The organism is Catonella sp. (assembly GCF_052169795.1).
GTDB lineage: Bacteria > Bacillota > Clostridia > Lachnospirales > Lachnospiraceae > Catonella.
This window is the reverse complement of the sequence record NZ_JBQNBU010000013.1, coordinates 1-45,921: the sequence shown is the minus strand read 5'-3', so window position 1 is coordinate 45,921 and position 45,921 is coordinate 1. Positions and strand designations below refer to the sequence as shown.

40 protein-coding genes and 1 other RNA gene are annotated in these 45,921 nt (G+C 36.8%); 31 read left to right on the top strand and 10 right to left on the bottom strand.

What is annotated here, in order from left to right:
• Together ACTTKP_RS03510 and ACTTKP_RS03505 are read left to right on the top strand one after the other, a co-directional pair.
• Nucleotides 1-725: glycine--tRNA ligase (locus ACTTKP_RS03510; protein ID WP_442552516.1), on the top strand; the 725-nt coding region annotated here is incomplete at its 5' end.
• A gap of 16 nt (nt 726-741) precedes the next feature.
• Nucleotides 742-4,329 carry a YDG domain-containing protein gene (locus ACTTKP_RS03505; protein WP_442552515.1) on the top strand — a complete coding sequence of 1,196 codons (3,588 nt, stop codon included), beginning with the start codon at nt 742-744 and terminating at the stop codon, nt 4,327-4,329.
• 108 nt (nt 4,330-4,437) lie between these two features.
• Here ACTTKP_RS03505 and ACTTKP_RS03500 read toward each other — a convergent pair whose 3' ends face one another.
• The 3 genes from ACTTKP_RS03500 to pyrB form a co-directional block, all read right to left on the bottom strand.
• Nucleotides 4,438-4,596, bottom strand: coding sequence for a rubredoxin (locus ACTTKP_RS03500; protein ID WP_442552514.1), 159 nt, complete (start codon nt 4,594-4,596; stop codon nt 4,438-4,440).
• Between the two features lie 137 nt (nt 4,597-4,733).
• Nucleotides 4,734-5,165, bottom strand: a complete 432-nt coding sequence (locus tag ACTTKP_RS03495; protein ID WP_442552513.1) for an aspartate carbamoyltransferase regulatory subunit — start codon at nt 5,163-5,165, stop codon at nt 4,734-4,736.
• A gap of 11 nt (nt 5,166-5,176) precedes the next feature.
• Nucleotides 5,177-6,091 carry an aspartate carbamoyltransferase gene (pyrB, locus tag ACTTKP_RS03490; RefSeq protein ID WP_442552512.1) on the bottom strand — a complete coding sequence of 305 codons (915 nt, stop codon included), beginning with the start codon at nt 6,089-6,091 and terminating at the stop codon, nt 5,177-5,179.
• A gap of 139 nt (nt 6,092-6,230) precedes the next feature.
• Between pyrB and ACTTKP_RS03485 the strand changes: the two genes are divergently transcribed.
• The 3 genes from ACTTKP_RS03485 to ACTTKP_RS03475 all read left to right on the top strand — a co-directional run bounded on the left by ACTTKP_RS03485 (nt 6,231) and on the right by ACTTKP_RS03475 (nt 10,002).
• Nucleotides 6,231-7,124, top strand: coding sequence for a hypothetical protein (locus ACTTKP_RS03485; RefSeq protein WP_442552511.1), 894 nt, complete (start codon nt 6,231-6,233; stop codon nt 7,122-7,124).
• 20 nt (nt 7,125-7,144) lie between these two features.
• Entirely contained in the window at nt 7,145-8,077 is a 933-nt protein-coding gene (locus ACTTKP_RS03480; RefSeq protein ID WP_442552510.1) for a GTP-binding protein, read from the top strand.
• Between the two features lie 197 nt (nt 8,078-8,274).
• A complete protein-coding gene (locus tag ACTTKP_RS03475) occupies nt 8,275-10,002 on the top strand; it encodes a bifunctional diguanylate cyclase/phosphodiesterase (protein ID WP_442552509.1) in 1,728 nt (575 codons plus the stop codon).
• A gap of 78 nt (nt 10,003-10,080) precedes the next feature.
• On the opposite strand, the gene ACTTKP_RS03470 is transcribed toward ACTTKP_RS03475, so the two are convergent.
• The 3 genes from ACTTKP_RS03470 to ACTTKP_RS03460 all read right to left on the bottom strand — a co-directional run bounded on the left by ACTTKP_RS03470 (nt 10,081) and on the right by ACTTKP_RS03460 (nt 15,500).
• Nucleotides 10,081-11,496, bottom strand: coding sequence for an amidophosphoribosyltransferase (locus ACTTKP_RS03470; protein ID WP_442552508.1), 1,416 nt, complete (start codon nt 11,494-11,496; stop codon nt 10,081-10,083).
• A 130-nt stretch (nt 11,497-11,626) separates the two neighbouring features.
• Complete coding sequence (locus tag ACTTKP_RS03465; protein WP_442552507.1) at nt 11,627-13,549, bottom strand: EAL domain-containing protein; 1,923 nt, start codon at nt 13,547-13,549, stop codon at nt 11,627-11,629.
• The gene (locus tag ACTTKP_RS03460; protein ID WP_442552506.1) at nt 13,539-15,500 is read right to left on the bottom strand and encodes an EAL domain-containing protein; all 1,962 of its coding nucleotides are present in this window, start codon (nt 15,498-15,500) and stop codon (nt 13,539-13,541) included. Before ACTTKP_RS03460 ends, ACTTKP_RS03465 begins: the two co-directional genes overlap by 11 nt.
• Before the next feature lie 149 nt (nt 15,501-15,649).
• Here ACTTKP_RS03460 and ACTTKP_RS03455 point away from each other — a divergent pair, with 149 nt between their 5' ends.
• Genes ACTTKP_RS03455 through ACTTKP_RS03435 form a run of 5 tightly spaced genes read left to right on the top strand, consistent with a single transcriptional unit; the run spans nt 15,650 to nt 21,972 of the window.
• On the top strand, nt 15,650-16,672 hold the full coding sequence (locus ACTTKP_RS03455; protein WP_442552505.1) for a deoxyguanosinetriphosphate triphosphohydrolase: 1,023 nt from the start codon (nt 15,650-15,652) through the stop codon (nt 16,670-16,672).
• An 8-nt stretch (nt 16,673-16,680) separates the two neighbouring features.
• Complete coding sequence (gene dnaG / locus ACTTKP_RS03450; RefSeq protein WP_442552504.1) at nt 16,681-18,450, top strand: DNA primase; 1,770 nt, start codon at nt 16,681-16,683, stop codon at nt 18,448-18,450.
• A 28-nt stretch (nt 18,451-18,478) separates the two neighbouring features.
• Nucleotides 18,479-19,597 (top strand): RNA polymerase sigma factor RpoD, encoded by a 1,119-nt coding sequence (rpoD, locus tag ACTTKP_RS03445; RefSeq protein WP_442552503.1) that lies wholly within the window; start codon nt 18,479-18,481, stop codon nt 19,595-19,597.
• Nucleotides 19,597-20,304, top strand: a complete 708-nt coding sequence (locus ACTTKP_RS03440) for a tRNA (adenine(22)-N(1))-methyltransferase (RefSeq protein ID WP_442552502.1) — start codon at nt 19,597-19,599, stop codon at nt 20,302-20,304. Before rpoD ends, ACTTKP_RS03440 begins: the two co-directional genes overlap by 1 nt.
• 15 nt (nt 20,305-20,319) lie before the next feature.
• The gene (locus tag ACTTKP_RS03435) at nt 20,320-21,972 is read left to right on the top strand and encodes a nucleoside kinase (RefSeq protein WP_442552501.1); all 1,653 of its coding nucleotides are present in this window, start codon (nt 20,320-20,322) and stop codon (nt 21,970-21,972) included.
• 317 nt (nt 21,973-22,289) lie between these two features.
• Here the strand turns inward: ACTTKP_RS03435 and rnpB are convergent.
• The 3 genes from rnpB to ACTTKP_RS03420 form a co-directional block, all read right to left on the bottom strand.
• Nucleotides 22,290-22,626: RNase P RNA component class A (gene rnpB / locus ACTTKP_RS03430), an RNA gene on the bottom strand.
• Between the two features lie 45 nt (nt 22,627-22,671).
• Nucleotides 22,672-23,949 carry an O-acetylhomoserine aminocarboxypropyltransferase/cysteine synthase family protein gene (locus ACTTKP_RS03425; protein ID WP_442552500.1) on the bottom strand — a complete coding sequence of 426 codons (1,278 nt, stop codon included), beginning with the start codon at nt 23,947-23,949 and terminating at the stop codon, nt 22,672-22,674.
• 219 nt (nt 23,950-24,168) lie between these two features.
• Nucleotides 24,169-25,113, bottom strand: coding sequence for a diguanylate cyclase domain-containing protein (locus ACTTKP_RS03420; protein WP_442552499.1), 945 nt, complete (start codon nt 25,111-25,113; stop codon nt 24,169-24,171).
• 302 nt (nt 25,114-25,415) lie between these two features.
• Here ACTTKP_RS03420 and tgt point away from each other — a divergent pair, with 302 nt between their 5' ends.
• From tgt to ACTTKP_RS03390, 6 genes are all read left to right on the top strand, one after another.
• Nucleotides 25,416-26,546 (top strand): tRNA guanosine(34) transglycosylase Tgt, encoded by a 1,131-nt coding sequence (tgt, locus tag ACTTKP_RS03415; RefSeq protein WP_442552498.1) that lies wholly within the window; start codon nt 25,416-25,418, stop codon nt 26,544-26,546.
• A 158-nt stretch (nt 26,547-26,704) separates the two neighbouring features.
• Nucleotides 26,705-27,001, top strand: coding sequence for a preprotein translocase subunit YajC (gene yajC / locus ACTTKP_RS03410; RefSeq protein ID WP_442552518.1), 297 nt, complete (start codon nt 26,705-26,707; stop codon nt 26,999-27,001).
• 282 nt (nt 27,002-27,283) lie between these two features.
• The gene (locus ACTTKP_RS03405; protein WP_442552497.1) at nt 27,284-28,555 is read left to right on the top strand and encodes a 5-bromo-4-chloroindolyl phosphate hydrolysis family protein; all 1,272 of its coding nucleotides are present in this window, start codon (nt 27,284-27,286) and stop codon (nt 28,553-28,555) included.
• A 50-nt stretch (nt 28,556-28,605) separates the two neighbouring features.
• Nucleotides 28,606-29,802 (top strand): toxic anion resistance protein, encoded by a 1,197-nt coding sequence (locus ACTTKP_RS03400; RefSeq protein WP_442552496.1) that lies wholly within the window; start codon nt 28,606-28,608, stop codon nt 29,800-29,802.
• A 176-nt stretch (nt 29,803-29,978) separates the two neighbouring features.
• Nucleotides 29,979-31,433 carry an IMP dehydrogenase gene (gene guaB / locus ACTTKP_RS03395; protein WP_442552495.1) on the top strand — a complete coding sequence of 485 codons (1,455 nt, stop codon included), beginning with the start codon at nt 29,979-29,981 and terminating at the stop codon, nt 31,431-31,433.
• Nucleotides 31,434-31,492: 59 nt separating this feature from the next.
• Nucleotides 31,493-32,377, top strand: coding sequence for a bifunctional 5,10-methylenetetrahydrofolate dehydrogenase/5,10-methenyltetrahydrofolate cyclohydrolase (locus tag ACTTKP_RS03390; protein ID WP_442552494.1), 885 nt, complete (start codon nt 31,493-31,495; stop codon nt 32,375-32,377).
• Here ACTTKP_RS03390 and ACTTKP_RS03385 read toward each other — a convergent pair.
• Nucleotides 32,323-33,204 (bottom strand): PHP domain-containing protein, encoded by an 882-nt coding sequence (locus tag ACTTKP_RS03385; protein WP_442552493.1) that lies wholly within the window; start codon nt 33,202-33,204, stop codon nt 32,323-32,325. The genes ACTTKP_RS03390 and ACTTKP_RS03385 overlap by 55 nt on opposite strands.
• A gap of 258 nt (nt 33,205-33,462) precedes the next feature.
• Here ACTTKP_RS03385 and ACTTKP_RS03380 point away from each other — a divergent pair, with 258 nt between their 5' ends.
• The 15 genes from ACTTKP_RS03380 (at nt 33,463) to ACTTKP_RS03310 (ending at nt 45,478) form a co-directional block, all read left to right on the top strand.
• Nucleotides 33,463-33,750, top strand: coding sequence for a nucleotidyltransferase family protein (locus tag ACTTKP_RS03380; RefSeq protein WP_442552517.1), 288 nt, complete (start codon nt 33,463-33,465; stop codon nt 33,748-33,750).
• Between the two features lie 170 nt (nt 33,751-33,920).
• Entirely contained in the window at nt 33,921-34,730 is an 810-nt protein-coding gene (locus ACTTKP_RS03375) for a GNAT family N-acetyltransferase (RefSeq protein WP_442552492.1), read from the top strand.
• Nucleotides 34,731-34,767: 37 nt separating this feature from the next.
• A complete protein-coding gene (locus tag ACTTKP_RS03370) occupies nt 34,768-35,274 on the top strand; it encodes a YfbM family protein (protein ID WP_442552491.1) in 507 nt (168 codons plus the stop codon).
• 351 nt (nt 35,275-35,625) lie between these two features.
• Nucleotides 35,626-35,859, top strand: coding sequence for an acyl carrier protein (acpP, locus tag ACTTKP_RS03365; RefSeq protein ID WP_023355684.1), 234 nt, complete (start codon nt 35,626-35,628; stop codon nt 35,857-35,859).
• Nucleotides 35,860-35,877: 18 nt separating this feature from the next.
• Complete coding sequence (gene accB / locus ACTTKP_RS03360; RefSeq protein ID WP_442552490.1) at nt 35,878-36,333, top strand: acetyl-CoA carboxylase biotin carboxyl carrier protein; 456 nt, start codon at nt 35,878-35,880, stop codon at nt 36,331-36,333.
• Nucleotides 36,326-37,660 carry an acetyl-CoA carboxylase biotin carboxylase subunit gene (locus ACTTKP_RS03355; protein WP_442552489.1) on the top strand — a complete coding sequence of 445 codons (1,335 nt, stop codon included), beginning with the start codon at nt 36,326-36,328 and terminating at the stop codon, nt 37,658-37,660. Before accB ends, ACTTKP_RS03355 begins: the two co-directional genes overlap by 8 nt.
• A gap of 35 nt (nt 37,661-37,695) precedes the next feature.
• Complete coding sequence (gene accD / locus ACTTKP_RS03350; RefSeq protein ID WP_442552488.1) at nt 37,696-38,550, top strand: acetyl-CoA carboxylase, carboxyltransferase subunit beta; 855 nt, start codon at nt 37,696-37,698, stop codon at nt 38,548-38,550.
• A 205-nt stretch (nt 38,551-38,755) separates the two neighbouring features.
• Complete coding sequence (accA, locus tag ACTTKP_RS03345) at nt 38,756-39,553, top strand: carboxyltransferase subunit alpha (RefSeq protein ID WP_442552487.1); 798 nt, start codon at nt 38,756-38,758, stop codon at nt 39,551-39,553.
• A 12-nt stretch (nt 39,554-39,565) separates the two neighbouring features.
• Complete coding sequence (locus ACTTKP_RS03340; RefSeq protein ID WP_442552486.1) at nt 39,566-40,522, top strand: beta-ketoacyl-ACP synthase III; 957 nt, start codon at nt 39,566-39,568, stop codon at nt 40,520-40,522.
• A 43-nt stretch (nt 40,523-40,565) separates the two neighbouring features.
• A complete protein-coding gene (locus tag ACTTKP_RS03335) occupies nt 40,566-41,495 on the top strand; it encodes a DUF561 domain-containing protein (protein ID WP_442552485.1) in 930 nt (309 codons plus the stop codon).
• Between the two features lie 59 nt (nt 41,496-41,554).
• Complete coding sequence (gene fabD / locus ACTTKP_RS03330; protein WP_442552484.1) at nt 41,555-42,487, top strand: ACP S-malonyltransferase; 933 nt, start codon at nt 41,555-41,557, stop codon at nt 42,485-42,487.
• 114 nt (nt 42,488-42,601) lie between these two features.
• Nucleotides 42,602-43,336, top strand: coding sequence for a 3-oxoacyl-[acyl-carrier-protein] reductase (fabG, locus tag ACTTKP_RS03325; RefSeq protein ID WP_442552483.1), 735 nt, complete (start codon nt 42,602-42,604; stop codon nt 43,334-43,336).
• On the top strand, nt 43,333-44,574 hold the full coding sequence (fabF, locus tag ACTTKP_RS03320) for a beta-ketoacyl-ACP synthase II (protein WP_442552482.1): 1,242 nt from the start codon (nt 43,333-43,335) through the stop codon (nt 44,572-44,574). The genes fabG and fabF overlap by 4 nt, the downstream gene beginning before the upstream one ends.
• Nucleotides 44,575-45,003 (top strand): 3-hydroxyacyl-ACP dehydratase FabZ, encoded by a 429-nt coding sequence (fabZ, locus tag ACTTKP_RS03315; protein WP_023355674.1) that lies wholly within the window; start codon nt 44,575-44,577, stop codon nt 45,001-45,003.
• Nucleotides 45,004-45,043: 40 nt separating this feature from the next.
• Entirely contained in the window at nt 45,044-45,478 is a 435-nt protein-coding gene (locus ACTTKP_RS03310) for a MarR family transcriptional regulator (protein WP_442552481.1), read from the top strand.
• The last annotated feature ends 443 nt before the right edge of the window (nt 45,479-45,921 follow it).

Sequence of the window (45,921 nt, the reverse complement as noted above, 5' to 3'; positions counted from 1 at the left end):
AGCAGATGGAATTAGAATTCTTCTGCGAGCCGGGTACAGATATGGAGTGGTTCCATTATTGGAGACAGTTCTGTAAAGATTGGCTCATTTCTCTTGGTATGAAGGAAGAAGAAATGCGCCTGCGTGACCATGATCCTGAAGAGCTTTCCTTCTATTCAAAGGGAACTACCGATATTGAGTTCTTATTCCCATTTGGCTGGGGAGAGCTTTGGGGTATAGCTGACAGAACTGACTATGACCTTGGCAGACATCAGGAAATATCCGGTGAGCCTATGGAATATTTTGATGATGAGAAGAAGGAAAAATATATTCCTTATGTAGTAGAGCCTTCTCTTGGTGCAGATAGAGTAACTCTTGCCTTCCTATGTGGTGCTTATGATGAGGAAGAGCTTGAAGGAGGTGATATGCGTACAGTGCTTCGTTTCCATCCATTCCTTGCTCCTGTGAAGGCAGCAGTCCTTCCTCTTTCTAAGAAACTTGGAGAGGGTGCAGAAAAGGTATTTGCAGAGATTTCCAAAGACTGGAACTGCGAGTATGATGACAGAGGTGCTATAGGAAAGAGATACAGAAGACAGGATGAAATAGGTACTCCATACTGCATTACCTATGACTTTGACTCAGAAACAGACGGCATGGTTACTGTAAGAGACAGAGACAGCATGGAGCAGGAAAGAGTAGCTATATCAGAGCTTAGGAATTATTTTAGGGATAAGTTTGAGTTTTAAGAAGGAGTGTATTTATATGGCTGATAAAAAAAGAAGAAAAATTGAGAAAAAAATTATACCGCTTGCTATGGCAGCAGTGCTTACAGTACAGGGAACAACAGTTCCTGTACTGGGCAATGTAAAAGATAGTTTGAATTCTGCATATAAGATAACCGGTAGAATAGTAGCAGATGCAAGTAATATCAAAGAATTAGTATTAAAGGCTAATGAAAAGATTACTATTGGAGCTGACGGTTATTCAGTTAATGGTGGAAACAAAGAATCACATAACGGTTCATATAGTCTTACAACAAATGGGAGCGAAGTAAGTGATGCTAATATTGAAATTGTAGGAAATGTCAATATAACATTAAAAAATTGTAAATTAACTACAAGTAAAGACAAGAGTGGAGAGAATAATGGACTCTTTAGCTTTTCAGGTGGAACAGTTAACTTAAAATTAGAAGGTAAAAACTCCATTTCATATACAGGTGTTGAGGATGAATATGAGGTAGGTAATAAAGAACACACTTCAAATCTTACAATAACAGGAGGGGGAAGTCTTCATCTTAATAATGTAAGTTTGGGAGTGGGAAGTCTTACAATTGGTGCTAATAGGGTGCATATTGGTAAAGAGCTTAAGCTTGATACAAGTGCAACATTAAAAATAGAAGGACAAGGCAGAGTATCTGTAGGTAAGCTTGATTTAGCTGGCGGTAATAAACTTCTTTTAAATGGAGATGTGGTATTATATGCCAAAGAAGATAATGGATTATATACTTTAGAAAATAATTGCAAGGGAGTAATCTATAGAGGTACTGAAGTTACATCTTCTAACGGTAATGATACTTTCACCGGTGGTGCAGGCTGGTTATACGGAGATCCTGATTTATCAGCTTCTATTAAACCGAGCGGTTCACAGTTATTAACAGCACTTACACAAGCGGATGTACAGGCTTCTGATGTAGAATATACCGGAGATGATATAAATCCTAACCTTACAGTAACAGCTAATAGGAAGCTGACCGGTAACCGCACACTTAGTTTAGGAACTGATTACACAGTAGAGTGGCAAGCAGGAGCGAACAAGAGTTCAGTAGGAAATAAAACTATTACTATTAAGCCTATACAAAACAGGGGATATATAGGGGATATTACAGCTAATTTTGATGTTAATGCAAAAAGCATTGCAAATGCTGTAATTGACTTACAAGTAGGTGATGGTTTTTATAACGGTAAAGAACAGACTGTAAAAATTAACTCCGTTAAAGTAGGGGGGGGTAAGGCTCTTACTGAGGATGATTATGATATTGAAGCAGGTACTAATAATGCTGCAAAGGCCGGTAGTTATAAACTAAAATTACAAGGTAAAGGTAACTATACAGGAGAAGTTACCAAAGACTGGGAGATAAAAAAGGCTCCACTTCATATTGTAAATGCTACCATAGCTGAGAAGAAATGTGATGGAAAGATAGATGCAAAGGTTTTAGCAGTTACCTTTGATGGCCTGCAAAACGGAGAGACTTTAGTAAAAGATACAGACTATACTGTAACTGGAAGATTCTCTGATGCAAAGGTAGGTACAGGTAAGACTGTAGAGATAAAAGTAACCTTAAACGACAATGATAAACTAAAAAACTATGAGTTGAAAGAGAGTACCTATAAACTCATAAATCAGGAAATTAAGCGTGGACAGCATGCAAAGCCACAGTATATTGGAGAAATTGGATTAGATGATAGTGATCCAGACAATAAGTTTAAGTATTCTGTGGGTATATGGAATGGTGCACAGTACAAAATGGATGACGGGAACTGGCAGGATAGTAATGTGTTTACAGGGATAGATCCGGGAAGCACACATACCTTTTCTATTAGAGTAAAGGCTTCAGAGGGAATAGATGCGAGTGAAGAAGTTAAGGGTAATGCTGTTAAATTCGATCCTATTGCAAATAAAAACAGTCCTGTACTTAAGTACAAGGTTGAGAATGGTACTGAGTCAGGTAAGAAGAAAATTACTCTAACAAGTGAAGCAAATGTAGAATACAGCTTTGATGATGGTGAAAATTATTTTGAGGTAAATGTTAAAGACAATATTGATTCAGCTACTACTCCTGTTAAGGTAGCTGTGCGTTTTAAGCAGACTAAGACGCAAAAGCCTTCTTCAGAGACAAAACAGGAGATAGATGTAAGCAAGAATAGCTATGAGGGAGAGGCGCCTGAATTAGACGGAAGCTATGAGGTAGATAGCAGCCATGCTAATAAATTTGTATATAAGGTAAAAGCCAAACAGAATGCACCTGACGGTGAGGCCTATCAGTATTCAATGGATTTATCAGGCTGGAAAGAGCCGGCAGAAGCTAATGGTTTTGTTACTTTTGATAATATAGATCCTAAGTCAACTCATATCTTCTATGCCAGTATAAAAGCAACTGGAACTCATGGGGAAGGTATGCGGGGCAGTAAAAAGGTAACCTTTGACCTCCTTGCTAAGACAGAAAAGCCTGATCTTAATGTTAGTGTTAGCGGTGAGAAGGGTTATAAAACTGTTACTATTACAGAGGTTGCAGGTGCATTGTATAAGTTTGGTGATGGTTCTTGGCAGGGTCAAAATAAGATAGAAAATGTAGCTGATGAAAAGATGACTGTAGGTATCCGCTATGCAGAAACTACTACACATAAGGCTTCAGAGGCTGTATACAAAGAAGTAACTGTCAATGAGAAAGAGAATAACAATTCTTCAGGAAGTGGAGGAAGCTCGGGAAGTACTGGAAGCTCAGGAGGTACAAGCAGTGCAGGAAGCAGCGGTTATTCACAGAGTAATGATTATAGTAACTATGTGCCATATGCACCATATGCTCCTTTAGTATCAGGCTCATCTGAGACAAAAAGTCAGGAAAATACAACAAGTGCTAAGCAGGAAGATAAAAAGACTGAACCTGCTAAAGAGGTTAAACAGGAAGATAGTATTACTAAGTCTGAGGTTTCAGCTGATACAGAAGTAAAGCCTGTAGTAAAGAAAGAGGCTGAGGCGGTATCTAAGACTAAGGCTGAGGCAAATATCGGCTTAGAGGATATTTCTAAGGCTGTAGAGGCTGCTGATAATAATAACGAGACTACAGTGAAGCTTAAGGTTACAGCACCTAAGGGAACTAAGGCTGTAGATGTAAAGCTTGAAAATGGAATCTTAGACAGTCTGGTAAATTCTGTTATTAAGACTTTTGAGGTAACAGCAGCTAAGTTAAAGTTAAGATTTGAGAATAAGGCTCTCGCCTCCATTAATGATAATAGTGAGGGAGATGTGAATCTTTCAATTTCTAAAGTTACCAAACTTGACAGCAGAGTGAAGAAGATTGCAGGCAAGAGACCTGTGTACAAGATTTTGTTAAAGTCCGGAGATACTAAGATTAATGTTCTTGATGAGGGTAAGGTTAAGATAAGTATTCCTTATAGTAAGCCTGACGGTGAAAAAGCTAAAGGCTTGTATGTGGCTTATTTTAATGAGCAGGGTAAGACTGTGAAAATAAAAGCTTCTTATGATTCAAAGGCTAAGGTACTTAATTTTAATACAAAACATTTTACCAGCTATATGGTAGGATATAAAGCTCCTAAGAAGGCTAAAAAGTAGATAAAGTACTGATAAAAGTTTTATCAAATAAAAAATGCTGTCACACAGAAAATAGTGTGACAGCATTTTTAAGTTTGTAATATGTCAGTGAAAAAGCTAAAGATAAGATTACTCTTCTGAGAACATATCTTTGCCAACACTGCAATCTGGACATTCAAAGTCATCAGGAAGATCTTCAAACTTTGTACCGGGAGCTATACCCATATCTGGACATCCTTCTTCTTCATCATATACCCATCCACAAACATCACATACATATCTTGCCATAAGTGTTCTCCTTTATTTTATATAATTATTAAGAGTAAAATACTACTCTATTTCAAAATAAATTATACACTATTTAATTGTGGAAAACAATAACAAAATGAACTTTATTAAAAGTGTATATATTTTTAAACAAAATTTTATTTCTTCATCTTGTAAGCCTGCTCACAGTAGATACAGCGATAAGTGATATTCGCCTTGTCCGTAAGTTTAAAAATATGAGGAAGTCCTCTTTCTACAGAGGTTATGCAGCGAGGATTTTTACAGGTAAATATATCTTTTACAGTTTCAGGAAGAGTTGGGTGCAGCTTATCTTTTATTACTCCATCAACTATTACATTAACTGTAATGCTGTCTCCAAAGATAGAAAGCATAGGGAGATTTAACTCTTTAGGTATTCCTTCTATTTTAATAATATCTTTCTTACCCATCTTGGAACTTTTGGCATTTTTAATAATGGCTATCTGGTTATCATGTCTGCTTAGATGAAGGTATTTATAAATGGACATTGAAAGTCCTGCAGGAATGTGATCAATTACATAGCCTGAATTAAGACCGCTTATATTTAACATAATTATCCTCCCTATGCTAATTCAAGTAAACGCAGAATAAGAGCCATTCTTACATAGACACCGTATTTTGCCTGTTGAAAATAGGTTGCTCTCTTGTCGTTATCAACTTCAGTTGCTATCTCATTAACTCTTGGAAGAGGATGAAGTATCATAAGATCTTCCTTTGCATTTGTAAGCTTAGGCATATCAAGAATATAGGTATCTTTAAGCCTGATATAATCCTCTTCATTGAAAAAGCGTTCCCTCTGAACCCTTGTCATATAGAGCACATCCAGCTCAGGAAGTGCATTTTCAAGAGAAGTGGTTTCTACATAAGGAGCATTGTTTGCATTTAAGATTTCAGTTTTAACATATTCGGGAAGTTTAAGTTCATCAGGAGAAATAAGTACAAATTTTATTTCAGGATATCTTACAAGTTCCTGAATAAGAGAATGAACAGTTCTTCCAAACTTGAGGTCGCCACACAGACCGACTGTCATATGTCCCAATTCGCCACGAAGTTCCTTTATGGTAAGTATGTCTGTAAATGTCTGGGTAGGATGGTTATGTCCTCCGTCACCGGCGTTGATTACAGGGATGTCAGAGTACATAGATGCTACCTGTGGAGCACCCTCTTTAGGATGACGCATAGCACAGATGTCTGCATATGCCGAAATTACCCTTATGGTATCGGCTACGGTTTCACCCTTTGCCGCTGAACTTGAGGAACTTTCAGAAAAACCGAGGACACTACCGCCTAAATTAAGCATTGCTGCTTCAAATGAAAGGCGGGTTCGTGTACTCGGTTCATAAAATAATGTAGCTAATTTTTTACCATGGCAGATTTCTTTGTATTTTTCAGGCTGTCTGTAAATATCAGATGCAAGAGCCAAAATCTCATTGGTTTCATCAACTGAAAAATCAAGCGGACTTATCAGATGCCTCATAATTACCTCCTTACAAATGTACATTAATATCATCTGAACAATTTTATTACATAATCGAAAATATAGCAAGAGGGATTTGATATTTAGTTTTTATTCTTGAAAAATTGCAGGCTTCTTATTATACTATTAAGAGAAGGAAATGGCAGAAGTGCAAGGTTATGATTTATATGCTTTACTAAAGAGCAGGATTAAAAAATTGGAGGAAAATATAATGGCAGAGTTTAAAGATAAGGTAATGTATTTGGGGCACAGCGGATTTTTGCTTGAGCTTGAGAGTGCTACCTTGATTTTTGATTGGTATCAGGGAGAGATTCCACCATTAAGAGGAGATAAGCCTGTATATATATTTGCAAGTAATATAAATCAGGATCATTTCAGACCTGAAATATTCGGAGCTGTTGAACAGTTGCCTCATGCAGAGATTTTTATAGGATATGATCATTCCATTTCAGAGGTGGATACATTTTTAGACAGCCTTCCTGAGAGAATTCAAGACCATGTCAGCTGTTTTGACGGGGATGCCAGGCTTTATTCGGAAAATGAGGAAATGCTTGTAAGTTCTATTCCGTCAACTGAGAATGGAGTGGCTTTTATAGTTGAGATTGAAGGAAAGACTATATTCCATGGAGGAACCCTATATCTTAATCAGACAGCTTCTGAAGAGGATTATAATAAATGGTATGAAAAAATGAAGAATGATCATCCGGAATTAAACATAGCGGATTATAAGATGTATCTGAATCATTGTGAAGAGGAGTTTGGAAAATATACTGAAAAAATTAAAGGCAAAACTTTTGATTATGCAATGCTTCCTCTCGAGCCAAAACATGGGGACATAGGTGAAAGAACCATAAAGAGGTATATGCAGGTAGCAGATTATAAGCTGTGGTCACCGATGCAGCTGCATGGAATGTACGATGCAGTGGATGAATTTGTAACAAATTATCCTGAATTTGCTAAAAACATGATAGGGGTTACTAAGAAGAGTGGAGTAAAACAGGCTATAAAGTCCGGTGAGAAGTATGAGCTGTAGAGGCTTATAGGGAGATTAATGTGATTAAAATTGATTTAGTTACAGGGTTTTTAGGCTCGGGGAAGACAACATTTATTAAAAAATATGCTAAGTATTTTTTAGATAAGGGCTTAAAAATAGGAATACTTGAAAATGATTACGGTGCGATAAATATAGACTTAATGTTATTAGGAGATCTTTTAGGTGAAAATTGTGAGTTGGAAATGATAATTGGTGGAGGAGATCTTTTAACTCATAAGAGGAGGTTTAGAACTAAGCTGATTGCAATGGCAATGAGTGGATATGACAGAGTGATAGTAGAGCCTTCAGGTATATTTGAACCTGAAGAACTGTTTGATTTACTGAGTGAAGAGCCTTTAGACAGATGGTATGAAGTAGGAAGTGTTATTACCATAGTAGATGTGAGTTTTGAAACTGAACTGTCTGAAGCTTCAGAGTATCTGCTTGCTGTTCAGCTTGCCAATGCAGGGGCAGTGGTATTTAGCAGACAGGAAAACTATAGGTATGGGGGAATTAAGGAAACAATTTGTTATTTAAATAGCCTGCTTGCAAAAATTAAGTGTACGAGGAAGTTAAGTGAAGGGGATATAGTGCTGTCTGAAAATAAATTTGAAGTCTGTGATTTTATGAGGATTGAGAATGCAAATTATGTGATTTCAGATTATGAAAAGAATTTTTTTGAAAAAAAAGATTATTCTTCTATCTTTATTATGAACTCAAATCTTACAAAGGAAAAACTTACAGAAAAGGCAAAGAAATTTTTTGAAAAATCAGAACAATTTGGAAGAGTAATTCGGATTAAGGGTTTTATAGAAGAAAATGGAAGATATTTTTTTATAAATATGACAAAAAATAAAATGGAAATTAACAGCATAGAAAAAGGACAGAATATACTAATAGTAATAGGAGAAGAACTTAATGAAGATGAGATAAAAAATGAAATTATAGCATAAAAATACATGATTACAAAATATTTATAAAAATATACAATATTAATTCTATTGTAAAAAAAGTGAATTCCAGAATAAAGTAAAAAAAGAATGATGTATAAATTTGCAACCAATTGTATTAATCATGTTGATTATAATTTTAAACTTTGATATAATTTAAAAGGAAGTATATAGTAGGTTAAGAAAGGACAGGATTAAAATTGGCACTGGTAGAAGACAAGGACGATAATTTTAAGGAAGATCCTATAGATAGAGAGAAAATTGGAGAATATTTTTCGAGTATATTCGATGTATTTTCGCATACTGCAAAGGGTAAGTATGTATTCATTATGAATATCCCCAATAACTATGTTTACTGGTCAAGTGAGGCAGTGTCTTATTTTGGATTGAAGAGTAACAGAATGTACAATCCAATAGAAGTTTGGGGAGAAAAGATTAATCCTCATGATCGGGAAATGTTCTACAAAGATATAAAGAGTTTGCTTGAAAAAAGAATTGATGAGCATAATCTTACTTATAGGATTAAGAATAAGAATGGTGACTATGTTACCTGTACATGTAGGGGACGCATAATTTATGATGATAATGGTGAGATGCTTTATTTTGCAGGTAATGTAATTAATCACCAGAAAAGTGAGCTGATTGATCCAGTTACAGGACTTAGAAATCGAGATGGGCTTTTTGCCTGCATGAATGATTTGAAAAAGGAAAATAAAAAATATTATTTTCTTATGGCAGGTCTTAAGCAGTTTTATAAGGTAAATTATGCTTATGGCTATGATTTTGGCAATCAGATTTTAGGAATAATTGCCGATATGTGGCGTGAAATAAATGATAACGGTGTAGTTTTTAGGACTGAAGGAACTAAAGCAGTTCTGCTATTTGAGATGGACAAATACAGTAAAAGAGATGTAGAGAAAAAGTACAAGGAAGTCTCAGATAAGTTGAAACAAGGAATAGAGTATAATGGATGTAAAGTTTTCCTCAGTATTTATGCCTGCTTATACGAATCTACCAATTTGGATTTAGATGTAAATACAATTTATAACTGTGCTATGTATGCTGCCAATAAAAAGAAAAAAGAAGAAAATGATGAAATATTTTTAGTTACGGAAAATCTATTTTCAGGAAATAAGATTTTTATGGAAAAACTTAGTTATATCCGTAATTGCATACATAAAAATTTTATGGGCTTTTATCTTGTTTATCAGCCTATTGTATCTGCAGATACTGGTGAACTTACAGGAGCTGAGGCTCTTATAAGGTGGAAGGGTGAACCGTATGGATTTGTACCTCCTAACGAGTTTATTGAATGGCTTGAAGGAGATACAATATTTTATGATTTAGGAAATTGGATAATAAGACAGGCAATAAGAGATACCAAAGAACTTATAGAAATTTATCCCGATATTTTAGTAAATATTAACTTAGCATATCCTCAGTTGCAGAATTTGAGATTTAAATCTGATCTTAGTGATATATTAGAAGAGGAGGGATTTAATCCACAAAATTTAAATCTGGAACTTACAGAGAGATGTAAATTTAGTAATATCGATACTTTAAGAAGTAGTATTGCCTTTTTTAAGTCATTGGGGATAAACACTGCACTAGATGATTTTGGAACAGGATATTCAGCCCTTGATCTTATGGTGGAACTTCAAGTAGATGAAATTAAGATTGATAAGAGTTTTATTCAGGACATTGATAAAGATATATCAAGACAGAGCCTCTTAAAAGCTATTACAACCTGTGCTCATGAGTTGGGCAAGAGAGTTTGTGTAGAAGGAATAGAAACTGAAGTGATGGCAGGCTATCTGTATAATCATTTTGAGATTACCAAATATCAGGGTTATTATTTTTCAAAGCCTCTTGAAAAACAGGATTTAATAGACTGGGTTAAGAAGAATAAGGAAGATTTTGCAAAATAAAGGAGTATGGCTGGATGAATTTAATTCAAACAGCCGCACTCCTTATTTTATATGTATTATGAAATTTTACTAAAATTATTATTCATTTCCATCAAAACAGTAGGTACAAAGATTTTCCTTGCCTATGCCGATTGACTCTACCATATCATCAAGTCTGTTAAATCTTAAAGAGGTGAAGCCGAGCTGCTTGCGGATTTCATCTACCATTTTTTTGTATTTTTCTGAATCAGGATTAGTATATTCTTCTAAAATATCACTAGATATATCTTCACCCTCTTCATTTCTAATAATTCTTCTTGTAATTAAATCCATGTCTGAAGTAGAGCGGGAGAAATTGATATATTTACAGCCGAACATAATAGGTGGGCAGGCAGGTCTTACATGTACTTCTTTTGCACCACTTTTATAAAGAAATTCAGCAGTTTCTCTAAGCTGTGTACCTCTTACAATTGAATCGTCTATTAAAAGTATTTTTTTCCCCTCTATGAGCTCATGTACGGGTAGGATTTTCATTTTAGCAATGAGATCCCGTTTGGACTGAATTGTGGGCATAAAAGAGCGAGGCCAAGTCGGTGTATATTTTATAAACGGCCTTGAAAAAGGTATTTCAGATTCGTTTGCATATCCGACAGCATGTGCAGTACCTGAATCAGGTACACCTGCAACTATATCAATATCATTAATGGACATATTATCACGCTTAGCCATAAGGCTACCACATCTGTTTCTCATGTATTCAACTGAAACCCCCTCATAACCGGAAGAAGGGTAGCCAAAATATACCCAAAGGAATGAACATATTTTTTTGGGGTTATTGGGATTTGAAAGCACTTTGATGCCTTCGGGGGTAATTATATCTATTTCGCCGGGAGCAAGTTCTTTGTAGTGCTCATATCCTAAATTGAGATAGGCGAAGCTTTCAAAAGAGGCACAGTAGCCTTCTTCTTTTTTTCCTATGGCAATGGGTGTACGCCCAAGAGAGTCTCTTGCACAGTATATTCCGAGGGGAGTAAGGATGAGCATTGTCATAGAGCCTTCAATTTTTTCCCATACATATTGTATGCCCTCTATAAGATTAGTTTTTTGATTTATAATAGCGGCTACAAGTTCGGTTTGATTCACCTTGCCTCCGCTCATTTCAAGAAAATGGGTACCACCATTTGCTGCAATATCATCAGCGATTTCATCAGCATTGTTGATTCTTCCTACAGTAACTAGAGAGAAGGTTCCATGATGTGACCTTACAATTAGAGGCTGAGGTTCATAGTCAGAGATACAGCCTATCCCGAAGTTTCCTCTCATTTCCTGCATATCTCTGTCAAACTTGCTTCTGAAAGGAGAATTTTCGATATTGTGGATTGCCCTTTCAAAACCGTTTTCACCTAAAACAGTCATTCCGGCTCTGCGGGTACCAAGATGTGAGTGATAGTCTGTCCCAAAGAATAAATCAAAAACACAGTCATTTTTAAGTGCTGCTGCAAAAAAACCTCCCATTTATTTAGCCTCCTTATATATGTGATAATGATATTACAAGTTGGTATATTAGTCAACTATTAGAACAATTAAAGAAATTTAAAAATTATATAACCCCTACTAATATAATAAGCAGGAGTTATCATATAACCTATACTTCGGCAGGCTGATTAAGCTTTATCATTTTTACAAATTCAGTTCGGGTAAGCGGCTTGCTAAAATAATATCCCTGTATATATTTACAGCCTAGTTTGATAATTTCTCTTGCCATTTCCCTGGTTTCCACACCTTCAGCAACAACCTCAAAACCCACGGAAATAGGAGTCTTAACAAAATTTTTCAATAAAATCATAGACTTTTCGTCAGTAGAGATAAAAGGAGCTTGAACAATTGACTTGTCTATTTTAATTAGTTTTAATGGCAATGATAAAATTCTTGAGAGAGAGGAGTAGCCTGTTCCAAAATCATCAAGAGAGAATGTGATATTTTTATCATAAAGTGTCTTTATGTTTTTATCAACAATATCTGTAAATTCACTGGCTGAAGTCTCTGTAATTTCAAGATTTATCTGGCTTGGAAAGATACGATGTTGTTTTAGGACTGCCATTATATTGGAGGCAAGGTTACTCTGAAGGCATTCAACCATGGACACGTTTACCTCTATGTATTCAAAGTCATAGTCACTGAGGTGTTCTTCAGAAATCACACGACATACTTCATTTAAAACAAAGCTTCCTATATCAATAATCAGTGAGCTTTTTTCAGCAATTGGTATGAATATATCAGGTGGGACGAAATTGCCCTCATCGTCTCTCATTCTGATTAAGGCTTCAGCAGATGTAAATTTCTTTTTCTCTGTATTATAAATAGGCTGAAAATATACTTCAAGGCGGTTATCATTAAGTGCAGTTTTAACCAGTTCTTCTATACGCACAATTTCTGCATCACTTTTAAGATTGAGATTTTCAGCTTCTACTGTAAGTATATTATCGCTATTTTCATAAAGTTTTAATGCGGCAAAAAGATTCTCTACCATCCTTATACTGGAAACATGTTTAGGAGAACTGAAAGCACAGCTGGTTGAATATACAGGGATACTGAGCCTTGTGGAATTGGAAAGTATCTTCATTATATTACAGGTTTCTTCATAGACCAGTCTTGCCTCAGTTTCGTTATTTTCGTCCATAATTATGATGTACTGCCCATTATTAATTTTAAACATAAGCAGCTTTTTAGAAAACTGTTTAAGACTCTTTATAAAAATTCCTTCGGCATGCAGGATTCTGTTTTTTTCTACAGTTTTCACAAGTAAATCGAAATTGTGTATGTTTATTGCTATACACTGGGTATGCGAGTCGGGTGAGAACCTTGATTCACACATTGTAATAAAAGCATCACGATTCATCATAAGTGAGTCATCTGAATAATATTCACTTGGATTCTGCATATAGGAGAATACAAGTGTGATAAAAATTGTAGAAGTAAACTGAAGTGAGGCAGCCATCGGAAAAAGGTAATCAAAAACTGTTCCTGTAATAAAAATAAAAGGTATGGCAGGAAGCAGTATTTTATGATTTCGTGATAGAGCCTGCCTTCCCCGCAGTAGCAGAAAAGATGCTATGGCTGCATAATACAAATCTAAACAATAAAAAATAGCAAAATAAGGACCATATTCAAAAAATCCGCCGGCAGTTATAGAGAATACAAATTCTGTATTGTAATTAGACAGTAACAACGTAACTATAAAAATTATAGGAGCAATAAACAACTTAAGTATATTGCGCCCATGTATACGCCGGTTTACGGCAACAGATGTATATACAATCATATAAGCAAATGCAGCATACATCAGTATGTATTTAAGGGAATGCAGCGAGTAAAGTAAAAATCTGTTAGTACTTATGCGGCCACCAATTACGATAAGGTCAACAAGGGTATTTAGGAGCAAGATAAGTATGGCTTGCAGCACCAAGTTGTTGCGATAAAGCGAGGCTGTTTTCTTAATTCGATTAGCTAAAATAAGGGAGATTAATGTTAATATAGAGCATACATCAAGCCAGATACTATATTCCATTGGTGTTTACCTCCTTTTTTAAAAATTTAGCCAGGTCATTTGCAAAAAGTGGCTTAGAAAAATAATATCCCTGCAAATAATCACAGCCTAATTGGATTGCATAATTTTTAGCACTTTCAGTTTCTATATGTTTAGCTTTAACAATCATTCCAAATTCCTTGAGCAGCTCAAGAGTGCAGTTCATAAGATTGTCTGCCAGTTCGGACTCAAGTGCATTTTCGGTTAAAACTTTATCTATACTTACTGAAGTAATTGGCATTTCAAGAAAGGCAGAGGCATTTGTATAGCCGTTGCCGTAATTTTCGAGAGTGAACCTAAAGCCGGAATTATGTATGGCCTTCATGTTTTCTGCGATTACTCCGTCATAATCAGCAATAGTATTTTTTGCCAACTCAAAGCAAATGATCTTTGGTGGAATATCATATTGTGCTGCAAGATTAACGAGTTTTTCTACTTCGTTTTTCTTTAGTAGGATTGAAATTGGTATAACTATTTCTACAGACCTTATTCCCAGTATAATAAGGTCAGAATCCCTTATAGTTTTAAAAAGCATTTCAAGTACATAATTATAGAGAGATATAATTAATCCGTATTTTTCTGCAACACTTATAAAGGTATGTGAATTCACATAACCAATTTCAGCTGTATTCATAGTAAGTTCAGTCCTTACAGAATCAAATAAACCTGATGAGACATTAAGTTCAGGCAGGAATTTTAATTCTATACAAGGCTTTTCATATAAATTAAGAATTTTTGATGAAATAAGACGCTCTTTGTCTGTAACATTAATATCTATATCATCAATAGTTAAGTACTTCTGATTTTTGGATACTGTGGCAGTTGACTCTAATTGAAGAATCTCATGCAGCATATTCGAGCTTGCAATATCCTTAGGACAGTTATATATGAAAACCCGTTTTAGGAGGAGAATCATATTAGTATCAGTTATTTCAAAAGGGGAATTAAATCGTTCCTCTATCTTGTCTGCAAGTATTTCAGCCATATGAGTATTTGACCATGAATTGTCCAGGGAAATGTATATGGCAAATTTACCTCTTCCGTATGAATAGACATTTGCATGTTTTAAAAGATGTGACAGGAAAACGGATACATCCAAAATCAGGGCATTGGTGCAGTCTATACCGAGTTCTTTGTCCCAGGCATCAATCATTTCTATATTGAGGGTAATAATTGCAATTGGTTTTTTCATAGATATTGCAACACTGAAATTAGTAAACAGTGCATCCTTGTTTTGGAGTCCTGTCACAAAATCAATATAGTCTGAAGGGCTTTCTATAGTTATATAGGTAATTAATACCGTTATTGTCATAAAAAAGCTTTCAATTGCAAGTTGAGGCATGAAAAACTGTATGATGGTTCCTAAGACAGGTATATATGGAAGAACGGTAAAGGCAATCCTCTTGTCGTTTCTTACATTTTGTCCGTACCTCCTTATAGTTACTATAATGAAGAAGAGGTAGTAGAAGGCTATCACATATAGGAGATAAAGTAGAAGCCTTCTGTGATATCCTGAAACAGGACTTATGTAAAATACGGTTTGAGCAAAAGGATTTAAAGTAATGGTAAACACTGCCACAGCTGCAGGACTGTAGAGCAGAAATTTAGTTAATATCTCATCAATTTTTATGTTGAGTACCGAATACTCGTAAAGTAGAAAAAAAGTACAGCACAAAATATTAGTATAGAAAAAGACCATTGACAGGATATTTAATATGAGAGTAAAATCACCTATAGATTTATTGTTGTAAAATACATAATTCTCTATAAGGACTTGAGATAAAGCAGTAAAGGACGAAAGAAGCGAGCAAATATACAAGCTTTTAAATATTTTACTGTAAGGAAGAGTTACAGTATTTCTAAATATCAGCATATAGCCAAGAACCAGCTCTAAAATAAATGCAGCCACTTCAAACCAATAATTATTCACCATTATAATCTCCAGGATATCTATATTTAATAAAGTAACAATCAATACATTAACTATTATAATACAAGTATAATACAAAATGGTTACAAAAAAAAGGAAAATTAAAATTTTTTTTGAATAATAATAATATGGGCTTTGTCATGGAGGTAAAAATGGGAAAAGTTAAGTGTATAAGGGAGATTAGAGAAGAACTTGAACATAAGATGCTTTGTGAGTTTGCATCTTTTGCAGACAGTTCGGAAGGAAGAGATAAAAAAGAAGAGCCTGATGAGATAAGAACAATTTATCAGAGAGACAGGGACAGGATATTACACTGCAAGTCTTTTAGAAGGCTTAAGCATAAAACACAGGTTTTTTTAGACCCTGAAGGAGACCATTACAGAACCAGACTTACACATACACTTGAGGTTGCACAGATAGCAAGGACAATTGCGAGGGCATTGATGTTAAATGAGGATTTAACTGAGGCTATAGCTTTGGGGCATGACTTAGGACATACTCCTTTCGGTCATGCGGGAGAGAGGGCTTTGAATCGGATTTCTCCTTATGGTTTTCTACATAATGAGCAGAGTGTCAGAGTAGTGGAATTGCTTGAAAAGCATGGTGAGGGGCTGAATCTTACTAAAGAAGTAAGAGATGGGATTAGAAATCATAGGAGTGCCTGTGAGCCTTATACTTTAGAAGGAAAGATAGTAAGGCTTTCAGATAAGATAGCCTATGTAAATCATGATATAGATGATGCGTTAAGAGGGGGAATTCTTACAGAAGAGGATCTGCCTGCAGAATTTACGGATATAGTAGGGCATAGTGTGGCAGGAAGGATTGATGCTATGGTCAAGGATGTAATTTTTACAAGTTTCGGCAAAAACGAAGTGAAAATGTCCGAAAAAGTTGAAGGAGCAATGAGAGGACTCCGCAGCTTCTTAATGCGAGAGGTGTATAGTAATCCGGCTGCTAAGAGTGAGGAGGTACAGGCTCAGAGGCTTGTGGAGTATTTATATAGACATTATCTTGAAAACTATGAAACTTTACCGGAAGAATATAAAAAGCTTGCTGATGAAATGGGAGAACCTGTGGAGAGAGTAGTATGCGACTATATAGCAGGTATGTCCGATGATTTTGCTATTAAAACTATAAAAGAGATTTTTGTACCTGTTCGTTGGGGTAAATATTAAGGAGGCTCATGTTTTATTCGGAGGAGATTGTAGATGAGGTTAGGGAAAGAAATGATATAGTTGATGTTATTTCACGCCATGTAAATCTTACAAGAAGAGGGGTTAATTATATAGGGTTATGCCCTTTCCATGGAGAGAAGACACCATCGTTTTCTGTAAATCAGAGTAAGCAGATTTTTCATTGCTTTGGATGTGGAGTAGGTGGTAACTGCATCAGCTTTATGATGAAGTACGATAATCTGACATTTACCGAAGCGGTAAAAGAGTTGGCTGACAGGGCAGGAATGGTTCTTCCGGAAGAAACGGGAAATGAAAGCGGAAGGAAACAGGCGGATTTAAGAACAAGAATGCTTGAAATATATAAAGATGCAGCCACATTCTACTATTATCATTTAAGGGGAGATTATGGTAAATTCTCTATGGAGTATCTGAAAAACAGAGGGCTTAGTGATGAAACCATACATAAATTCGGATTGGGATATTCCGTAAAGTCATACAATGCCTTATATACCTATTTAAAATCTAAAGGTTACAGTGATGAGCTTATGATTAAGGCTGAACTTGTGAGTTTTAAAGAAGGCAGAGGAGTGTTTGACATGTTTTGGAACAGAGTGATGTTTCCGATTATGGACCAAAATAATCGTGTCATTGCCTTTGGCGGAAGGGTGATGGGAGAAGGCGAACCAAAATATCTTAATTCAAGAGAAACGGATATATTTAATAAGAGGCGTAATCTGTATGGACTTAATTTTGCAAAGCACAGCCGAGAAAAATATATGTTGCTCTGTGAGGGATATATGGATGTAATAGCACTTCATCAGGCAGGTTTTACCAATGCTATTGCCTCTTTAGGTACGGCACTTACAGAGGAGCAGGCGAGGCTTATAGCAAGATATGTAAAGGAAACAGTTATAACTTATGATAGTGATGGAGCCGGAGTAAAGGCTGCCTTAAGGGCGATTCCCATGCTGAAGGCTGCCGGAATTAAGACTAAGATACTGAACCTTTCTCCTTATAAAGACCCCGATGAGCTTATAAAGGCTGCAGGAAGGGCGGAATTTGAAAAAAGGATTGAAAATGCAGAAAATAGTTTTGACTTTGAACTTTTAACTATGGAGCAATCTTTTAATCTTTCAGAACCGGAGGGAAAAACAGAATTTTTGAATAAAGTAGCTGAAAGGCTTACAGATTTTCAGGAAGACTTAGAGCGTGAAAACTATATAGCGGCGGTTGCGGAAAAATATTTTGTATCTAAAGAGTCGCTTAACAGGCTTGTAATTAAGATTGGTGGAGCTAAAGAAATAAGGGAAGTTTATAAGGAAGCAGGTGAAAGAACGAAGAAGGCTGAGAGAGCCAAAACGGCAGAAGAAGGAATATTAAAAACGAGCAGATTGCTGTTAGCCTTAATTTATAATCAGCCAAGCCTCTACATACGCATAAAAGATATTATATTTCCGGAAGATTTTGTACTGCCTCTATATAAAGATGTGGCAGGCAGGATGTTTAGAATTATAGATTCTGGAGGTGTGATTAATGTAGCAGAGATGATAAGCAGATACGAGTCAGCAGATGACCAGGCTTTAGTTACAGAAATATTTGAAGATAAATTTGACTTAAGTCTGGTTAAAAATGAGCAGGAAAAAGTATTTAGGGAAGTAGTTATAAAAGTAAAGATGGCTGGTCTTGATGAAGCGTTGAGGAGACTTGACGATAATGATATGAAAAGTTTTATGGAGATAAAAAGAAGACAGAACGAACTCAACAAACTGAAATTTTAATTTGAGCAACTTACAGGAGGATGAGCATATGGACGAAAAGGTACTGAAAGGTAAGTTGAAGGAACTTGTGAAAGCGGCAAAGATGAAGAAAGGAGCATTGGAGGCAGAGGAAGTTAAAAGCTTTTTTTCTGATTGTGAAATAAGTGACAATGAATTAAAAAAGTGTTATAAATACCTTGAAAATAATGGTATAGATGTGCTTTTCATAAGCAGTTCAGATGAGGATGAGGACGAAGATAAAATCTTATTAGAGATGGGCTATGATGAAGAACCGGATGAAAAAATTGAAGACGGGAATGTTTTGGCTGCGGATGGAATTGGAACAGATGATCCTGTGAGAATGTATCTGAAAGAAATCGGAAAAGTGGCACTGCTCTCTATTGAAGAGGAAGTAGAGCTTGCAAAAAAGATAGAAGAGGGTGACGAAGATGCAAAACAGCAACTTATAGAAGCTAATTTGAGGCTGGTAGTAAGTATAGCAAAAAAATATATTGGAAGAGGACTGCAGTTTTTAGATCTTATACAGGAAGGAAACATTGGACTGATAAAGGCAGTAGAGAAGTTTGACCACAAAAAGGGTTATAAATTCAGTACATATGCAACTTGGTGGATTAAGCAGTCAATAAGCAGGGCTATAGCGGATCAGGCAAGAGCCATAAGGATTCCGGTACATATGGTAGAAACTATAAATAAAATAATACGGGTACAAAGACAGCTTACTCAAGAGTTTGGGAGGGAGCCACAGCCTGAGGAAATAGCAGAAAAACTTAATATGGAAACTGAAAAGGTAAGAAGCATATTAAAGATTGCACAAGAGCCTGTATCTTTTGAGACTCCTATAGGAGAGGAAGAGGACAGTCATATTGGAGACTTTATTCCGGATGACGGCAATATGGCACCGGTTGAGGCTGCGGCTTATGCTATTTTAAAAAGACAGCTTGCAGATGTGCTTGGAAGTCTTACAGAGAGGGAGGCAAGGGTAATAAGGCTGAGATTCGGTCTCGATAATGGGCGTACCCATACCTTAGAAGAAGTGGGAAGAGAGTTTGATGTAACCAGAGAAAGGATAAGGCAAATTGAGTCTAAGGCTTTAAGAAAACTCAGACAGCCGAGTAGAAGTAGAAAATTGAAGGATTATTTAGAATAATGAGGAAAAGAAAAAAAATACCAAAAAGAATGCTTGCGATTGCATCTTTGGTGGATTCATCCAAGGTTTTAGCAGATGTAGGATGTGATCATGCTTATATTTCAATCAATCTTATTGAAAATGGAAAGGCTGAGAGGGTAATTGCATCTGATTTGAGAGAGGGTCCGTTAAAGATTGCAAGAGGGAATATAAAGTCTGCGGGACTTGAAGAAAAGATTGAAACAAGGCTATGTTCGGGCTTATGCGGATATGAGCCGAATGAGGTTGATACCGTTTTGATTTCAGGTATGGGGGGGATGTTAGTAAGAGAAATTCTTTCCGAAAGCAGAGATGTTGTAAATGGAGCAGATACTCTTATTTTGGAGCCTCAGTCGGATTTGAGAATAGTAAGGGCATATTTGAGGGAAATCGGCTTTGCTGTCATTGATGAGGATATGTTAAGTGAGTCCGGAAAATATTATCAGATAATAAAGGCGAAAAAAGGAAATTCGAAGAGGTCTTTTACGGCAGAAGATGAATTTGGGCCCATACTTATCAGGAAAAAACATCCTGTATTAAAGGAGTTTTTAATTAAAAGAAAGAGGCATTTTGAGGAATTATTGCAAAATAGAGAGTTTTTGCAATCACAAAATAATCTTGATAATGGCAGGGTTAAGGTGATAGAAGAGGAGTTGGGGCTGGTGCGTGAGGCACTTAGCAGATTTTAACTTATGGAGGAAACTATGGTAATAGAAATAGATGGAAAGATTATAGAATGTGAAAAGGAAACTACCTTATCTGATATTGCTGTAAAATTATATGGTGAAAATCATGGGAAATTATTAGCAAAGGTTAATGGAAAGCTTAAGGAATTATGGAAAAGGGTTCATGAGGATGCCAAAATAAGCTTTTATGATATAAATTCGGCCGATGGCAGAAAGACTTATGAAAGGGGAGTTTTATTTCTCTTTATAAAATCTGTACATGATGTATATGATAAGGATGAGGTTATGGGGATAAGCTGTGAGTATTCACTGGGGAATGGAATTTTTTGTGAAATAAAAGGAAGGGTAACTGTTGATGAGGAGTTTGCAGCTAACATAAAAAGTAGGATGGATGGGCTTGTAAAGGAAAATATATGGTTTGAAAAGAGCCTTGTATCAACTAAGGAAGCTGTTAATAAATTTTTGGATAGTGATTTACAGGATAAAGAACATTTGTTTAAGTACAGGAGGGGTTCAACTACTAATATATACAAGCTTGGAGAGTATCATGATTATTTTTATGGCTATATGCCTCCATCTACCGGAGTACTTAAATCTTTTGATCTTAAAGCTTATGATAATGGAATAGTAGTAACACTTCCAGACTATGGCGAGGGTTTTGAGGTGGCAAGGCCTAAATGGCAGCCTAGGGAACTGCTTTACAAAACTATGAAGGAAGCTAATTCTTGGGGGAAATGCCTTGGTATTGATACGGTTGGGGATTTGAATGATGCAATTTCTGAGGGTAGGATTAATGATGTGATGCTTGTAAATGAGGCCCTTCAGGAAGGAAAAATAGGGAAAATTGCAGAGAATATTGCCAGGTTTGGTAAGAAAATAGTGATGATTGCAGGACCTTCATCTTCCGGAAAGACTACATTTTCACATAGGCTCTCGATAGAACTTATGGTACAGGGACTGCGCCCTCATCCTATTGCAGTGGATGATTATTTTAAGAATAGGGATGAAACTCCTAGGGATGAAAATGGGGATTATGACTTTGAATGCCTTGAAGCAATAGATACAGCTCAGTTTAATAAAGATATGACAGATCTTCTTCTTGGAAAGGAAGTAAGTATGCCTTCTTATAATTTTAAGACAGGTAAGAGAGAGTACAAGGGTAAAAATCTTAAATTAGGTGAAAATGACATTCTTGTAATAGAGGGTATACATGGTTTGAATGATAAGTTTTCGGAGGCTTTGCCGAAGGAAAGTAAGTTTAAGATTTATATAAGTGCGCTTACACAGTTAAATATTGATAATCATAATAGAATACATACTACAGATTTAAGGCTGCTTAGAAGAATAATCAGGGATGCCAGGACAAGAGGAAATAGTGCTGAGGATACACTTGCGAGGTGGGCATCTGTCAGGAGAGGGGAGGAGAAAAATATTTTTCCGTTTCAGGAAGGTGCGGATGAAATGTTTGATTCTTCATTGATATATGAATTGGCAGTAATCAAGCAGTATGCAGAGCCTTTGCTTTTTGGAATATCTAAGGATTCGCCTTATTATTTGGAGGCGAATAGGTTGCTTAAGTTTTTGGATTATTTTCTGTCAATGCCGGCAGATGATGTGCCTAAGAATTCATTGGTAAGGGAATTTATAGGAGGAAATTGTTTTCCGGTTTAATATAGTATGGTTTGACGCAAGGGAAAGTATGTATTTAGCATGGTATGGTTTGACGCAAGGGAAAGTATATATTTCAGACTCGCTCCGGTTTTTCTACGAAAAACCTAATGCGCTCGCTTAGAAATTATACTTTCCCTTGCTGTTTAGATATATTGGAAAAACAAAATTAAATTTATTTTTATAAGAATTTTGTGAGGTGAAATCGAAGAGATATATAATAATCTTGTATTAAACTGGAAAAGGGAGGAGAAGGGGTGAGAAGAAGTGATAAAAACAGCTGCCTCTTTTGGGATAGGCAGCTTGTTAAATGTTATTGAAAAATGAGAAACACTATAAGCCGGGTTCTGTATCTGATGATCATCTATCTCGAATTGCTGTCACCAACAATCTCTATCGACCTACCTAAAAGCACGACGGGCAGCCGTATAGCTTTATATTTGGTCTTTCTTCGGATGGGGTTTACATGGCCTCCTTTGTTACCAAAAGAGCGGTGGTCTCTTACACACGCCTTTTCACCCTTATCCGGCTAAGCCGGACGGTTATTTTCTGTTGCACTTTCCTGGGAGTCGCCTCCACCAGGCGTTATCTGGCATCCTGCCCTATGAAGCCCGGACTTTCCTCACCTATCTTAGGTGCGATCATCTGTGTTTCTCAATTAAACAGTTTATCATAAAAGATAGGAGTTGGCAAGGTTGAGGATTAATTCAAAGCCTGTTTTATATCCTCTATTAAATCTTCTGCATCTTCAATTCCGCAGGAAATTCTTATAAGCCCGGCAGGTATTCCTGCAGCGGCAAGCTGTTCATCTGTAAGCTGGCGGTGAGTGGTGATTGATGGGCAGAGACAGCAGCTTTTTGCATCTGCTACATGAGTTTCAATAGCAATAAGCTTAAGTCTGGTCATAAATTTTTCGGCAGCTTCTCTTCCGCCCTTAATTTCAAATGAAACTACACCGGAACAGCCGTTTGAAAGATATTTATCGGCTAAATTGTGGTACTTATCTGATTTAAGTCCGGGATAGCTTACACTTAGAGTTCTTTCGTGGCTTTCAAGGAACTCTGCAACAGCCTGTCCGTTTTTTGAATGTTCTTTCATCCTTATATGAAGAGATTCTAAACCGAGATTAACAAGGAAGGCATTCTGTGGGGACTGGATAGCACCGAAGTCTCTCATAAGCTGTGCGGTAGCTTTAGTAATAAATGCTCCTGCTTTGCCAAACTGTTCTGCATAAACCAAGCCATGGTAAGATTCGTCAGGAGTACAGAGTCCCGGGAATTTCTCAGCATGAGCCATCCAATCGAAGTTTCCACCATCAACTATAACTCCGCCAACTCCACTACCATGTCCATCTATATACTTGGTGGTAGAGTGTGTCACTATGTCTGCACCCCATTTGATAGGCTGGCAGTTTATAGGGGTAGGGAAGGTGTTGTCTACTATGAGAGGTACGCCGTGCTCATGTGCAATTTTTGCAAATCTTTCTATATCAAGTACGGAAAGTGCAGGATTTGCAAGGGTTTCGCCAAATACAGCCTTGGTATTTGGCTTGAAAGCGGCATTAAGTTCTTCGTCTGTGGCATCAGGAGATATGAAGGTAACTTCTATTCCCATTTTTGGAAGAGTAACGCCGATGAGATTAAAGGTTCCGCCGTATATAGAAGATGAACATATAAGATGGTCACCACATTCACAGATATTAAAAATAGCAAAAAAGTTGGCTGCCTGTCCTGAGGAGGTAAGCATAGCGGCGGTTCCACCTTCAAGTGCGGCTATCTTAGCTGCTGCATGGTCATTGGTAGGATTTTGAAGTCTGGTATAAAAATATCCACTGGCTTCAAGATTGAAGAGTTTTCCCATTGCCTCACAGGAATCATATTTAAAAGTTGTGGACTGGATTATAGGCAGCTGTCTTGGCTCGCCGTTTTTAGGTGTATAACCTGCCTGTACACATTTAGTTCCTAATTTTAATTCACTCATAAATCATCCTCCTAAATTAAATATTATTGGGGGTATTACCTGTATTTTCAATTTGCCAGTTTAGTATAAGCGAAAATGGTTATAAAATCTATAGCTTTTATTTAAGTTTGTAATACATAATATTTATAAGGTGTTATAAAAAATATTGTAAAATACATAAAAAAGCTAACTCTTGTTAAATAATCAGAGTTAGCTTTTAAAATAATTATGAAGTTATATTTATGTAGCAACAAAGCCGCCTCGTCTTGATCTTTTAACAGAATATAGAGATCTGTCAGCGTTTTCTAAGGCTGCTTGCATAGACATACCGGGTGTTACTTCAGATGCGCCAATTGATACAGTTGTCCAGTATTCTTTGGAACTACCTGCTTTACGAATATCACTTATAAGTTTTTGAGCAAATTCAGTTGCAGCAGTTTTATCTTTCATTTTGCCGCAAAAAATTAAAAATTCATCACCGCCCATCCGGCAAAGTAAATCATTTTCACGGACTGCATACCTAAATATCCGTCCCATTTCCAACAGAACTTCATTGCCGGCAACATGTCCGTAAGTATCGTTAACTTCTTTAAAATGGTCTAAATCTAATATAAAAAACCAGCCATGCTCATACTTCTTTTCCTCCCATTGGTTACAGAAAGTTCGAAAATTGTCAAGACCGGTTAAGCCATCCTTATTTGCGAGAACAGCCATTTCTTCATTAGCATTCTGCAATTCTTGAACTTTTTTCAAAAGAGTTTTAGGATAATATTCACCTTCACCCTGCTCTTCATTAGGAAGAGATTGATGTATGTGGACAATTCTCCATTTATCATTAATTCTATGGAAGAGAAAGGTGAAACGGCTATCCATATTAATCATAACAGAGTTGTCGGTACTTTCTCCTAAGACAGAAAATTTTCCATATACAAAACAGGATTCAGAATCAAGCATTATAGGTTTACACCATAGATTTTTAAAATGGAAATCTACATCATTCCTATCTGCCATTTCATCGTAAAAAGAATTTAAAAATTCGGATAATTCAGTATAAAATTCATGGTCACCTGTTCCTATAATCATACACTCAGGTGCGACCCATTCCACAATCATTTTTTTAGCTTTTTCCCATTCGTTAGAGAAAAAACTGCGCCAAAGGTCCTCTGTCAGTTTAGAAAAGTCCACTTTCTGCCTCCTTATTTGTGTTTTAAATAATCTCTGACTTATGTATTTGTACTGCTCAGACTTATTGCGATATATGACATGGGTGTTAAAATATAAAAGAAAAGTAACTTTTATATTTTAACACTGGTACTATTTTATTTAGGTGTTTATAGAAAATAAGTTTATCATAGGACGGGAGATGTTGCAAGATAGGAGTTTTTAATTAATTGAGAAGAGTTTTTTCACTTTACCATTGAAATAAACTCATTATCATATTATAATTAAATTTGTATGTTTTATAGAACAATTTGAAAGGAAATTTTATGTATCGTCTTTTATGTAAAGATGGTTCAGCCAAGAGGGGAGAGTTTACAACAGTACATGGTGTAATCCAAACTCCTGTTTTTATGAATGTAGGTACTGCAGCAGCCATTAAAGGTGCAGTTTCTACGGAAGATTTAGAAAATTTAAAAACACAGGTTGAACTTTCAAATACCTATCATCTGCATTTAAGACCGGGTGATGAGGTTATTAAAAAGCTTGGCGGCATTCATAAGTTTATGGTGTGGGACAAGCCGGTTGTTACCGATTCGGGTGGATTTCAAGTATTTTCTTTAGCTAAGCTTCGAAAGATTAAGGAAGAGGGAGTGAAATTCTCTTCCCATATTGACGGAAGAAAGATATTTATGGGACCTGAGGAGAGTATGCAGATTCAGTCCAATATTGCATCTACAATCGCTATGGCATTTGATGAATGTCCGGGACTTCCTTGTGAGCGAAAGTATATGGAGCAGTCGGTAGCCAGAACTGAGAGGTGGCTGCTTAGATGTAAAAATGAGCTGAACAGGTTAAACAGCCTGCCTGATACTATTAATAAGAACCAGTTGCTTTTTGGTATAAATCAAGGTGGAGTCTATAGGGATATTCGTATAGAAAATGCCAAGAGAATTTCAGATATGGATCTTGCCGGCTATGCGATAGGCGGACTTGCAGTAGGTGAAACTCATGAAGAAATGTATCAGACTTTAGAAACGGTAGTACCTTATCTTCCGGAAAATAAACCGACTTACCTTATGGGAGTGGGTACTCCTGAGAATATACTTGAAAGTGTTGAGCGTGGAGTAGACTTTTTTGACTGTGTATATCCATCTAGAAATGGTAGACATGGTCATGCTTATACAAATCATGGAAAAATGAACCTAAATAATGCTAAGTATGAGTTGGATGACAGACCACTTGATTCTACCTGTGATTGTCCGGTTTGTAAAAGATACTCAAGAGCCTATATTAGACATCTGCTTAAAGCAGGTGAAATGCTTGGAATGAGATTTTTGGTTATGCATAACCTTTATTTCTATAACAATATGATGGAAGAAATAAGGAATGCAATAGAGAAAGGTGAATTTCAGGCTTATAAGAAGGCTAAGCTGGATGGTTTTAAGGCAGGAGAATAAAAGTACATAGTCGTGGTGAGAATGGTTATGCTGTCTTTTATTGTAGCTGATGAATTTAGTGTAAAAAAATAAAATATAAATTAAAGTTTTAGGAGGAAGAAAGAATGTTTGGAGTTTTAACAGCAGGAGCAGCAACCGGAGGAGAATCACTTGCATCAATGTTACCTATGATAGTAATCTGGGTAGTTGTAGTGGGTGGAATGATGTACTTTATGAGTATTAAGCCTCAGAAAAAGGAAAGACAGAGGATGCAGGAGCTTATGTCAAGCCTTGAGTTGGGTGATTCAGTGCTTACTACCGCAGGTTTTTATGGTGTTGTAATTGATATTATGGATGAAATAGTGGTAGTTGAGTTTGGAAGTAATAAGAACTGCCGTATTCCTATGAAAAAAGCTGCTATTGTTGAAGTTGAGAAGCCTGGACAGGCAAAAGCTGATACAACAGAGAAAAAGTAAGATAAAATAATTCTTAGAAAAATAAATGGGTTACACCTTTCAAAAGTGTAGCCCATTTTTATATGTAATCCTAAGATTTACTACTTATTTTTCTTTTTAATTATAGATATAATATTAGAAATAGCAGGTACAAGTATTGCTGCAAATACTAATTCGATAAGAAAGTTGATTCCTATAAACACTGTAAAGAAAAACCTCTTGAAGTAAAGATGAAAAATCTTTATAATGATAACAGGAGTTTTACCCTAAAGAGAAACGATAAGATTATGTCAGGAGAGAGATATGAGTGGTAATAAATGGGATGAATTTGGTGGGGGAATTGATGATGTTATTCAGAAAGCTATTGACTCAGGAAATTATAATTCGCTTGGCAATGATGTAAATGATATTATAAGAAAGGCTGCCTATACTTTTGAAAATGCTATCAATAAGGGGTTAAATGAAGCAAGAAATAAGACGGTTAAAACAAATCTTGGTGGAAATACAGTTGAGATAAATAAAAATTATCAGGATAGAATAAAAAGACCTGTCAATAAAAGCGAAATTGTGTCTTCTGATAAAAAATTATATATTTCAGATAATCAGCTCTTTGGAAAAGGTATGGCATCTGCTATTATTGGTGGATTTTTCACCTTTTCCTTAGGAATAGGTATTTTAGCTCTGGCGGCTGAAGGTAATTTTTTTAGCGGTGTAGTTGTTTCTCCACTTTTTATACCTTCGTTGCTGTTATTCTTAAATGGTGTTAAGACTTTGAAAGAAAGACTCATATTTAAGAATTATCAAAAAGTACTTGCTGTTTCAGATAGTAAATCATTTGCAAAGATAGAAGAACTTATGCATGAGACCGGAGAATCTAAAAAAACCACACTTAAACGTTTGAAGAAAATGATTAGGAAGAGGTGGTTTAAGGAGGGGCATATAGATAAAACGGAAACAACTTTCATTTCTACCAATGAAACTTATGCTCTCTACCAAAAGACTCAGCTTGAGTTTGAAAAAAGGCAGAGAATAGAAGAAGAACTTGGAAGATTTAAAGAAGAGAATACTAAAAAAGTTGAAATTGAAGCAGAAGTTCAGGAAATCATTAATCAGGGTAAAAAATATCTTGCACAGATTAGTCATTTAAATGACAGGATACCCGGGGTTGAAGTGTCAGACAAAATATTTAAGATAGAAGACCTCACAGGTAGGATACTAAGGAGGGTTGAAGAACATCCAAGTAGTGCAGACGATATAAAACAGCTTATGAAGTATTATCTCCCTATGACTATAAAGCTTCTTACAGCATATGCAGAAATGGACGAGCAGCAGGTGAAGGCGGATAATATAGATAAATCTAAGAGGGAAATTGAAAATGTACTCGACAGCTTGAATGATGCATTTAACAAACTCCTTGATGACTTATATAAAGATACGGCTTGGGATATATCAAGTGATGTATCTGTTTTAAATGCAATGCTTAAAAGAGAAGGACTTAGAGGTAATGATTTTAACAATGAAAACTCGGGAGGTGGTTCAGGGAATAATGAGGATGGCATCAAATTGACTTTGTAGTTTAAGAACTGACAAGGTTGTGAATATATTAACAATACAAGGAGAAGATTATGAACGAAAATGAAAATGTAATGCCTGAACTTATTCTTTCCGCAAAGGAAGTAGCAGCACCTACACTTACTTTGGAAGCAGAACCGGAGCCTGTTCTTAGTTTAGAGCCTGCCACAGTAAAGAATGAGATGGTAGTAGAAAAGACTGAAAATCCTATTGGGGTGGATGACAGTATGCTCTCAGAAGCAGAAAAGAAACAGGTAGATGCTTTTGTAAAACAGATAGATATTAAAGATTCCAATTTAGTTCTTCAATATGGTTCAGGAGCACAGAAGAAGATGGCTGCCTTTTCAGAAAAAGCCATTGAAAATGTTAAGACTAAGGATATGGGAGAGGTTGGAAAACTTCTGTCAGATGTTGTTATAGAGCTTAAAGGTTTTGATGAGGAAGAGGATAAGGGATTCTTCGGTTTCTTTAAGAAACAGGGCAATAAGCTGCAGATGCTTAAGACAAAGTATGATAAGGCTGAAGTAAATATAGGAAAGATTATGGATGCTCTTGAAACCCATCAGGTGACTCTGATGAAGGACACGGCTATGCTTGATAAAATGTATGAATTAAATCTTGCACATTTTAAAGAGTTGACCATGTATATAATTGCAGGTAAAAAGAGGCTTTATGAGGTAAGAAATGTGGAGCTGAAGGAACTTGTTGCAAAGGCTGAAGCAAGTGGTAAACCTGAAGATGCACAGGCTGCAAGAGATCTTGATGCACAGTGTACCAGATTTGAAAAGAAGCTTTATGACCTTGAACTTACAAGAACTGTGGCTATGCAGACAGCTCCTCAGATAAGGATAGTTCAGGAAAATGATATAGTAATGAGTGAGAAGATTCAGTCCACTCTTGTAAACACTATTCCTCTTTGGAAAACCCAGATGGCACTTGCACTCGGTATAGAGCATGCAGGACAGGCTGCAAAGGCTGAAAGAGCAGTAAATGATATGACAAACCAGCTTCTTGCCAAGAATGCAGAAATGCTTCATCAGGCTTCGGTAGAGGTAGCTAAAGAATCTGAAAGAGGCATAGTTGATATCGAAACTCTTACAAAGACTAATGAAACTCTTATAAAGACCTTTGATGAAGTTATGCAGATTCAGCAGGAAGGCAGGGAAAAGAGGGCTGCTGCAGAGGTTGAGATGGCAAGGATAGAGGCTGAACTTAAGAATAAGGTGTTATCATTGTCTGGCAGTAACTGATTTTACGATTACAATATTTAATAAGATGTTTTTTGAATAATTTGAATTAAACTTAAAATAAATGCTCTAATCTTCTTGACAGTAGTTTTTACAGATATTATACTAATCGGAAATACTTTTGTGAAAGTATGAATATTTATAGAAAAAACTAATAAATAAAGGAAAGCGAGGAAAAAATGGGACAGATTATTGGCGATGGAATTACTTTTGATGATGTGCTCTTAGTGCCGGCTTATTCAGAGGTTATTCCAAATCAGGTTAACCTTGAAACTATGCTTACTAAGAAAATAAAGTTAAAAATTCCTATGATGAGTGCAGGAATGGACACAGTTACAGAAAGCAGAATGGCTATTGCTATGGCTAGACATGGAGGTATTGGAGTCATTCATAAAAATATGTCCATAGAGCGTCAGGCAGAAGAAGTTGATAAGGTTAAGAGGTCAGAAAATGGTGTCATTACAGATCCGTTTTTCCTTTCACCTGAGCATACTTTAGAAGATGCCAATAATGTTATGGCAAAATACAGGATTTCAGGTGTTCCTATTACAGAGGGCAAGAAGCTTGTAGGTATAATTACAAACAGAGATCTTAAATTTGAGACAGATTTTTCAAAGAAAATAAAAGAGTCCATGACAAGTGAAGGGCTTGTTACAGCTAGAGAAGGAATTACCTTGGAGGAAGCTAAGAAGATACTTGCTTCAGCAAGAAAGGAAAAGCTTCCAATTGTAGATGCTGAAGGCAATCTTAAGGGACTTATTACAATAAAGGATATTGAAAAACAGATTAAATATCCTGATTCGGCAAAAGATTCACATGACAGACTCCTATGTGCAGCGGGAGTTGGTGTTACAGCTAATATCTTAGAGAGGGTTGAAGCCCTTGTTAAAGCTAAGGTAGATGCTATTGTAATTGACTCAGCACATGGACATTCTGCAAATGTAATTAAATGTGTAAGAATGGTTAAGGATGCTTTCCCTGAACTTGATATAATAGCCGGAAATATAGCAACAGGAGAGGCGGCAAAGGATCTTATAGAGGCTGGTGCAGATTGTCTTAAGGTAGGTATAGGTCCGGGATCAATCTGTACTACCAGAGTAGTTGCCGGCATCGGTGTTCCACAGGTTACGGCTATTATGAATGTATATGAGGTAGCTAAGAAGTATGGCATACCTGTAATAGCTGATGGTGGTATCCAGTATTCAGGTGATATGGTTAAGGCACTTGCAGCAGGTGGAGATGTGTGTATGATGGGTTCAATCTTTGCAGGCTGTGATGAAAGTCCGGGAGAATTTGAGCTTTATCAGGGTAGAAAATACAAGGTATATCGTGGAATGGGCTCTATTGCAGCTATGGAAAACGGCAGCAAGGACAGATATTTCCAGTCTGATGCTAAGAAGCTCGTTCCGGAAGGTGTAGAAGGAAGAGTTGCTTATAAGGGAATGGTAGAAGATACTATCTTCCAGCTTGTAGGTGGTATCCGTTCCGGTATGGGATACTGCGGAGCAGACAGTATTAAAACATTACAGGATACGGGTAAATTTGTTAAGATTTCAGCTGCCTCTCTCAAAGAGAGTCATCCACACGATATCCATATAACTAAGGAAGCTCCTAATTATTCATCAGATTTTTAAAATATAACTATAATTTAACCTGCAGTGAATCTCACTGTAGGTTTTTTTGAGGGAAAATAATGAAAATTATAAGTGGAAAAGAAGTAGCAGGGCATATTACTGAAAGGCTTAAATATAAATTAGAAGAACTTAGACTAAGCGGTAAAAGACTACCCAAACTTGTAATAATAAGAGTCGGAGAAAAGCCTGATGACCTTTCGTACCAAAAAGGTGCGATAAGGAGAATGGAGATGGTTGGGATTTTACATGAAGAGATACATTTTGATGAGGATGTACAGAAAGAAGTCTTTTACACTGAATTTAACAGAATAAATAATGATGATAATGTAGATGGTATACTTTTGCTAAGACCGCTTCCAAAGCATCTTGATGAAGACAAATTAATTCATACAATAAATCCTGCTAAGGATGTGGATGCTATCAGTCCTACAAATTTAGGAAGAATAATGATAGGAGATAAAAATTCTTTTGCTCCCTGTACTGCAGCAGGAGTTATAGAAATGTTGAAATTTTCCGGAATTGAAATTAGCGGAAAAAGAGTTACTATAATTGGAAGAAGCAATGTAGTAGGTAGACCTCTCGCTCTACTTTTTATAAGTCATGATGCTACTGTAACAGTTTGTCACAGTTTGACGGAAGATGTGAAAAATACGGCTAAAAATGCAGAAATTCTTGTTGCATCCTGTGGCAGGGCAAAGCTGATTGACAGGACTTATGTGGCTGATGGGGCAGTTGTAGTGGATGTGGGAATTAATTTAGATGAAGACGGAAAACTTTGCGGTGATGTAGATATAAATGATATAGAAGCCGTAGCAGCAGCCTGTACTCCGGTTCCGGGAGGGGTAGGAGCTGTTACGACTTCCATGCTTGCAAAACAGGTAATTATGGCTTATGAGGCAGCAAGTTTACGCTGTTCAGCTCTTAATTCTTCAAGGACTTCATAAGGAATATTGAGATTTCCTCTTCCTACACCTATGCTTATAGCCGGCTTTGGTTTTCCATGGAAATCAGAGCCGCCTGTAATTATAAGTCCTTTTCGTTTAGCAAGTCCTCTTACATAATTTTCATCCTGCTTAGAGTGGCTTGAATAGATGGTTTCTATGCCTCTAAGTCCATAACTTATAAGGTTATCAACGAGGCTTTCAAGTTCAGGAACAGGAAGCCTATATATTATAGGATGGGCAAGGACAGGTATTCCGCCTGCCTTAATTATACCTTCAATTGCATCTTTTGGACTTGTGAAATTTCTTGCTACATAGTAAGGAGTATCATCGCCCAAGTATTTTTCAAAAGCGGCAGGGTAATCATTCACTATTTTTTTATCCACAAGATATTTTCCGAAATGTGCCCTTGTTATGATTGAATCAGGAGATAAGGCAACTATTTCATCGTAGGATATGTCAAGGCCTGCTTTTTTTAAGTTATTAATCATTTTGATATTTCTGGCTATTCTTTCTTTTTCAGCAGATTTTAACAGAGAGTTAAATTCTGTATTTTCAGGATCGACAAGAAGCCCCAAAATATGGATGTCTTTGTCTTTGTAGGCTGCTGAGATCTCTACTCCGGGCAGTACCTCTAATTGTTCTTCAAGAGGAAGACCTGCATTATGTTTGCTTGCAGCTTCATACAAGGACTTGTAGCCATCAGTAGTATCATGGTCGGTTAGGGCGAAGGCGGAAAGATTTGCTTCTACGGCAAGTCTGACAAGAGTTTCCGTGGTTTCTGAACCGTCCGAGAAAACTGAATGTACATGTAAATCAATTTTTTTCATATTTTCCTTTCTATATTGTGATAGATGGTTTAAGTTATTTATAATTATAAGACTTTATGCTAATTATTACAAGCCTGCCATAAATGCAGTATTTTATAAAAATACTGCGGTTTCATATCAATTTAATAATTGACTGCCGATAGAATAGTGTATAAAATTAAAGTAATAAGTATATATAATTTGAGGATAAGATAACTAAAAACTGTATGAAAATACTGTATTTTCTGATGATGAACTAATGGAACTACTTATTTGAGTATGCAGAAAGGTGATAATTTGAAAGTAGAAGATGTGATAGAAGCAGTAGCAAAATTATGCAGAGAGTTTAATGCAAAAGAAGTGATTTTGTTTGGTTCAAGGACAAAGGAGACAGCACTTGAAAGAAGTGATATAGATATAGCTGTATCGGGAGTTAACGATATTGACTTGCTTATACAAAAAGTAGAGGAATTGCCAACGCTTTATAGTATAGACATAGTCAATATGGATGACTGCAAAAATGAGCTTTTACTGGAGGATATAAGGCAATATGGACGAGAAATTTAAGAGAAGGTTTGAATCTTTTTGTAATTCACTAAAAGCTTTGACTGAGGCAAGAGAAAGAGACGAAAGTATATTGATTTGTTTTATGAGTTTGAAAAAATAGTAAAAGAATTAGCGTTATAACTGAAAAATAACCCCTAAATTTAAGACAATATGAAATTTACGAGGCATCAATGGAAATTTTAGAAATCAAATCTTTTGAAGAATATTCGAACTTTATTTTAGAACTGGCAGATAATCCGTCATATTATGATCCACATTTTGCGTATGACAAGGATAATCTCTATGGTGCATTAAAAAGGAAGGCTGAATATTCATTTGCAGTTCTTGAAAACGGAGCGATAAAAGGAATTTTTGTATGGCTTATTGTTCCGGATGAAAAGTATATTGAGATGCTTATCGGATTTACAAAAACTAAAGAAGCTTTTAGAGAAATGCTTTTGTATATGGAAAATAAGTATAGAGGTTATAAGGCAGATTTTGTTATTAATCCGAAAAACTTTGCATTATGCCAACCCTTAAAAGAAAAAGGGGCTGTTTTTGATAAGGAACAGCAAAAGATGGTTCATATCGGTGTGGTGCTGAACGTGGATACAAGCAGTATAGAATTATATACTGAAAAATGGAAAGAACAGTACTGTGAGCTTCATAGCACAGCAACATATTGGACGGCAGAAAGAGTTCTTTCGGCAAAAGACCGTTTTAGAGTGTTGCTTGTAATAAAAGATGGTCAGGTACAGGGCTATCTGGATGTTACATATAGTTTTGAAACAAATGAGCCATATGACATCTTTGTGAAGCCTGAGTACAGATATCAGGGCTATGAACTTGCACTCCTTGTAAAAGCAATCGAATTAAACAGACCACATCAGATGATTGTACTGGTTGATGTGGATGCTTTAGAGGATATAGCAATCTATACTGCTGCCGGTTTTAAAAAGGCAGAAGGACAGAACAGTATTTATGCAACTTATAAGTTTTAATCAGAGAAGTAAAATTTAACTTGTGGAGGAAAACAAAATGGGAATGATAGCAAATTATCAATATTTAAATAATCAAGACTTAAATGAAATGAAACATTTTAACGGAGAAGAAGACGAAATATTTGAAGCGGTTGAGGACTGGAATGAAGAAGCAGAGATTTTGCTTGATATAGACAAGATGTGGGACGTGCTTCATTTTGTGCTAACTGGTGTAGACAGTTCAGAGCCTATAGAAGGGAACCCTTTAAGCGAGGCGGTTGTAGGTGTAACTTCGCTTGAAGAAGTATCTGAATTTATTGCCTACATAGAAAAAGACAGGGTTGCAGATATAATTTCTGCTTTAGAAAATTTTGATATAGACGCAGCTTTAGAAAATTTCAGTATGGAAGCCTGCAAAAAAGCTGATCTTTATCCTGATATCTGGGATAAAAATGTTGATGTGGAAGGAATAAAAAAAGAAATTTATGTTTCTTTTAAGGAAATGATAGATTTTTATAAGCAGATTTTGGAAGCAAATGGAAATGTACTGGTTACGATTTATTAGAAATAATATATCAATTTGAATGTCACAAATGTATTCAAAAGTTTACCTGTGTCGTAAATACATATAGAGGTGGAGGTTCGTTTAAAAAAGGAAGATGGATAATTTTAATATATTTGAACAGGCTTGTAAGTATATTTTAGAAAAAATGTGTGAATTTAAGGATGTATTGAATAAATCTTTTTGTAACAATCAAAACGAATGTAAGCAAGCAGCAGATTGAAACAGTCTGCTGTTTTTTTGTTCATATTTTGTTCAAAAAATATTTTCTTGACATTAATCCAAAACAATGATATAAAAAGCTTGATAATTTTATCTAAATAAATTTAACTAAATTAAACGAGGTAAAGAAAAATGAATTTTGAAAAAGTAAAAGAAGTAATTGTAAATGCAGCAAATATTGATGAAGATAAGATTAAATTAAGTGCAAGCCTTGAAAGTGATCTCGGACTTGATTCACTTGATGCGGTTGAGCTTGGTATGGCACTTGAGGAAGAGTTCGGAATAACCATAGACGAGGATAAGCTTGCTTCATTTAAGACTGTAGAGGATATAGTAAACTTTATAGATAATGCAAAAGAAGATTAAACTTAAAGGAAACAATCTATGGATATTAAAGATATTTATGAGGTCTGGGACAGGTTTGAAAAATCTTCGTTAAGCGAGCTTAAGCTAAGTCTTGGCGGAGATAATCTTGAACTTAAGAAGGCTATGGAAGTTATCAGCACAGAGGATAAGACCGGTAAAATAAAGCAGCAGGTAATAACTAAAAACGACTTCATGGAAGAAAATGAGACAAATGAAGCAAGTTCTGACTATAAAGAGATAAAAGCTCCTTTTGTGGGCACATTTTACCGTTCAGCTTCACCTGAAGCAAAACCGTATGTAGCAGTGGGTGATGTGGTGAAAAAGGGTGACATACTTGGAATTATAGAAGCTATGAAGATTATGAATGAGCTGGCTGCACCATTTTCGGGGAAAATAGTCGAAATCAGGGCAGAAGATGGCAAAATGATAGAATATAATCAGGTGCTGTTTTTGTTGGAGGAAACAGATGTTTAAAAGAGTGCTGATTGCAAACAGAGGTGAAATAGCAGTCCGTATAATAAGATGTCTCAGAGAGCTGAATATAGAAAGTGTTGTGGTTTATTCTGAAGCTGACAAAGAGTCTCTGCCGGTTATGTTAGCCGGCAAGGCTGTATGCATTGGTCCCGCAGGAGCTAAAGAGAGTTATTTAAACGGAGATATCCTGATAGAAACTGCACTTAAGACCGAATGTGATGCTATTCATCCCGGTTATGGATTTTTATCTGAAAATGCTGACTTTGCCAGAAAATGTGAAAAAAACGGCATTATCTTCATAGGACCTTCAGCAGAAATCATAGAAAAGATGGGAGATAAGCAGGCGGCAAGAAGCCTTATGATGGCTGAAAAGGTACCTGTGGTGCCGGGCTCTAAGGAGCTTATTTACAGCGAGGAAGAAGCTGTAAGAATAGCGGAAGACATAGGCTATCCCGTACTTATAAAGGCAAGTGCCGGAGGCGGCGGCAAGGGTATGAGAAGGGCATTTTCTAAGGAAGAACTTGTAAGTGCCTATGCCGGTGCAAAGGCCGAGGCAAAGGCTGCCTTTGGCAATGACAGTATCTACCTTGAAAAACTTGTACTAAATCCTCACCATATTGAAATTCAGATTATGGCTGATAAAAAAGGCAATGTAGTTCATCTTGGTGAAAGAGAATGTTCCATACAGAAGAATAACCAGAAAATGCTTGAAGAATCGCCATCCTGGTTTTTGAAACCGAAACTTCGTGAGAAGATGGGAGATATGGCGGTAAGAGCTGCTAAGGCGGCAGGTTACAACAGCGTGGGCACGGTTGAATTTATAGCCGATGACAAAGGAAATTTTTATTTCATAGAAATGAATACCAGAGTGCAGGTGGAACATCCTGTAACAGAGATGGTTACAGGTGTTGACATTATAAAAGAGCAGATAAATATAGCAGCAGGAAGAAAGTTATCCATAAAGCAGTCGGATATAAGCTTAAAAGGAAGTGCAATAGAGTGCAGGATAAATGCTCTGTCTACCGGCAAGATAACCTGTCTTCATTTTCCGGCAGGATACGGAGTAAGGGTTGAGAGTCATTTGTTTGAGGGTTATGAAGTAAGTCCTTATTATGATTCAATGCTTGCTAAAATTATAGTACATGGAAATACAAGACTTGAAGCCATCAGGAGAATGAGGAGAGCTTTAGAGGAACTTATCATTGATGGAATTAAGACAAACAGTGAGCTGATGTATATGATAACCTATCAGCCTGATTTTATTGCAGGACAGTATAATACCGGCTTTTATGAAAAGAATAAAGATAATATTGAAAAAATAGTATAGCCTTAATATGGTTGTAACAGGCAAGGAAAGTGAATATGAAAATAGCACAGATATTTTCAAGAAGAAAAGACAATTTAAATGCTCTTAATAGAGCAAGAAAAGAAAAAAGTAATAATAAAACAGGAGAAGGAATAATATGTCCATCCTGTGAAAATGAGATAGCAAGGGAAAGGCTTAAAACAGAGCTGGGAGTTTGTCCAGTGTGTGGGCATTATTTTCCACTTAGCCCTATGCAGAGAATGGGTATGTTATCTGATGAAATGCAGGTAAAGAGACATTTTAAACTGCTAAAATCTATTAATCCCATAGATTTTCCCGATTATGATGAAAAGCTGAAAGAAAATAGGGAGAAAACAAGACAGAATGATGCTATAGTTACAGAGATTATCAAAATAGGCGGAGTTACTGCAGCTGTAGGTGTGCTTGATAGCAGATTTCTGCTTGGAAGTATGGGTACTGTGGTAGGTGAAGAGATAGCAAGGTTAGCTGAATATGCTGAGAAGAAAAAGCTTCCGTTGGTTATTTTCAGTGCAAGCGGCGGTGCAAGAATGCAGGAAGGTATATTCTCTCTTATGCAGATGGCAAAGACTGCCGCAGCTATTGAGAGATTCAAGAAGAATGGCGGGCTTTTTATTTCTGTACTTACCAATCCTACAACAGGGGGTGTGAGTGCAAGTTTTGCTTCACTCGGAGATATAACCATAGCAGAACCGAAAGCTCTTATCTGTTTTGCAGGTCCCAGAGTAATAGAGCAGACCATAGGGGAAAAGCTGCCTGAGGGCTTTCAGAGGGCAGAGTTTTTACTTGAACATGGCAGGCTTGATGCTGTTGTGGAGCGAAAAAACATGAAGGAATGGCTTTCAAAAGTTTTAAGGCTTCATGATACTTAATACAGGATTGCTACAGCTTCGCTTCTCGCAATCCTTGCAAAAATATTCGTAATCCGCTCATTTTTTTGCAAAAAATGGCTACTTACTCATATTTTTTGCGTGTCAAAAGATAATAAATTCTCTTGCAAGCAAGCTTGCATCGAATTTTTATACTTTTGACACTTGTATCATAATACAAAATAATCTCTTACGGAGAAAATAATAAATGAAAGAAAATATTAAAAGTCCTTATGAGAGGGTAATGTTAGCCAGGGATAAGGACAGGTTAAAAATAAATGACTATATAGAATTTCTGTTTGATGATTTTATTGAACTTAAAGGAGATGGGATATCGGGTGAGGATAGTGCTATACTTGGAGGAATAGCACTATTTCATGATATTCCTGTAACTGTTATAGGACATAAGAAGGGCAGTACAACCGAAGAAAACATAGCCTGCAATTTTGGTATGGCCTCTCCTGAAGGTTATAGAAAGGCTGCAAGGCTTATGAAGCAGGCTGAGAAATTTGGCAGACCTATAATTACCATTATAGATACTCCGGGAGCTTATCCGGGACTTATGGCAGAGGCTAATGGACAGGCGAATGCAATAGCAGAAAATCTTGCACTTATGAGTGGACTGAAGGTTCCCATAATATCAGTCATTACAGGTGAGGGCAGCAGCGGAGGAGCATTGGGAATTGCTGTAGCAGACAAGGTGTTTATGCTTGAAAATGCAGTATATTCCATACTTTCTCCTGAAGGCTTTGCTTCCATACTTTGGAAGGACAGTAAGAGGGCGGATGAAGCGGCAAAGCTTATGAAACTGACAGCAGGTGAACTTCTTGACTATGGCATTATAGATGGAATAGTTAAAGAAGGAACTAAGCTTATTATAAATATGGATGAAATGATTTATAAAGAGCTGACAGAACTTAGAAAACAAAAGGCAGACAGCCTTGTAAAGAATAGATATAAAAAGTTTAGAGAAATAGATAAGAAGAAAAGAGCTGTAAAGGCTTAGACGGAGGTGAACTTGGGAATACTTAGATTTGTGGCAACAGGTAAGGCTTTGCCTAAAAAATTAGTTACAAATGAGGATATATCTAAGATAGTAGATACTTCTGATGAATGGATAGCAACAAGAACAGGAATTAAAAAAAGATATTATTGTGAAGAAGAAAGTTGTAACAGTCTGGCTGTAGAAGCGGCTAAAGAGGCAGTAAAAAGAGGGATTGAAAGAGACAGTGAATTCAGTCCTCAAAAAATAGGAATTATTATAGTTGCAACCACAAGCGGTGATTATGCATTTCCAAGCACAGCCTGTATGGTCGGAAAAGCATTGGGACTTAAAGGAAATGTAATGGCTTATGATTTAAGTGCTGCCTGCAGCGGTTTTATGTATGCCTTGCAGAATGCGAAAGCCCTGTTAAATGAAATGCAGGGTAAATATGCCTTGGTAATTGGAAGTGAAGAAATGTCCAAAATACTTGATTTTAGTGATAGAAGCACTTGCGTACTCTTTGGAGACGGAGCAGCAGCAGCCTTAGTAAAGCTTGAAGATAAGGAAGGCATATCCTGTATCCTCTCATATTCTGATGGAAATGATGAAGATTTAATTTGTGGCGGTGTGGGCTCAAAGGACAGTTTCTTAAAAATGAAGGGGCAGTCGGTATTTAAGTTTGCCGTAAAAGTTATAAAACAAAGTATAGACGAAGTGCTTTGTCAGGCAGGGCTTGATATGAGTGATATAGATTATGTGGTCTGCCATCAGGCAAATGCAAGAATTATTGAATTTGTAAAGAGAAATTATGAAGGAGAGAAAGATAAATTTTATCAAAATGTAGGAGAATATGCGAACACTTCGGCAGCAAGCATAGGACTTGCCCTTGATGACTTATTTAAAAGTGAAAAGTTAAAGGCAGGAATGAAGATAGTCTGTGTGGGCTTCGGTGCAGGACTTACTTGGAGTGCAGGAATATTTGAAATTTGATAAATATTTAACAAAATAAATTCAGAGCTAGGAAAGGAAGGCTATGAAGAAACTAAACGAGATTTTAGGAATTAAGTACCCGTTTATACAAGGGGGTATGGCTAATGTTGCTACAGGAGAATTTGCTGCGGCAGTGACAGAAGCAGGCGGACTTGGTCTTATAGGTTCAGGAGGTATGAATCCTGAGATGTTGCGTGAAAATATAAGAAGATGCAGAGAGCTTACTAAGGGTAAATTCGGTGTCAACCTTATGCTTATGCACCCTCAGATAGATGAGCTTGCAGCGGTGGTACTTGAAGAAGAAGTAAAGATAGTTACTACAGGTGCAGGTATGCCTAAGAAATACATGAAAGACTGGAAGGATAACGGAGTTTTTGTGATGCCAGTTGTGGCAAGTCCAATGCTCGCTAAAAGACTTGAAGATATGGGAGCAGATGCTATTATAGCAGAGGGAACCGAAAGCGGAGGCCATGTAGGGGAGATGACAACCATGGCTCTTGTACCTAGGGTAGTGGATACAGTAAGTATACCTGTAATTGCTGCCGGTGGTATAGCAGGAGGCCGTCAGCTTGCCGCTGCCTATGCACTCGGAGCAAGCGGGGTACAGCTTGGAACCTGCCTTTTGGTATCTAAGGAATGCCCTATTCATGAGAATTATAAGAATGCAATTATAAATGCGAGAGATAATGACAGCGTGGTTACAGGAAGAATAGCCGGAACACCGGTAAGAATTCTTAAAAATGAAATGTCCAGAGAATATGTAAGACTTGAAAAAGAAGGAAAGGATAAGATGGAGCTTGAGCATTTTACCCTCGGTGCACTTAGAAAAGCTGTGTTTGACGGAGATATGAAGAACGGCTCACTTATGGCGGGACAGGTAGCCGGCGGTCTTACCGAAATCAGAACTCTAAGTGAAATTTTCGAGTCGATGGATAGAGAATACAAGGAAGTCATTAAAAATCTACAACAGTAGAATGTTTTGATATAAAGTAAAACTTTGTTTAACAGTATGAAGTTTCGAAAGGAAATATAATGAGTAAAATCTGTTTTTTATATGCAGGACAAGGCAGCCAAAAAGTGGGAATGGGCGCTGATTTATATGAAGCCTATCCCACCTTTAAGAAGATTATAGATAGTATAGAGCTTGATTTTGACCTTAAAAGCCTTATGTTTGACGGAGATGATGCTACTCTTGCTAAAACCGGATATACTCAGCCCTGTATGTCAGCTTTTGCAGCAGGAGTTACCGAAGTGCTTAAAGAAAACAAAATACAGCCTGCCGGAGCGTTAGGACTGAGTCTTGGCGAATATGGAGCATTGTATGCGGCAGGAGTATTTGACTTACAATCTTATATTTCTGTTACAGCTTTCAGAGGAAGGGCTATGGAGGAAGCGGCAAAAGGCAAGTCCACGGTAATGAGCGCTGTGCTTGGCTTGGAAGCAGGCAAGATTGAAGATATCTGCAAAGAAACAGAAGGCTTTGTAGAAGTTACAAACTATAATTGTGCAGGGCAGTATGTAATCTGTGGTGAAGAAGCTGCTGTAACCAAAGCGGAAGAAAAGCTTAAAGAAGCAGGTGCAAAGAGATGCATAAGACTTAATGTAACCGCTCCATTTCACACAAAGCTGCTTAAGGAAGCAGGAGACAAGCTGACCGCTTATTTTGAAAAAATGGATTTTAATGAGCCTAAGCTTTCTTTGGCACTTAACCTGACAGGGAAACTTTATAAACATGGTGATAACTTAAAAGAGATTATGGCAGCTCAGGCTCAGAGTGCAATCCACTTTGAAGACTGTGTGAAAACTATGATAGCCGAAGGCTTTGATAGCTTTATAGAGATAGGACCGGGCAATGTACTCTCAGGCTTTGTAAAAAAGACAGCGGCGGCTTTGGATGCTAAGGTAGATATTCTGACCATTCAGAATAAGGAAGATCTGGAAAAAGTTATTAATGTAATTAGATAAAAGGTTGTAGTCAATATATTGTTAGAGATAATATAAGATAGATATAATATAGTAAATATACTATAAATAACTTAATTGAAGTATATTGATTAAAGACTGATTAAAGGAGAGTGTATGAATAAAACAGCCATAGTAACAGGAGGCAGCAAGGGCATAGGTAAGGCAATCTGTGTAAGGCTTGCAAAAGACGGATTCAACATAGCATTTAGCTATAACAGTAATCCTGAACTTGCGGAAGAAACAGTAAAACTTTGTGAAAGCGCAGGAGTAAAAGTTAAATCTTACAAGGTAGATGTAGCAGACAGCACAGCCTGCATAGAGTGGATAGAAGAGGTTCAGGCTGAGTTTGGCAGTGTGGATGTGCTTGTAAATAATGCAGGAATTACTAAAGACGGCCTGCTTATGAAGATGAAAGACGAAGACCTTGATGCAGTTTTAGATGTAAACTTAAAAGGCAGTTTTTATATGATGCGTGAAGCATCTAAAATAATGCTTAAGCAGAAGTCGGGAAAGATAGTTAATATAAGCAGTGTAGTCGGTGTTATGGGTAATGTGGGACAGGTGAATTATTCTGCTACCAAGGCAGGAGTTATAGGCATGACCAAGTCACTTGCTAGAGAGCTTGCAGGCAGAAGAATCAATGTAAATGCCGTTGCTCCCGGTATGATAGAAACAGACATGACAAAAGCGATGTCTGATAAGGCAAGAGAAGCGGTTATTGCCGGTATTCCTTTTAAGGAAATGGGAAAACCGGAGGAGATAGCTTCGGTAGTTTCATTTTTAGCAGGAGAAGACAGTAACTATATCACAGGTCAGGTAATCTGTGCAGACGGAGGTATGAGTATATGAGAAGGGTTGTAATTACAGGTCTTGGAGCAGTTACACCTATCGGAAATGACATAAAAACTATGTGGCAGTCGGTAAAGTCCGGGAAATGCGGAATTGCGGAGATCACACATTTTGATACTACAGATAAAAAGATAAGCATGGCCGGAGAAGTAAAAGACTTTAATCCGGAGGATTTCTTGGACAAAAAAGAAGTCAGAAGAATGGACAGGGTAACACAGTTTGCTCTTGTAGCTGCTAAAGAAGCTATGGCTGACAGCGGTATAGAGCTTGAAAATGTTGACAGAAACAGGTTTGGAGTAGTATTTTCAAGCGGTATCGGTGGTATAGATACAATAGAAAAGGAAACTATAAAGGGACATGAAAAGGGAAACTTTGAGAAGATTTCACCTTTCTTCATACCTATGATAATAGCAAATATGTCCGCAGGGCAGATAGCAATAGCTTTCGGGCTTCATGGCATGTGTACTGCACCTGTTACAGCCTGTGCAAGTTCAACCAATGCAATAGGAGATGCATTCAGGCATATAAGAGATGGCTATGCGGAGCTTATGCTGTGCGGAGGAAGTGAGGCTACTATAACAGAACTTGGAATAGGCGGTTTTGCTTCTATGAATGCGCTTAGCAAATCCAAAGAGCCTGACAGAGCCTCTATTCCTTTTGATAAGGAGAGAAACGGTTTTGTCATGGGAGAAGGAGGAGGAGTACTTATCCTAGAGGAGCTTTCCCATGCCTTAAAAAGAGGTGCTAAGATATACGCTGAGGTAGTGGGCTATGGTGCTACCTGTGATGCAAGCCATATTACAGCTCCTGTAGAAGACGGAAGTATAGCGGCAGCCTGCTTTAAGTCTGCTTTGGCTGATGCAAAGCTTTCCACATCGGATGTGGATTATATAAATGCACATGGAACCTCAACTCCGCTTAATGATAAATGTGAGACAAGGGCTATAAGACTTGCGTTTGGAGCAGATGCAGATAAGCTGATGGTTAGTTCTACAAAGTCTATGACAGGACATATGTTAGGAGCTGCCGGAGTGGTTGAGGGTATAATAACAGTACTTGGCTTAAAAGAGGGCTTCGTGCCTGCTACCATAAACTACAGGGAAAAGGATGAGGAGTGCGACCTTGACATAGTTCCGAATGAAGGAAGGAATAAAGAAATCAAGATAGCTATGTCTAATTCTTTGGGCTTTGGCGGACATAATGCAACTGTTGTGTTTAAGAAATATGAGGAGGCTTAAATGGAGTTAAATTCTCGTGAAATAATGGAAATACTTCCACATAGATATCCGTTTTTACTGGTAGATAAGATAACTGAGCTTGAGAAAGGTGTAAGGGCAGTTGGTCAGAAGAATGTATCGGCTAACGAAATGCACTTTTTAGGGCATTTTCCGGGAAATCCTATAATGCCGGGAGTACTTATACTTGAGGCTCTTGCACAGACAGGGGCTGTGGCTTTGCTTTCTGAAGAAGAAAACAAAGGAAAACTTGTATTCTTTGGAGGAGTTAAGTCAGCAAGATTTAGGAAACAGGTTGTACCGGGGGATGTACTTGAGCTTCGCTGCGAGATTATAAAGAGAAAGGGAAGTGTGGGTATCGGCTCTGCTACAGCCCTTGTGGATGGCAAGGTGGCAGCAGAGGCAGAGCTTACATTTGCAATAGAAAAATAAAATTGGTATACTGTTATTAAAGTCAGGAGGTGGACAGAAAATGCTATATGACTCCTTTAATAAGGTATATACAAAATTTAAGATGCATTTTTACAAAGAAGTATTTAAGAAATGGAGAGATAGGGAAGCAACTCTGACTACGGTGGAAACCTTTTGTATGGAGATTATCCATGCGTTAGGAAAGCCTACAGTAAGCGAGTTTGCAAGCTTTACCAGTCTTTCCTCGGCAAATGCAGCAGACAAGATAAATAATCTTGTGAAGAAGGGTTATCTTAATAAGGTACAGTCAGAAGAGGATAAAAGGATATATTATCTGGAAGTTACAAAAAAATATATTGACTATTATAATATTAGTTACCAGTATCTTAAAGAAGTTATGGAGAAACTGGAAAACCGCTTTACTCCGGAGGAAAACAAAACTTTGGAGAAGATGCTAAGGATTATGTCTGAGGATATAATGAAGGAAGAGAATTAGGGGTATTGGGTAAAATAAAGTATAAGGATTATCTGGTGGCTCAGGCTGTCGGGTAATCTTTTTGCTTGTTTCCACAAAAAATGTGGATTAGTCTATACATCGCAGTTATGACCGCCAGCGTGCGATCATACATAATGAGCATTATAAATTATAAAATGTTTAGAAGAGGAATAAGCTTAAAAATTAAGTTCATTCCTCTTTTTTTTAATTTTAAATTAGTTGCTTAGATATTTATTTTATCATATAATTATACAAAGAAATGCAAAGGGGTGATCTAGGCTTGAATACAGAAATGAAAAATGCAGTTAATTCTGCTAGGGATAAGGCACAATATGATGAGAATGCCAAAAGGATTTTAGGGAACAAGAGTATACTTGCACATATTCTTGCAAAAACAGTCGATGAGTTTAAAGGGATGAATCCTAACGATATAGTGACATACA

Bases quoted from the DNA above. Each gene is read 5' to 3' on its own strand.
- ACTTKP_RS03375 (WP_442552492.1), top strand. From the start codon at position 33,921: ATGGAAATTTTAGAAATCAAATCTTTTGAAGAATATTCGAACTTTATT.
- ACTTKP_RS03460 (WP_442552506.1), bottom strand. From the start codon at position 15,500: ATGGTGAATAATTATTGGTTTGAAGTGGCTGCATTTATTTTAGAGCTG.
- ACTTKP_RS03355 (WP_442552489.1), top strand. From the start codon at position 36,326: ATGTTTAAAAGAGTGCTGATTGCAAACAGAGGTGAAATAGCAGTCCGT.
- accB (WP_442552490.1), top strand. From the start codon at position 35,878: ATGGATATTAAAGATATTTATGAGGTCTGGGACAGGTTTGAAAAATCT.
- ACTTKP_RS03455 (WP_442552505.1), top strand. From the start codon at position 15,650: ATGGGAAAAGTTAAGTGTATAAGGGAGATTAGAGAAGAACTTGAACAT.
- ACTTKP_RS03390 (WP_442552494.1), top strand. From the start codon at position 31,493: ATGAAAATTATAAGTGGAAAAGAAGTAGCAGGGCATATTACTGAAAGG.
- ACTTKP_RS03435 (WP_442552501.1), top strand. From the start codon at position 20,320: ATGGTAATAGAAATAGATGGAAAGATTATAGAATGTGAAAAGGAAACT.
- yajC (WP_442552518.1), top strand. From the start codon at position 26,705: ATGTTACCTATGATAGTAATCTGGGTAGTTGTAGTGGGTGGAATGATG.
- accA (WP_442552487.1), top strand. From the start codon at position 38,756: ATGAAAGAAAATATTAAAAGTCCTTATGAGAGGGTAATGTTAGCCAGG.
- ACTTKP_RS03385 (WP_442552493.1), bottom strand. From the start codon at position 33,204: ATGAAAAAAATTGATTTACATGTACATTCAGTTTTCTCGGACGGTTCA.
- guaB (WP_442552495.1), top strand. From the start codon at position 29,979: ATGGGACAGATTATTGGCGATGGAATTACTTTTGATGATGTGCTCTTA.
- fabG (WP_442552483.1), top strand. From the start codon at position 42,602: ATGAATAAAACAGCCATAGTAACAGGAGGCAGCAAGGGCATAGGTAAG.
- ACTTKP_RS03505 (WP_442552515.1), top strand. From the start codon at position 742: ATGGCTGATAAAAAAAGAAGAAAAATTGAGAAAAAAATTATACCGCTT.
- tgt (WP_442552498.1), top strand. From the start codon at position 25,416: ATGTATCGTCTTTTATGTAAAGATGGTTCAGCCAAGAGGGGAGAGTTT.
- ACTTKP_RS03440 (WP_442552502.1), top strand. From the start codon at position 19,597: ATGAGGAAAAGAAAAAAAATACCAAAAAGAATGCTTGCGATTGCATCT.
- fabD (WP_442552484.1), top strand. From the start codon at position 41,555: ATGAGTAAAATCTGTTTTTTATATGCAGGACAAGGCAGCCAAAAAGTG.
- ACTTKP_RS03380 (WP_442552517.1), top strand. From the start codon at position 33,463: ATGCAGAAAGGTGATAATTTGAAAGTAGAAGATGTGATAGAAGCAGTA.
- fabF (WP_442552482.1), top strand. From the start codon at position 43,333: ATGAGAAGGGTTGTAATTACAGGTCTTGGAGCAGTTACACCTATCGGA.
- ACTTKP_RS03400 (WP_442552496.1), top strand. From the start codon at position 28,606: ATGAACGAAAATGAAAATGTAATGCCTGAACTTATTCTTTCCGCAAAG.
- ACTTKP_RS03470 (WP_442552508.1), bottom strand. From the start codon at position 11,496: ATGGGAGGTTTTTTTGCAGCAGCACTTAAAAATGACTGTGTTTTTGAT.
- ACTTKP_RS03500 (WP_442552514.1), bottom strand. From the start codon at position 4,596: ATGGCAAGATATGTATGTGATGTTTGTGGATGGGTATATGATGAAGAA.
- fabZ (WP_023355674.1), top strand. From the start codon at position 44,575: ATGGAGTTAAATTCTCGTGAAATAATGGAAATACTTCCACATAGATAT.
- rpoD (WP_442552503.1), top strand. From the start codon at position 18,479: ATGGACGAAAAGGTACTGAAAGGTAAGTTGAAGGAACTTGTGAAAGCG.
- ACTTKP_RS03465 (WP_442552507.1), bottom strand. From the start codon at position 13,549: ATGGAATATAGTATCTGGCTTGATGTATGCTCTATATTAACATTAATC.
- ACTTKP_RS03405 (WP_442552497.1), top strand. From the start codon at position 27,284: ATGAGTGGTAATAAATGGGATGAATTTGGTGGGGGAATTGATGATGTT.
- ACTTKP_RS03370 (WP_442552491.1), top strand. From the start codon at position 34,768: ATGGGAATGATAGCAAATTATCAATATTTAAATAATCAAGACTTAAAT.
- ACTTKP_RS03335 (WP_442552485.1), top strand. From the start codon at position 40,566: ATGAAGAAACTAAACGAGATTTTAGGAATTAAGTACCCGTTTATACAA.
- ACTTKP_RS03425 (WP_442552500.1), bottom strand. From the start codon at position 23,949: ATGAGTGAATTAAAATTAGGAACTAAATGTGTACAGGCAGGTTATACA.
- acpP (WP_023355684.1), top strand. From the start codon at position 35,626: ATGAATTTTGAAAAAGTAAAAGAAGTAATTGTAAATGCAGCAAATATT.
- pyrB (WP_442552512.1), bottom strand. From the start codon at position 6,091: ATGAGGCATCTGATAAGTCCGCTTGATTTTTCAGTTGATGAAACCAAT.
- ACTTKP_RS03485 (WP_442552511.1), top strand. From the start codon at position 6,231: ATGGCAGAAGTGCAAGGTTATGATTTATATGCTTTACTAAAGAGCAGG.
- accD (WP_442552488.1), top strand. From the start codon at position 37,696: ATGAAAATAGCACAGATATTTTCAAGAAGAAAAGACAATTTAAATGCT.
- ACTTKP_RS03495 (WP_442552513.1), bottom strand. From the start codon at position 5,165: ATGTTAAATATAAGCGGTCTTAATTCAGGCTATGTAATTGATCACATT.
- ACTTKP_RS03310 (WP_442552481.1), top strand. From the start codon at position 45,044: ATGCTATATGACTCCTTTAATAAGGTATATACAAAATTTAAGATGCAT.
- dnaG (WP_442552504.1), top strand. From the start codon at position 16,681: ATGTTTTATTCGGAGGAGATTGTAGATGAGGTTAGGGAAAGAAATGAT.